Below are 55,919 nucleotides of genomic sequence, written 5' to 3' on the forward strand. Positions count from 1 at the left end.
CCCTCGCCGCCGCGGCCGCCGCCCTGATGCTGGCCGCCTGCGCCACCGCGCCCTCCGAGTCCGGCGACGCCGCCGGCCAGCAGGCCCAGGCCCCCGCCGCCAGCCCCGCACCGCAGGCCCCGGCGCCCGCACCGCGCGGCGCGACTTCCTACTCCGACAAGCAGGCGGTACCGCCGCCGGACAACGACAACTCCCCGACCAGGACCGTCACGCTGCCGCCCACCGGCCGCGTCAGCCTGGCCGAATACCGTGCGCAGATGCGCCAGCAGCTGATGCAGAGCGAGAACGCCAGCGCCGATGTGGCCGACTGCGCCGCGCACGCGAGCTGGGTGGTGCCGCGCTCGGCGACCTACGACGCGCTGCGCATTCCGACCGGCGCGCTCGCGTCGGGCCAGGCGGCGGTCGAGAGCTGGGAAGGCCGCTTCTCGCGCGGCAAGCAGGCGGTGCCGGTGACCTCGGTGGTGACCTTCTCGGCCGCCGCGCACCGCCGCAACGGGCAGTCGCGCTGGGACCCGGTCAAGGTCCGCTGCGGCTATGACGACGGCATGATGCTGGCCTACGAACTGCTGGACGACGACGGCGACATCATCGTCGAGCCGGCCGCCAGGCCGGCCGTCAGCGTCGCCCCGGCGCGCAATGCCACGGCCAAGGGCCGCAAGGCCAAGGCCACCAGGTCGAGCCGCCCGGGCAAGGCCACGTCGGCCAAGTCGTCGGCCAGCACGAAGAAGGCCGCGGCGAAGTCGACCTCTTCCAGCAAGTCGACGAAAAAGACCAGCAAGCCGTCGCGCTGACGCTGCCCCGCCGCATCGCCGCGGCATCACGGCCGCCTTCGGCGGCGGCGTTCAGTCCAGCTGCGCCAGGATCGCCTGCAGCATCGCCGCCCCGAGCAGCGCGCTGCGGGCGCCGTTCCAGCCGACCTCGGGCTGCGGCAGATCGGCGTTGTCCTTGAACGGCATCTCCAGCGTCAGCGACAGGCAGCCGAACGCGTGGCCGATGTACTTCGAGGCCAGCTTCAGCGCATCGGCGTTGTACTTGCTCGCCGCATAGCCATGCACGTCCTGGAAGTCCGGCGTGGCGCGCTTGAACGCCTCGACGAAACGCGCCTGCGCGGCGCGCTGGGACTCGGTGAAGCTCGGCAGCATCTCGCTGCCGGCGATGAAGTTGTACGGCAGCCCTTCGTCGCCGTGGATGTCGAAGAACAGGTCGCAGCCGGTCGATTCGATCGCGCGGCGCACGTGATGGACCTCGGGGCTGGACTCGAGGCTCGGCGCCATCCATTCGCGGTTCAGGTTCGCGCCGGCCGCGTTGGTGCGCAGATTGCCCAGCGCCGAGCCATCCGGATTCATGTTCGGCACGATATGGAACACGGCCTTCTGCAGCAGCCGTTCGGCGACGCCGTCGCCGGCCCAGATGCCGGTGCCGGTCAGCCGCTGCAGCACCCCTTCGACGAACCATTCGGCCATGGTCTCGCCCGGATGCTGGCGCGCGATCATCCAGATGGTCTTGCGGCCATCATTGCCACCGCCACTGGCGCCCTCGGGCGGCGCGCCGATCGTCACGACGGTCATGTCGCGGCCCTGCACCGTGCTGCCCAGATGCCTCAGCCGCGCACGCGGCGAACGCTGGCAGGTGCCGAGCAGCGCCAGATGGCGCTCCTCGGGATACGGCTCGAAATAGGCCAGCCAGACGCTGTCGTGGACCGGCGTGAATTCCACCGTCATCACCTGCCCGTCGAAGCGCGTCGGCACACGGAACCAGTGCACGCGGTCGTACGAGGCCACGGCGCGGTAGTCGCGCCAGCCGTCCGGATAGGTGCAATCGCCGGCGTTCAGGAACTGCAGCCGGCAGGGCTGGCCGGCCGCGCCATGCAGCCCGAAATGGAACCACTGGCGGAAGTCGGCATGCGAATCGGCGCGGATGCGCAGCCGGATATCGTCGGCGCGGTCCAGCGCCTCGACTTCAATCGCGCCGGAATCGAACCGGCTGGAGATATGCAGCGCTGCGGTCTTCATGTCTGAGCCTCGCAAGACGAATTCGTGGTTGGCCGGCCGCGCGTGTGGCCAGCGGGCCAAGGCAACGGGCGCGGCCTCAGTCTTCCAGCCGGCGGCGGAACACCCAGCGCGTCGCGTCGGACGCCTTCGCGTCGTAGGCGTAGCCGTCCTCGGCAAATTTCTTCAGGCCAGCCGCATCGGTGATGCGCCGGGTCACCGCGAAGCGCGCCATCGTGCCGCGGGCCCGCTTGGCGTGGAACGAGATGATCTTGTAGCGGCCGCCCTTCCAGTCCTCGAACACCGGCGTGATCACGCGCGCGTCCAGCACCTTCGGCCGGACGGCCTTGAAGTACTCCTCGGAAGCCAGATTGACGAGCGTGGGCGCACCCTCGCCCTTCAGCGCGGCAAGATCCTTGTTCAGCAGCTGCGTCACGTCGTCGCCCCAGAACGCGTACAGGTCCTTGCCGGCGTCGTTGGCCAGCCGCGTGCCCATCTCGAGCCGGTACGGCTGCATCCAGTCCAGCGGCCGCAGCACGCCGTACAGGCCCGACAGGATGCGCAGATGGCGCTGCGCGAAGGCCAGGTCGTCGTCGGACAGGTTCGGCGCGTCCAGCCCCTCATAGACATCGCCGTTGAAGGCCAGCACCGCGGGCTTGCTGTTGCGCACCGTGAACTTGGGCGTCCAGTCGGCGTAGCGCGTCGCGTTCAGCACCGCCAGCTTGTCGGAGATGTCCATCAGCGTGCCGATTTCCTGCGGCGCCAGCGCGCGCAGGCGTTCGATCAGCTGCGCGGAACGCGGGATCAGCCGCGGCAGGTGGCTGGCATTGAGCGGGGGCCGGACGCGGGGCGGCGTCTCGTAGTCCAGCGACTTGGCGGGCGACAGAACGATCAACATGGCAGAATGCGGCAGAAACAAAGTCCAGATTGTAACGAATGCACAACCCCTCTACCGGGCCGGACATCGCATCCGACACCGACTCCGTTGCCAACGGCGCTTCGCCGCCGCCCGCCGTGTCCGCCCCCCGCGTGGTACTGGACTCCAACGTCTGGATCGACCTGCTGGTCTTCCGCGATCCGCACGCCGAGCCGATTCGCACCGCGCTGCGGGATGGCGCCATCGCACCGCTGATCCGAGCCGATTGCCGCGAGGAATTGCGACGGGTGCTGGCCTACCCGCAGTTCGCCCGCTTCGAGGTCGATATCGACGAGGCGCTGGCCACTGTCGACAGGCTGACGACCGCGGTCGCGCCGCCCTGCCCGACGCAGGCCGAGGCGATCCGGCTGCCGCGCTGCCGCGACGGCGACGACCAGAAGTTCATCGAGCTGGCGCACTTCGCCGGCGCCGATTGCCTGGTGTCGAAGGACAAGGCGGTACTCAAGCTCGCGGGGCGGCTGCGCCGCAGCAGCGGCGTCGCGGTGCTGACGCCGCAGGCCTTCGCGCCGTGGCTGGCCGCGCGGCCGGCGCGCTAGAATCGCCTGCGCTTGTCGCGCCGCCTGTGGCCGCCTCGATTTCCCTGCCATCCGATTGACGATTTGACGATTTGACGATTGACGCCATGTCCGCCGACGCCCCGCTCCGCCCTCCCCCCTCCCGCCTGCCCAATGTAGGCACCACCATCTTCACCGTGATGTCGGCGCTTGCCGCCGAGAAAAATGCGGTCAACCTGGGCCAAGGCTTTCCGGACTTCGACTGCGATCCGAAGATCGTCGACGCGGTCACGCGCGCGATGCAGGGCGGCCTGAACCAGTACCCGCCGATGGCGGGCGTGCCGAAGCTGCGCCAGGCCATCGCCGACAAGATCGGCAAGCTCTATGGCCGCGCCTACGACGCCGACAGCGAAATCACGGTGACAGCCGGCGCGACACAGGCGCTGCTGACCGCGATCCTGTGCGCGGTCCATCCGGGCGACGAAGTGATCGTGCTGGAGCCGTGCTACGACAGCTATCTGCCTGCGATCGAACTGGCCGGCGGCAAGCCGGTGCCGGTCACGCTCGACGCGCCGCACTTCCGCATTCCGTTCGACCGCCTCGCGGCCGCGATCACGCCGCGCACGCGCATGATCCTGATCAACACGCCGCACAACCCGACCGGCACGATCTGGCGCGAGGAAGACATGCGCCAGCTGGCGGAGCTGCTGGCGGGCACCGATATCCTGCTGCTGTCGGACGAGGTCTACGAGCACATGGTCTACGACGGCCAGTCGCACCAGTCGGTGGCGCGCCATCCGGAACTGGCGCGGCGCAGCTTCGTCGTGTCGAGCTTCGGCAAGACCTATCACGTGACCGGCTGGAAGGTCGGCTATGTCGCCGCGCCGGCCGCGCTGATGGCCGAATTCCGCAAGGTCCACCAGTTCAATGTGTTCACCGTCAATACGCCGGTGCAGCACGGCCTGGCCGACTACATGGTGGACCCCGCGCCCTATCTCGAATTGCCGGCCTTCTACCAGGCCAAGCGCGATTACTTCCGCGCGGGGCTGGCCGATACGCGCTTCAGGCTGCTGCCGTCGGACGGCACGTATTTCCAGTGCGTCGACTATTCGGCGATCTCGGACATGAGCGAGGCGGACTTCGCGATGTGGCTGACACGCGAGATCGGCGTCGCGGCGATTCCGGTGTCGGCGTTCTATTCGCAGCCACGCGAATCCGGTGTGGTGCGCTTCTGCTTCGCCAAGCGGGAGGAGACGCTGGCGCTCGCGCTGGAGCGGCTGCGCAAGCTGTGAGTTTGAACGGGCGGTCGGCGCGATGCGACCGCCCGTTGCCCCCTCCCGCTGAGGGGAGGGGCGTGGTTCCAAACCGCGCTCGCGCTCTTACGGCTTGTTCCGGCTCAGCATCAACTCGGTGTTCGTCTTGCGGTCCGCGTTGACCTTCTGCACCGTCGGCCGCTCGCTCATCCGCTTCAGATAGTCCTTGACCGGCAGGTCGGCCAGCATGTCGGTGCCGTAAATGATCCTGGTGCACGCCGACACCAGCGGCAGATGCACCACCGCGGCGCAGTCCGCCAGCGTGAAGCTGTCGCCGGCCACATACGGCGAGAACTTCGCCAGTTTGGCGAACGCGGGAATGTAGCGGGTCAGCAGCTTCTGCTGGCGCTCCTTGACCCCGTCGCTGACCTTGCCGCCGAAAAACGCCTCGGGATAGAGCTCCCGCACGGTCAGCTCCAGATACAGTTCCATGTAGGTGACCAGCTCGCGCACCTTGCCGGCGGCCAGCGGATCGGCCGGCAGCAGCGGGGTCTGCGGATAGGCCGCCTCCAGGTACTCGGCGATCACCTCCGATTCGCACAGCGTGCCGCCATCGGCGACGATGTACGGCACTTTGCCCAGCGGCGAGGCGTTCAGGTCGGTCTCGCCGATCCAGGCCAGCACCTCCTCGAACGGCACATTCTTTTCCAGCAGCGCCAGCTTGACCTTGTTGTAGTAGTTGCTGGCGGCAAAGCCGCAGAGCTTCAGCATCGGTATGTCTCCTTTGTTGTGCTGCGTTCTCCCTGACGGGATCGGTGGCCGCGCCTCGGCTTGTCTGGCCGATCAGCGCACGCGCCGGCGCGGCAGTGTTCACGCAACGAGTGCAAAAACCGCACGAGCGTGCTAATTTAACCACAACTTTTTGGAAGCACGATGAGCACTTTGACTATCGACACCCTCGGCATCGTGGGCACCGGCGCAATGGGCCGGGGTATTGCCCAGATCGCGGCGCAGGCCGGCCTGACCGTCCGCCTGTTCGACACCAATCCCCAGGCCGTGGCGGCCGCCCGGCAGTATCTGCAGGACACGCTGGCCAAGCTCGCCGACAAGGGCAAGATCAGCAGCGACGATGCCGCCGCCACGCTCGCGCGCGTGCAGCCGTGCGGCGCGCTCGAGGAGATGGCCGATTGCGACATGGTGCTCGAGGCCATCGTCGAGCGGCTCGACGTCAAGCGCGATCTCGTTGCCAAGCTCGAAGCGATCGTCCGTGAGAACGCGGTAATCGCGTCGAACACGTCGTCGCTGTCGATCACCGCGATCGCGGTCGGCGCCAGGCACCCGGGGCGCGTCGTCGGCTATCACTTCTTCAACCCGGTGCCGCTGATGAAGGTCGTCGAGGTGATCGACGGCCTGTCCGGCGATCCGGCGGTCGGCGATGCGCTGATGGCGCTGTCGCGCCGCATGGGCCATACGCCGGTGCGCTGCAAGGACATGCCCGGCTTCATCGTCAACCATGCCGGCCGCGGCATGAACATCGAGGGGCTGAAGGCTGCGCAGGAAGGCGTGGCCGAGTTCGCCGACATCGACGCGATCATGCGCGAGCAGGCGGGCTTCCGCATGGGCCCGTTCGAGCTGATGGACCTGACCGGGCTCGACGTGTCGCACCCGGTGATGGAGTCGATCTACAACCAGTTCTACCAGGAGCCGCGCTACCGGCCGTCGCCGATCACGGCGATCCGTCAGGTCGGCGGGCTGCTGGGCCGCAAGACCGGCGCGGGCTTCTACCGCTACGCCGATGGCCAGAAGCAGGTCCCTGCCACCGCACCGGTGCCGAGCGCCCGGCCGGCCAGCATCTGGGTCAGCCGCGACAGCGAGCGCGGCCATGCGATGGTGGTCAAGCTGCTGACCGCGATGGGCGTCACGCCCGAAGGCGGCAACGCCCCGTCGGCCGAGGCGCTGATCGTGGTCACGCCGCTGGGGCTGGATGCCACCAGCTGCGCGCTGCAGCAGGGCCTGGACGCGAGCCGCGTGGTCGCCATCGACACGCTGCTGCCGTTCGAGGCCACCAAGCGGCGCACGCTGATGACGACGCCCGCCACCAGCGCCGCAATGCGCGACGCGGCGCACGGCCTGTTCGCCAGCGACGGCGTGCCGGTCACCGTGATCCGCGACTCGGCCGGCTTCGTCGCCCAGCGCATCGTCTCGTGCATCGTCAATATCGCCTCCGATATCGCGCAGCAGCGCATCGCGACGCCGTCGGACATCGACCTTGCCGTCAATCTGGGCCTCGGCTACCCGAAGGGTCCGCTGGCGCTGGGCGATGCGATCGGCCCGCAGCTGATTCTCGAGGTGCTGCGCAATATGGAGCGGCTGACCGGCGACATGCGCTACCGTCCGAGCCCGTGGCTGTGGCGCCGCGCGAGCCTGGGCCTGTCGCTGCTGACCGAGGAAGCCTGACGCTTCCTTTCCGCCCTTCCCCGGGCCTTCCTTCTCTCCCACCACGCCACCGAGCCGAGCCGCCATGCCTGCCCAACTGCTGTCCGAACGCGTCGATGCGACGCTGGTGCTGACCATCTCGAATCCGGAAATGCGCAATGCGCTCGGCCCGGAGATCTACCTCGCGACGAAGGAAGCCCTGCAGGCTGCCGAGCAGGATAACGGCATCCGCTCGGTGGTGCTGACCGGCGCCGACGGCATGTTCTGCGCCGGCGGCAACCTGAACCGGCTGCTGGGCAACCGCGCGCAGCCGCCGCAGGTGCAGGCCGACAGCATCACGATGCTGCATGCCTGGATCGAGAGCCTGCATGCGTTTCCGAAGCCGATCATCGCGGCCGTCGAGGGCGCTGCCGCCGGCGCGGGCTTCTCGCTGGTGCTGGCCTGCGATTTCGTGGTGGCGGCCAGCAATGCCAAGTTCGTGATGGCCTACGTCAAGGTGGGCCTGACGCCGGACGGCGGCGGCTCGTACGAGCTGGCGCGCGCCCTGCCGCGCCAGCTGGCCTCCGAGCTGCTGATCGAGGGCAAGACCGTAGACGCGCAGCGGCTCGCGCAATTCGGCCTGGTCAATCGCGTGACCGAGCCGGGCGATGCGCTCGGCGAAGCGCTGCGCCTGGGCCAGTCGCTCGCGGCGCAGTCCTCGCACGCGATGGGCCGCATCAAGGGTCTGATCAATCAGGCCGGCACGCTGTCGCTGAACGCGCATCTGGCGCAGGAGCGCGAGAACTTCGTCGCCGCGCTGCATCACCCCGACGGCGGCGAAGGCATCAGCGCCTTCCTGGAGAAGCGCAAGCCGAACTATCGTTGAAGCCGCACCGATCCCGATAAAAAAGACACCGGAGACAGCATGAGCAGCAATCTTTCCCACTTCGAGGGCACGCGCCCGGTCGCCGACCAGCAGCGCTTCGATACCGCCGCGCTCGAGGCCTGGCTGCGCGACCATGTCGAGGACTTCGCCGGCCCGCTGACCGTCGAGCAGTTCAAGGGCGGCCAGTCCAACCCCACCTTCAAGCTGATCACCCCGGGCCGCACCTATGTGATGCGCGCCAAGCCGGGGCCGAAGTCGAAGCTGCTGCCGTCGGCGCACGCGATCGAGCGCGAGTACCGCGTGATGGCGGCGCTGGCGAACACCGACGTGCCGGTCGCGCGCATGTACGCGCTGTGCGAGGACGAGGCCGTGATCGGCCGCGCCTTCTACATCATGGAATACGTCAACGGCCGCGTGCTGTGGGACCAGTCGCTGCCGGGCATGAGCACCAGCGAGCGCGCCGCGATCTACGACGAGATGAACCGCGTGATCGCCGCGATGCATACCGTCGACTACCAGGCCATCGGGCTGGGCGACTACGGCAAGCCGGGCAATTACTTCGCGCGCCAGATCGAGCGCTGGACCAAGCAGTACAAGCTGTCCGAGACCGAGAAGATCGACGCGATGGACGCGTTGATGGACTGGCTGCCGCACCATATCCCCGAGGAAGACCAGGACCTGACCAGCATCGTCCATGGCGACTACCGGCTCGACAACCTGATGTTCCACCCCACCGAGCCGCGTGTGCTCGCGGTGCTGGACTGGGAACTGTCGACGCTGGGCCATCCGATGGCCGACTTCGGCTATCACTGCATGAGCTGGCATATCGCGCCGGGCCAGTTCCGCGGCATCGCCGGGCTCGACTACGCCGCGCTCGGCATTCCGGACGAGGCCACCTACCGCCGCATGTACGAGCAGCGCACCGGGCGCCAGATCACCGGCGACTGGAACTTCTACCTGGCCTTCAGCATGTTCCGCATCGCCGGCATCCTGCAGGGCATCGCCAAGCGCGTGGTCGACGGCACCGCTTCGTCGGCGCAGGCGGTCGATGCCGGCAAGCGGGCCCGGCCGATGGCCGAGATGGGCTGGCAGTACGCGCAGAAGGCGAAGCAGCGGATCGCCTGAGCCGGACACCGGCGATCCACGGCGGTCTGACGAGGGCCGGTGCGGCGATGAGCCGCGCCGGCCCTTTTGTCGTTGTGTGGCGCTCGTGCAGCATGCACGTCGCATTGTCTGACGACATATAACATCAACGCCTTGGAGCCCCCCGGGATTTCCCTGAATCCGGCGAAATTTCCGTGCTTCCCTGCTGGACGGCGCGCATATGGCCTCTTATGATGGCGACCATTGTTGTATGACGACTGACAAATAACCCGTTCCGGAGACATCATGCACGCACGCCGCCGCTTCCTCAGAATCGCCTCCACCGCCGCCCTCGCCGCTGCCGCCGCGCCATTGGCGGCGCCGGCGTTCGCCGCCGACAGCTGGCCTAACCGCCCGATCCGGCTGGTGGTGCCCTATCCCGCCGGCGGGTCGTCGGACATCATCGCCCGCCTGATCAGCAAGCAGCTGGGCGAGGCGCTGGGCCAGCCGGTCGTGGTCGACAACCGTCCGGGCGCCAACGGCAACGTCGGCGCCGCGTTCGTGGCGCAGTCCGGGGGCGACAACCACACGCTGCTGCTGTGCGACGTCGGCGCGCTGGCCATCAGCCCGTCCGTCTATACCAAGCTGACCTTCGATCCGGCCAAGGACCTGAAGGGCGTCGGCATGCTCGCCTACTCGCCGCACATGCTGGTGGTCAACCCGTCGGTGCAGGCCAATACGCTGAAGGACCTGGTCGAGATGTCCAAGCGCGGCGAGCTGAATTTCGCCGTCACCGCGATCGGCAGCGCCCCGCATCTGGCCGGCGTGGCCGTGCAGCAGGCCACCGGCGCCAAATGGCAATACGTGCCGTACAAGGGCGGCGCGCAGGCGATTGCCGATACGGTCGGCGGCACCGCGCAGGTGCTGATGAACGGCATGCTGGCCACGCTGCCGCACGTGCAGAGCGGCAAGCTGAAGGCGATCGCGGTCTCCAAGCGCACGCGCATGCCGCTGGTCGGCAATCTGCCGACGATCGCCGAACAGGGCGTCGCCAACTTCGAATCGGGCACCTGGCAGGGCGTGATGGCGCCGGCCAGGATGCCGGACGCCGCGGTGACGCGCCTGAACGCCGAGCTCGTGCGCATCATCCGCTCGCCCGAAGTGCGCGCGCAGCTGGCCGGCCAGGGCGCCGAGGTGGTGACGATGACGCCGGCGGAAACCAACCGCTTCTTCGCCACCGAAAAGACCCGCTGGGCCGCGGTGGTCAAGCAGGCCGGCATCAAGCTCGACTGAGGGCGGCCACAGGCCCTTCGGGCCTGTGCAGCCACGGGCAAGGCCGGAACGGCAAGCGTATACTGGCCGTTGCTATAGGTTTTCGCCCGTTCGCTGTGTCCGCCCCTTCTCTTCTCGACGATCCCCGCCCGCTGCCGCCCAACCGGCCCGACGACGACGCCTGCTGCGGCAGCGGCTGCAGCCCCTGCATCTTCGACTTCTACTACGAGGAAATGGAGCGCTACCGGCAGGAGCTGAAGGACTGGCTGGTGCGGCATCCCGAGCAGGCATCCTCGTCGTGACCGCCCACCAGATGCCGGGCGCTGCCGCCCCGATTGCCGCACCGATTGCCTCCTCGATTGCGGCCTCGAACGCAACCGACGGCCCGCCCCATGGCGATGCCGACGCACTGATCGACTTCGTGCGCCGCCACCCGCGGCTGCTGGTGCTGACCGGCGCCGGCATCAGCACCGACTCGGGCATCCCCGGCTATCGCGATGCCGATGGCAACTGGCGTGCGAGCACGCCGATCCAGCACCGCGAATTTCTCGAATCGCACGCGCGCCGGCAGCGTTATTGGGCGCGCAGCATGGTGGGCTGGCCGATCATGTCGCGCGCGTTGCCCAACGACGCGCACCGCGCGCTGGCCCGGCTGCAGCAGGCCGGGCATGTCGAGGCGCTGGTCACGCAGAATGTCGATGGCCTGCATCAGGCCGCGGGCAGCACCGGCGTGATCGAGCTGCACGGCAGCCTCGCTTCGGTGGTCTGCCTGGCTTGCGGCGAACGGCATCCGCGCGGCGAGATCCAGCGCGAACTTGAAGCGGCCAACCCGGCCATCGCCGGCCTGTCCGCCGTGCCGTCGGCCGACGGCGACGCGCATCTCGAGCCCGACGACCTGCACGGCTTCACGGTGCCGCACTGCCGCCGCTGCGCGGGCGTCATCAAACCCGATGTGGTGTTCTTCGGCGATTCGGTGCCGCGCGATCGCGTGGCCAGGGTCCATGAGGCGTTGACCCGTGCCGATGCGCTGCTGGTCGTGGGCTCCTCGCTGATGGTCTATTCCGGATACCGCTTCTGCGTCGCCGCTGCGCAGGCCGGCAAGCCGGTGGTCGCCATCAATCTCGGCCGCACTCGCGCCGATCCCCTTCTGACGATGAAGATCGCCGCGCCCTGCGGCGCCACGCTGACGCGCCTCGATGCCGCGTTGCGCAACATCGCCGCCTGACTTCGCAGCAAATTCAATACGAATAAGTCGCAAATCGGAAACGGCCGTCAACCACCGACAGTTGAGACATCAATTCGGTAGCAGCATGTGACCCGTCGTTGGTTGTGGCGCCGGGTCGACAGCATGTTCGTCGCGACAGCACCCTTCCACGACGCAGAACCGTCCGCGCGCCTTTGATGCCATGCCGGCCATGGACGTCGAATCCATCCTGCCCGAAGGAATTACCATGCCCGTTTCCTACCTGACTTCGATGCCGACCCAGCAGTCCTATGCCGCCAAACCCCTGTTCGAATCGCAACTGCATTTTCCGGAACTGACCGCCGAGCAGCTTCCCGTCTTTATCGAGAACGCCGAACGGCTGCTGCTTCAGGAACAGCGAATCAAGCTGTCGGTCAATGGGACCCCCCTGCCGCTGGCGGAAATGATCGGCCATAGCAACGACCGGGAGGGCGCCGCCATTCTGAAGGGCATCGCGGAAGCCCTGCCTCGCGCCTTCGAGAATCAATCAGACGTCGAGGTTCGCGATCTGGCGTTTTATGAAGCAGCGGGCCTGATTGCCAGCCCAGCGTTCTGGGAGGCAACCGAAGACGCGATGAAGGCGACGCTGAACCGGGGCACCACCAGCGGCGACATCCGCCTGCACGACGCGGCGCAGCTGGGAATGAATGTCACGCTGGCCAGGGACGGGAAAAGCCTTGAGTGCCATATCAGCGCCACCTGGAAGGAGTTCACCGCCGCGGCGAAGTGGCACGCGATGACCGGTCTTGAACCCGTGATGAAGGCGGACGTGCGGATGATGATCCCGCTGGAGCGCAAAGGCGGTCAGCAGGAACTGCGGCCGACCTTCGTTTATCTGCACGCAAACAGCCCTGTCCCTGAAATCGCCAGCAAGCTCAAGGAACGGAAGACCACACTGGCTCAGGCCCTTCTCAACGCGCTGGCCAGCCTTCCGCTGCTCGGTCGCCTGTTCCGCGGCGTGCAGATCAAGGTGTGTGTCGGGGAAAATTTCCGTGGTCATGGGCTCGCCTACATGCCGGCCCAACTCGGTGACAGAGACTGGATCGGCCGGGGACATGACAGGCGCCTGGGACACCATCTCGCCGCGTGCACCCACATCACCGCAAAACGACTGACGCGCCGGCCCAACGCGACCCGGCAGCTGACTGGCGCCATGGCAGCGCCCCCGGCAAACGCCAATGAAGTTGCTCCGCTGAAAGTCTTGCTGGCTCACCGGGCTCCCGAATTGAGAGTCAAGGCCAACATTGCGGAACGCATGGACCATTGGGCGTTCCAGCGTGGGCTCAATGATCAAGCAGCAAACGAGATTGCCGGCCAGCCGCCGCAGGAAGTGCCGGCGCGCCCGCTCGATGTTCCGCCGCGGCCCGATGAAATGCCGCCGATCGGCCCGACCGTCGAGGCGCTTCAATCCCAGCTGCAAGAGTTGCAACAAACCCTGGAGGCGGAACGGAGCGCACGGCAGCAGGCGGATACCGAACGCGATGGATTACGCGCGGAAACCGAGAAGCTGCGGCTGCAACTTGCGGCCCTGCATCAGGAGCGATTGCAGCTGACTGGGGAACTCGAAGAGTTGAACGCGAAATTCATGAAGACGCATACCGCGCTGATGGCGACGCGAAGCCCGCTCGTCTCCATGCCGCAAAGCCTGGACGGCGGCCCCATCCCCAACGGAATCGTCAGGAAGCGGGCACAGTCAATCTCGAACCAAAGAAGCACGAGACCCGCGGCGCCTGGCGCCAATACGTCAACCACGACGCCCACAGCCGCGATACAGGCTACACCCGTGGCTCCGGCTACGACCGAGGCTCGGGCTACGACCCAGGCTCCGGCTACGACCGAGGTGCGGGCTACGACCGAGGCACCGGCTACAACCGAGGCACCGGCTACGACCGGAACATCCGCTACATCGGCGACAACCGCCACGACAGGCACGACGACGTCCACGGATGACGCATAGCAGGCCGGGTGAACCGCTTCTTGCCGCCTTGCGCCAGATGGCGGCCGCCCGGCGGCAACGGCGGACGCTCGTCAGCTCGAAACGTCCGCCATACCCGTGCCCAACTCTCCGATCACCGCCCCCAGCTGCTCCCGCAACCACCGGTTGGCGCCGTCATTCTCCCCGCCCGCATGCCAGTACAAGTGCAGTTCCAATGACGGCACCTTGAACGGCAGCGTCAGCAGGCGGTTGCCGTACGCCTCGTTGGCGATGCGCGCATAGCGCAGCGGCAGCGTCGCCAGCAGGTCGGTGCAGCTGACGATGCGGCACGCCGCCGCGTAGTGCTGGCAGCGCAGCCGCACGCGCCGCGTCATGCCCATCCGGTGCAGCGCCTGGTCTTCCAGCCCCGCCCCGCGCCGCCGCGACGACACGTGCACGTGCTCGGCGGCCAGATAGCGCTCCAGCGTCAATTCCTTCTTCACCAAGGGATGGTCGCGCCGGGCCAGCACCACCATCGGGTCGGCCATGAACTGCGCGTGGTGGATTGCCGGCGAGACCGGCAGCAGGATGTCGATCGCGGCATCGAGCGTGCCGGCCAGCAGTTCCGATTCCATCTCGCGGCGGTCGAAGCGGACCGCGGCGATGTCGACGTGCGGCGCCACCGCGGCGACGCGCGACATCAGCGGCGGCAGCAGCGTCGATTCCAGCGCGTCGCGCATGCCGATGGTGAAGCGCCGCACCGTCGCCGCCGGATCGAAATGCGGCGTGTCCTGCAGCGTCCGCGCGAACGACTGCAACGCGGTGCGTACCTCCCCGGCCAGCGAGCGCGCCAGCGGGGTCGGCGCCATGCCCTGCCCGCGCCGCTCGAACAGCGGGTCGTCGAACAGCGTGCGCAATCGGCCGAGCGCATGGCTGACCGCCGGCTGCGTCAGGTTCAGCTGCCGGGCGGCCGCCGTGATGCTGCCTTCGGTATAGATGGCGTCAAACACGACGAACAGGTTCAGGTCGATGCGGGAGAGCTGCATGGCCGCGATTGTGTCATGGAATGCAGCAGATTGATACCATCGGATCTAGAAAATTCATTTTTCATATTCCATCGAATCGGATAGAGTGGCCTCAGTCGGCGTATATCGCGCCCGCCCGCCGCCTGCCGCTCCGCCCTTCATGCGGGACGGCAGCCCCGGCGGGGCCAAATCGCAGGGGTTGTGAGGAGACACCATGGATTTCGAATACTCGCCCAAGGTCAAGGAAATGCGCGCCAGGCTGCTGGCTTTCTTCGACCAGCACATCTATCCGAACGAGAAGCGCTTCCACGCCGAGATCCAGGCCAATCGCAAGGCCGGCAACGCCTGGGTGCCGAGCCAGCTGATCGAGGAACTGAAGCCGCTGGCGCGCGAGGCCGGCCTGTGGAACCTGTTCCTGCCGCGTTCGAAGCGCGCGCCCGAAGGGCTGTCCAACCTGGAATACGCGACGCTGTGCGAAATCATGGGCCGTGTGCCCTGGTCGCCCGAGGTGTTCAACTGCGCGGCGCCCGACACCGGCAACATGGAAACGCTGGAGCGCTACGCCTCCGAGGAACTGAAGGACAAGTGGCTGGAGCCGCTGCTGCGCGGCGAGATCCGCTCCGCCTTCCTGATGACCGAGCCGGACGTGGCCTCGTCCGACGCGACCAATATCCGCTGCCGCATCGAGCGCGATGGCGACCATTACGTGATCAACGGCACCAAGTGGTGGTCGTCGGGCGCCGGTGACCCGCGCTGCAAGGTCTATATCGTGATGGGCAAGACCAATCCCGATGCGGGCCGTCACGAGCAGCAGTCGATGATCGTGGTGCCGGCCGACACGCCGGGCATCACCGTCAAGCGCCATCTGCCGGTGTTCGGCTATGACGACGCGCCGCACGGCCACATGGAAATCGAGCTGAAGAACGTGCGCGTGCCGGCGGACAACATCCTGCTGGGCGAGGGCCGCGGCTTCGAGATCGCCCAGGGCCGCCTCGGCCCGGGCCGCATCCACCACTGCATGCGCAGCATCGGCGTGGCAGAGCGTGCGCTGGAACTGATGTGCAAGCGCAGCCTGGAACGGGTCGCGTTCGGCAAGCAGATCGCCCGCCATGGCGTCACGCAGGAGCGCATCGCCGAGGCCCGCTGCGAGATCGAGATGGCGCGCCTGCTGACGCTGAAGGCCGCGTACATGATGGACACGGTCGGCAACAAGGTCGCCAAGGCCGAGATCGCGATGATCAAGGTGGTGGCGCCCAATGTCGCGCTGAAGGTCATCGACTGGGCGATCCAGGTGCATGGCGCCGCCGGCGTGTCGGAAGATTTCCCGCTGGCCTCGTGGTGGGCGCACCAGCGCACGCTGCGTCTGGCCGACGGTCCGGACGAGGTGCACCGCAACGCGATCGCCAAGCTGGAACTGGCCAAGCACATGAGCCTGAATCCGGACGAAATCCAGATGCCGGTCACCCGCGGCGGCTGATGCGGTCTTCACGATAAACAGCATCCGGCGGCCCTCCGGCCGCACGACTCCAGGGCAGCTGCGCCGGCAGCGAGCCATCCACGCGCAGCCTGTCTGCGCGTTTTTTTCTTCTGTGATTAAATGCGTCGGTCCATTCAACCGGCGCTGCGCTGCCGAGTCTGCGGCGCCTTTCTCCCGTCCAGGAGCTTCCTCGATGATCGATGTCTACAGCTGGGCCACGCCCAATGGCCACAAGGTTCATATCATGCTGGAAGAGTGCGGCCTGCCCTACCAGGTGCACCCCATCAATATCGGAGCCGGCGACCAGTTCGGCGAGGAGTTTCTGAAGATCAGCCCGAATAACAAGATCCCGGCGATCGTCGACAGCGAAGGGCCGGACGGCAAACCGATCTCGCTGTTCGAATCGGGTGCGATCCTCGTGTATCTGGCCGGCAAGACCGGCAAGTTTCTGCCCGAAGACGTGCGCGGCAAATACGAAACGCTGCAATGGCTGATGTTCCAGATGGGCGGCGTCGGCCCGATGCTGGGCCAGGCGCATCATTTCCGCATCTATGCGCCGGAGAAAATCGAATATGCGATCAACCGCTATACCAATGAGGCGCGCCGCCTCTATGGCGTGATCGACAAGCAGTTGTCGAATCGCCCCTGGCTGGCCGGCGACGAATATACGATCGCCGATATCGCGACCTTCCCGTGGCTGCGCAGCTGGCAGAACCAGGGCATCGAACTGGACGACTATCCGCATCTGAAGCGCTGGTTCAATACGATCGCCGAACGTCCGGCGGTCAAGCGCGGCGTCGAGGTACTGGCACGGGAGCGCAAGCCGCTGCACACCGACAAGGAACGCGAGATCCTGTTCGGCGCGACGCAATACGCCCGCCGCTGAACGGGAAAGCAGCTCCGGTACCGAAGGCCCCCAGCGAAAGCTGGGGGCCTTTTTCATTGGACGCGCTCGAGTGCGCGGTGCGCGGCTCGCATCGGCGGCACCGTCGGCGGATTGCCGTCGCCCGTCCTTAAGGAAAACGCGCTGCTCTTTAGTTTATTGAGAGATCGATTCAGGTGAATACCTGTATGACATTCACCTCCGAACATGAGAAAAAAGCGTTACGTGCTTTTGATTTCCCGATGCCGGCGCAGATTTTCAACACTTTACGCAATCTATAGTGTTTATATCGAAGGTTATGTTGTCTGACACCGATTGTGCGACGGACTCTAGGATGTCGAGTCGATCAGGCAAATCCCTTAACTTCCTTCAAATTCCTCTCTCCCCCTTACCATGATCGGCGATCCTCTCAAGCTATTTGGCCAAAGACTAACGGCCCTGCGCAAACAAAGGGGCTGGTCGCAGGAAAAACTCGCGCTCGAAAGCGGAATGGCGCGCTCCTACCTCAGCGGCATCGAGCGCGGGCTGCGCAACGTGGCCCTGATCAACATCTGCACGCTGGCCGACACCCTCGGCGTTCCTCCCGGCGAAATGTTGAAGTTCGATGGCGACAACTCGGTATTGACGGTCGAGGAATTGCGCACGCCGTTCGGTGCGGAAGAAACTACCGCGCAACGCAATGCGCGGCGTTATATGGCAAGGCTCGATAATGACGACCAGGATCTGGTCGCCTCGGTCGCACGTGCCCTCGCCCGCAAGCGCGCCGCCGGACAAAATGCCGCGTGACGGCATCGGCCGCCGGGCTACATTGCCAGCATGCCCTGCCGCTCGATAAAGCGGATCACCGCGTCAAGACCCTGCCCCGACTTGACGCTCCCCATCACGAAAGGCCGTTCCCCGCGCATCTTGCGCGCGTCGCTTTCCATTACCTCAAGGTTGGCGCCTACATACGGCGCGAGGTCGGTCTTGTTGATCACCAGCAGATCCGACTTGGTGATGCCCGGCCCGCCCTTGCGCGGAATCTTCTCGCCGCCGGCCACATCGATCACGTAGATCGTCAGATCGGACAGCTCGGGGCTGAACGTCGCCGCCAGATTGTCGCCACCGGATTCGATGAACACCACGTCGGCATCGGGAAAGCGCGCCAGCATGCGGTCGACCGCCTCCAGGTTGATCGATGCGTCCTCGCGGATCGCGGTATGCGGGCAGCCGCCGGTTTCCACGCCCATGATGCGCTCCGCCGGCAACGCGCCCGAGATCGTCAGCAGGCGCTGATCCTCCTTGGTGTAGATGTCGTTGGTGATCGCCACCAGGTCGTAGCGCTCGCGCATGGCCTTGCACAGCATCTCGAGCAACGTGGTCTTGCCGGAGCCGACCGGGCCGCCGACGCCGACGCGCAGCGGAGGAAGTGTCTTGGTACGGGTCATGATGTCTCTTCCGATTCGATATGCGGCTGCGCTCAGGAGCGGAACAGCCGGGAGTACTGCGTTTCGTGGCGCGCCGACAGCAGGCCGAGCATCGGCGACAGCGTGGACAACGCGGGCGGCTCGGCATCGGCGCGGCGCGCTGCCTCGGCCACGGCGTCCAGCACGCAGCCATGCATGGCGCGCAGGATCTGCTGGCCGGCGACCTGCCCCAGCGGCACTGCCTTGATCGCCGCGGCGATCTGGTTCTCGGCCCAATTGAAGCAGTAGGCCGCCAGCCCGTCGCGCTCGTCGACCTGCAGCGCGACGCAGGCGGCCGCGAACGCCGTCGGCAGGCATACCGGCGACATCGCCGCCAGGCCAGCGCGCAACGCCGGCTCGCCCCATTCCATCTGCGCGACGAGCCGCGCCAGCGACCATCCCATTTGCTCGGTCTCGAGCCGCAACTCGGCGGTCTCCCGGCTTTGATGAAACCAATCGTTCCAGTGCCGCACGCCATCGCGGTCGCCCACGCGCCACGCACGATGCAGCAGCAGCCACAGCGGTCCTTCGGCATGCGCCTGGACGTGCAGCAGATTGTCGCGAATCCACTGCCGCGCACTGTCGGCATCCCGCACGATGCCGCATTCGATCGCCGCCTCCAGCCCTTGCGAATAGCTGAACCCGCCGATCGGCAACGCCGGCGAGGCCAGATGCAGCAGCGACAGCAGTTGCGGGAGTTGGGTCATGGCAGCGCGAGCGACTCAGTGAGAGTGATTGCAGCCGGCATGGTGTCCTTGATCCCCATGCGAATGATCATGGTCATGCGAGTGCGAGTGCGAGTGCGAGTGCGGGTGCGGGTGCGAGTGCGAGTGCGAGTGCGGATGCCCATGATGCTCGTGAAACACCGCCTGCGCCGCCGCGTAGTCCTCGGCGAAGGTCGCGTCGTGGCCGTGCTTGTGGCCGCCGCCGTAGGCGCCGGCTTCCGGCTCGAACGGCAGCTCGGCACGTTCGGCCTGCACGCCCAGGCGCATCAGCATGTCCGCCAGCACCGGGTCGTATTCGAGGCGCAGATAATCGCGGCCGATCTCGACCGGGGTGTGCCGGTTGCCGAGATGGTAGGCCGCGCGCATCAGTGCGTGCGGATCGCCGGCCCGTACTTGCAGCACCGATTCCGCTGCCGCCTGTACCTCGACGAACGTGCCGTCGGCGCTCACCAGCAGATCGCCGCCGCGCAGCACCGTGCCGCGCGACAGGAAGATTGCCGCTTCCTCGCCGTTGTCGAGCACGGCGCGCAGGCGGCTCTTGCTGCGGTCGCCGAACGGCAGCACCAGCTTCGGCGCGCGACGCACCAGAACCGACGCAATGCCGTGCGGCGCGGGAAGATGCTTGTCGATCTTGTGCATGGTCAGAACAGGAAATAGCGCTGCGCCATCGGCAGCGAGGTCGCCGGCTCGCAGGTCAGCAGCTGGCCGTCGGCGACGACCTGATAGGTCTCGGGATCGACGGTGACCGTCGGCTGCCAGTCGTTGTGGATCATGTCGCGCTTGCTGACCGTGCGTGTGCCGCGCACCGCCGACAGCGTCTTCTGCAGCCCATAACGCCCGCCCACATCCGCGGCCAGCGCGGCCTGCGACACGAAGGTCAGCGAAGACCGGTGCAGCGCACCGCCGGCGCTGGCGAACATCGGCCGATAGTGCACCGGCTGCGGCGTCGGGATCGACGCATTGGGATCGCCCATCGCCGCGGCGGCGATCATGCCGCCCTTCAGGATCAGGCTCGGCTTGACGCCGAAGAACGCCGGCTTCCACAGCACCAGGTCCGCCCACTTGCCGACCTCGATCGAGCCAACCTCGTGTGCCACCCCATGCGTCAGCGCCGGATTGATCGTGTACTTCGCGACATAGCGCTTGACGCGGAAGTTGTCGTGCCCGCCGCGCGCATCGTGCGGATCGCCGGGCAGCTTGCCGCGCTGCATCGCCATCTTGTGCGCGGTCTGCCAGGTGCGCAGGATCACCTCGCCGACGCGCCCCATCGCCTGCGAATCGCTGGAGATCATCGAGAACGCGCCGAGGTCGTGCAGGATATCCTCGGCCGCGATGGTCTCGCGGCGAATCCGGCTCTCGGCAAAGGCGATGTCCTCGGCGATCGACGGATCGAGGTGATGGCAGACCATCAGCATGTCCAGATGCTCGTCGATCGTATTGATCGTGTAGGGCCGCGTCGGATTGGTCGACGACGGCAGCACGTTGGCCTCGCCGCAGACCTTGATGATGTCCGGCGCGTGCCCGCCGCCGGCGCCTTCGGTGTGATAGGTATGGATGGTGCGGCCCTTGAACGCGGCGATGGTCGCCTCGACGAAGCCGCCCTCGTTCAGCGTATCGGTATGGATCGCGACCTGCACGTCGGTGGCGTCGGCCACCGACAGGCAGGTATCGATCGCCGCCGGCGTGGTGCCCCAGTCCTCGTGCAGCTTCAGCCCGATCGCGCCGGCCTCGACCTGCTCGACGATCGGCTGCGGCAGGCTGGCGTTGCCCTTGCCGAGCAGGCCGATATTCATCGGATAGGCGTCCACCGCCTGCAGCATCCGCTCCATGTGCCAGGGGCCCGGCGTCACCGTGGTCGCATAGGTGCCGGTAGCCGGACCGGTGCCGCCGCCGATCATCGTGGTGACGCCGCTCATCAGCGCCTCCTCGATCTGCTGCGGGCAGATGAAGTGGATATGGCTGTCGATGCCGCCGGCGGTCACGATCATCCCCTCGCCCGCGATCACTTCGGTACCGGGACCGATGACGATGGACACGCCGGGCTGGATATCGGGGTTGCCGGCCTTGCCGATACCGGCGATGCGGCCGTCCTTGATGCCGATATCGGCCTTGACGATGCCCCAATGGTCGACGATCAGCGCATTGGTGATCACGGTGTCGACGCAGTCGCGCGCCAGCCGCTGGCTCTGCCCCATGCCGTCGCGGATCACCTTGCCGCCGCCGAACTTGACCTCCTCGCCGTAGATCGTGAAGTCCTTCTCGACCTCGATGACCAGCGCGGTATCGGCCAGGCGCACGCGGTCGCCGGTGGTCGGCCCGAACATCTCGGCATAAGCCTGCCTTCCGATCGTCAACGCCATCACAGCGCTCCCATGATCTTGCCGTTGAAGCCGTAGACGATGCGGTCGCCATCGAGGGCGACCAGTTCGACGGTGCGCGACTGCCCCGGCTCGAAGCGCACCGCGGTGCCGGCGGCGATATTGAGCCGGAAGCCGCGCGCGGCATCGCGATCGAAGTCCAGCGCGGCGTTGGTCTCGTGGAAATGGAAATGCGAGCCGACCTGGATCGGCCGGTCGCCGGTATTGGCGACTGCCAGCCGTATCGTCGCGCGGCCAGCGTTCAGCTCGATCTCGCCGTCGGCGGGAATCAGTTCACCGGGAATCATGGCGTCTCCTGTCTTCGGCCCTTGCGGATTCAAGCCACCATCAGCCCGACGCCATACAGCGCGACGCCGGCGCCAAGGGCGCGTGCGAGCCACGGCGCATGCCGGCGCAGCACGGTGCCGGCGGCGATGCCCGCCAGATGCAGCGTCATCGTCGCCAGCGCGAAGCCGCCGACATAGGCCAGCACCGCGGGCAGCGCGCCGGCGGTTGCGGGCAGCTCGGCACCGTGCGCATGGCCATGGAACAGCGCGAAGCCGCCGACCAGCGCCATCGCGACGCCGGCCGGCAGCCGCGCGCGCAGCGCAACCAGCAGGCCAATCACCAGCAGCGAGGCGGCGATCATCGGCTCGACCGCAGGCAGGGCAATGCCGGCGAGGCCCAGCGCGGCGCCAACCAGCATCAGCGCAACGAACGCCAGCGGCACGCGAAACAGGCCAACACCCGTGCCGCCGCCCGCGCCTGCGCCACCCACCGCCAGCGCGCTCCAGACGCCGACCGCCACCATCGCCAGCAGATGGTCGGCTCCGGTCAGCGGATGCAGCAGGCCGGACGCCAGACTGGCGCCGACGCTGGCGACATCGTGGCCCGGATGCGCCAGTGCCGGCCCGCTGGCAAGCACGGCTGCCGCGGCCGGCAGACATGTGGCAACGCGCGCGAGCCCGCGCGGCATCGCCTGTTGGAAGGGAAGGAAGCGAATCAAACCGGCCATGTTGGTCCTCGGTAGAAAACGAAATCTCGGTGAAACCCAGCGATGCAGGTCTTCAGACGATCGGCTGGTGCACGGTGACCAGCTTGGTCCCGTCTGGAAAGGTCGCCTCGACCTGGATTTCCGGGATCATCTCGGCGACCCCATCCATCACGTCCTCGCGCGACAGCACCGTGGTGCCCGCATGCATCAGCTCGGCGACGGTGCACCCATCGCGCGCGCCCTCCATGATCGCGGCGGTGATCAAGGCGACCGCCTCCGGATAGTTCAGCTTCAGCCCGCGCGCGCGGCGGCGCTCGGCCAGCAGCGCGGCGGTGAAGATCAGCAGCTTGTCCTTCTCTCTTGGCGTCAGTTCCATCGCCTGTCCTCGGTATTCCGCTGTTACATCGACTGATTGCATCGACCGATTACGTCGACGCGTTGCATCGACTCGTTACGTCGCCCACAGCCGCAGCGGCCTGGCCGCTACCCCATGGATCGGCATCCGCAATGCGGCCCACGCCGCCACCATCAGCTCGCGCACCGGCTCGATGCGCGCGCCCAGCACGCGCAGCAGCAGCATCGGCTGCTCGGCGTCGGCCAGGCACGTCACGCCGGCACGCAGATCGGGCCGATACGGCAGGCTTTCGGCAAGCTGCTCGGCCAGCGCCTGCGTCGCACCCGCGCCGACGGCCCACAGCGTGCCCAGCACCGGCAGGCCGTCCAGGCCCACGCGTGCATGGCGCAGCGGCGAATCGGCTTCGAGGCGGGCATGCTCGCGCCACAGCGTGCGCGTGCCTTGCCCGATGCGCGTGTCCATCCACGCGGTGCCGCGCCGCCACTGCTCGCCGGAGGCCTGCCGGCCGAGCACCAGCGCATCCCAGCCGATCGCGCTGGCGCCCGGGGCGACCTCCACGGTGGTCGCGAGCCGCGCGCGCGCATCGTCGAACACGATGTTCTCCTGCGGCAGCCAGTCCAGCCGCGCGCCGGCCGCGACCGCAATGCGCACGCGCTGGCTGGCGTCGCGGCCGAGCGACTTGTACCACTTGGTCGCGCCCGGCGTGGCCAGTACCGCGTGCGCGCCCGGCTCGATGCCGATATCGATGTCGAGCACGTCGCCGCCCGCGATGCCGGCCGGCGGATGCAGCACCACCGCATGGCAGATGCCCCCTTCCGGATACAGCGGCTTCTGCACCATCAAGGGCCCGGCATGCCGCCGCTCGACCAGCGCGCTGCGTTCGCCGCGCACCGCGAAGCGCAGCCGCAGGCTGGCGTGCCACGCGGCCGGCATGGCCATCGTCGCGGCAGGATCGTCGGCGGGAAAATCGGGATGGCGCATGGACTCGGCGGAGGCGGAAGCGAACGCGAAGACGGAACGCGGCCTAGACCGCGATCATCTCCCGCACGCCGTGCTCTTCCATGCGGCCGCCCTCGCCGCTGGCCACCACCTCGCCGCGGCTCATCACCACGTAATGGTCGGCCAGATGGCGCGCGAACTCGTAGTACTGCTCGACCAGCAGCACTGTCATGCCGAACTCGTCGACCAGCAACCGCAGCGCGCGTCCGATGTCCTGGATGATCGACGGCTGGATGCCTTCGGTGGGCTCGTCGAGGATCAGCAGCTTCGGCTCGCTCATCAGCGCACGGCCGATCGCCAGCTGCTGTTGCTGCCCGCCGGACAGATCGCCGCCGCGGCGCAGCCGCATCGTGCGCAGCACCGGAAACAGCTGGTAGATCCGGTCGGGCACGCCGGCCGGCTTGCCGCGGCTGGCTGCACCGATCAGCAGGTTCTCTTCGACGGTCAGCCGCGGAAAGATCTCGCGGCCCTGCGGCACATAGCCCAGCCCCGCGGCGACGCGCTCGTAGGGCGGCGCCTTGTCCAGCGTGCGGCCCTGCCAGCGGATCGTGCCGCTGCGGGTCGGCACCACGCCCATCAGGCATTTCAGCAGCGTGCTCTTGCCCACGCCGTTGCGGCCGAGCAGCGTGGTCAGGCGGCCCTCCGGCACGTCGAAGCTGACGTCGCGCAGGATATGGCTGCCGCCGTAGTACTGGTTCAATCCGCTGACTTGCAGCATCGCTTTTCCTTTCTGCGCTTCCATTCCGCGCCGCAGTTCGGCGCCGCAGTTCAGCGCCCCAAATACGATTCGATCACGCGTTCGTCGCGCTTGACCGCGTCCAGCGTGCCCTCGGCCAGCACGCTGCCTTCCGCGAGTACCGTGACCTTGCCGGACTCGCCGGCCAGCGCGGCGACGAATTCCATGTCGTGCTCGACCACCATCATCGAGCAGCTGCCGCGCAGGCCATTGAGCAGCCTGGCCAGCTGCATCGTTTCCTCGTCGGTCATGCCGGCCACCGGCTCGTCGAGCAGCAGCAACTGCGGCTGCTGCATCAGCAGCATGCCGATCTCGAGACGCTGCTTCTGGCCGTGCGACAACAGCCCCGCCGGCCGGTAGGCCTCGTCTTCCAGGCCCGTCAACGCCAGCGTCTGCTCGATGCGGCGGCGGCCATCGGCGCCGAGCCGCGCGCGCAGCGACGACCACCAGCGCTTGTCGGCCTTCATCGCCAGCTCCAGGTTCTCCCACACCGCGTGCTGCTCGAACACGGTTGGCTTCTGGAACTTGCGGCCGATGCCGGTCTGCGCGATGGCCGGCTCGTTCAGCCGCATCAGGTCGATGCTCTGGCCGAGAAACACGCGGCCGCTGACCGAGGCATTGCGTGGCCCGGTCTTGCCGGTGATCACGTCCATCATCGTGGTCTTGCCCGCGCCATTGGGGCCGATCACGCAGCGCAGCTCGCCGTGGTCGATCGACAGCGTCAGCCGGTTCAGCGCGCGAAAGCCGTCGAACTGCACGGTGACGTCTTCCAGATACAGGATCGGGCCGTGCGAGACATCGATGGTGCCGCGCTCGAGCACGCGGCCCAGGCCGGTGGCGTCGCCGCTTTCCGCCTGCGTCGCGTCGTGGCGCGGATCTGGGTTCGGTTGCGTTGCGGCGATCATGCTTCTCCTCCGCTGCGGGCAGCCGGCACCGGGATTGGTGCGGCGATCGGTGCGGCGGGCGTCGGCGGCGGCACGGACGAAGCGGACGAAGCGGAGGCGGCGGACGGCGCCGGCACGCGCGCACCGTCGGCGCGGCGCAGGCGTGCCAGCAGGCCGACCACGCCGTTGGGCAGATACAGCGTGACCAGCACGAACATCGCGCCGAGCAGGAACAGCCAGTACTCGGCGAAATGCGCGGTGAACAGCGTCTTCGCGCCATTGACCAGGAAGGCGCCGATCACCGGGCCGATCAGCGTGCCGCGTCCGCCGACGGCGACCCAGACCGCCATCTCGATCGAGTTCGCCGGCGACATCTCGCCCGGATTGATGATGCCGACCTGCGGCACATACAGCGCGCCCGCGATGCCGCACAGCACCGCCGAGAAGGTCCAGACGAACAGCTTGTAGCCGAGCGGGTTGTAGCCGGAGAACATCACGCGCGTCTCGGCGTCGCGCACCGCGGTGACCACGCGGCCGAGCTTCGACGTCACGATATAGCGGCAGGCGATCAGCCCGCCCAGCAGCGCGAACGCCGTCAGCACGAACAGCACGGTGCGCGTCTCTGGTGCGGCGATGGCAAAGCCGGCGATGCGCTTGAAGTCGGTGAAGCCGTTGTTGCCGCCGAAGCCCGTTTCGTTGCGGAAGAACAGCAGCATCGCGGCATAGGTCATCGCCTGCGTGATGATCGACAGGTAGACGCCCTTGATGCGCGAGCGGAACGCGAAGAAGCCGAACAGCCAGGCCAGCACGCCGGGCACCAGCACCACCAGCAGCAGCGCGTAGCCAAGATGCTCGGTGCCGTGCCAGAACCACGGCAGCTCCTTCCAGTCGAGGAACACCATGAAGTCGGGCAGCTCGCTGCGATAGACACCGTCGCGGCCGATCGCGCGCATCAGGTACATGCCCATCGCATAGCCGCCGAGCGCGAAGAACAGCCCGTGGCCCAGGCTCAGGATGCCGCAGTAGCCCCACACCAGATCGAGCGCGATCGCCGCCAGCGCGAAGCACATGATCTTGCCGATCAGCGTCAGCGCATAGGCCGACAGATGCAGCGGATGCGTGTCGGGCAGCACCAGCGCGCACACCGGCACCACCACGGCGGCGAGCAGCGCGACCAGCGCCAGCGCCAGCCAGCCGCGCGTGGAGAACAGCGGCTGGCGCGCGGGCACCGCCAGCGTGAAAGCGCGCGCTCCGGGATCGATCGAACCTTGCATCATGCCTCCGCGCTGCGCCCCTTGAGCGCGAACAGTCCCTGCGGCCGCTTCTGGATGAACAGCACGATCAGCACCAGGACGATGATCTTGGCCAGCACCGCGCCGTAGAACGGCTCGATGAACTTGTTGATGATTCCCAGGCCGAAGGCGCCGACGATGGTGCCGGCCAGCTGCCCGACGCCGCCCAGCACGACCACCATGAAGGAATCGATGATGTAGGCCTGCCCCAGGTCGGGGCCGACATTGCCGATCTGCGACAACGCGCAGCCGCCGAGCCCGGCGATGCCCGCGCCGAAGGCAAACGCATAGCTGTCGACCTTCCAGGTCCGTACGCCGACGCACGCCGCCATCGTGCGGTTCTGCGTGGTGGCGCGCACGAACAGTCCGAGCCGGGTGCGATTGAGCACGGCCCAGGCGATCGCCACCACGGCCAGCGCGAACACGACGATGACGATGCGGTTGTACGGGATCACCAGCCCAGGCATCCACTGCACGGCGCCGCTCATCCAGCTGGGGTTCGCCACCTCGACGTTCTGCGCACCGAACAGCATCCGCACCGCCTGCATCAGCAGCAGGCTGATGCCGAACGTCGCCAGCAGCGTTTCCAGCGGACGGCCGTACAGATGGCGCAGCACCAGCCGCTCCAGCACGAAGCCGACCGCGGCGGCGGCGAGGAAGGCCGCGGGCAAGGCCGCCGGCAGATACCAGTCGAAGGCGTCGGGCAGATAGGCGCGGAACAGCGACTGCACCAGCCAGGTCGCATAGGCGCCGATCATCAGGAATTCGCCGTGGGCCATGTTGATCACGCCGATCAGGCCATAGGTGATGGCCAGGCCCAGCGCGGCCAGCAGCAGCACGCTGCCCAGGCTCAGGCCGGCGAACAGGTTGCCGATCAGTTCGGCCTGGCGTTCGCTGGCGCGCAGATTGTCGAGGGCCTGCTGCGCGGCGGCGCGCAACTGTGCGTCGGGCTCGCGGTACTGGCCGCTGTCATCGCGCTCGACCAGAGGCTGCAGCCGCTGGCGCGTGGCCGGATCGCTGTCGCGGCCCAGAATGCCGATCGCTTCCAGCCGCTCTTCGCGGCTGCCGTCGGCGAGCACGGTATTGGCCCAGATCACGTCGAGTCTGGCGCGCAACGCGGTGTCGGCCTCCGACTGGCGCGCGGCGGCGACGGCCTCGCGCGGCGCGTCCTCGGGACGCTCGAGCAGCGCCGCGATCGCCCGCGCGCGCACCGTGGCGTCCGGGGAGCTCAGCAGCAGGCTGCCGGCCGCGCCGTCGACCTGCGCGCGCAGGCTGTTGTTCAGCGTCAGCGATTGCAGCGCGCCGGCATCGACCTCGACCGGCTTGCCGGTGATCGCGTCGATCGCGCGCTCGCCGTCGACGCGCACCATGCCGATGCCCGGCGCGAACTGCAGCGTGTCGTCCTGCAGCGCCTGCAGGATCGGACCGGCCTGCTTCGGATCGGCCTTGGCCAGCGCGGCGATGGCGGCGCGCTTGGCATCGAAATCGTCGTCGGCCAGGGGCTGCAGATCGGCCTGGGTCAGCGCGGCGGCCGCCCACAGCGCGGGCGCCGCCAGCAACAGCAGCACGGCGAGCGTGGCGCGCCACCAGGGCGCTCGGGGCAGCAGGGGTCGAGGCATGAAATCGGTATCGGAATTCGGTGAAAGAGACAGGCACGGCTGCGGTGCCGTGCCGCCGGCCGTCCCGCGTGCGGGAGACGGCCGGAAAAGCCGGGTGGCCTCCCCCACCCGGGCCTGGCCTTACATCACCTTGTCCGGCTTGCCCTCGTTGCCCGCGATGAACGGGCTCCACGGTTGCGCACGCAGCGGCTTCGGCGTCTTCCAGACCACCGAGAACTGGCCGTCGCCCTTGACCTCGCCGATCATCACCGGCTTGTACAGATGGTGGTTCTCGCCCATCGTCAGCGTGAAGCCGCTCGGCGCCTTGAAGGTCTGGCCGATCATCGCGGCGCGGACCTTGTTCGGGTCGGTGGTGCCGGCCTTCTTGACCGCCTGCGCCCACATGTGGATGCCGACGTAGGTGGCCTCCATCGGATCGTTGGTCACGCGCTTGTCGCCGCCCGGCAGGTTGTTCGCCTTGACCCAGGCCGCCCATTGCTTCTTGAACGCGTCGTTCTCCGGGTTCTTGACCGACATGAAGTAGTTCCATGCGGCCAGATGGCCGACCAGCGGCTTGGTGTCGATGCCGCGCAGCTCTTCCTCGCCGACCGAGAACGCCACCACCGGCACGTCCTTGGCCTTCAGGCCCGCGTTGCCCAGTTCCTTGTAGAACGGCACGTTGGAATCGCCGTTGATCGTCGAGATCACCGCGGTGCGGCCGCCCTGCGAGAACTTCTTGATGTTGGCGACGATGGTCTGGTAATCGCTGTGGCCGAACGGCGTGTAGACCTCCTCGATATCCTTGTCGGCCACGCCCTTGCTCTTCAGGAAGGCGCGCAGGATCTTGTTGGTGGTGCGCGGATACACGTAGTCCGTGCCCAGCAGGAAGAAGCGCTTCGCGCCCCCGCCCTCCTTGCTCATCAGGTACTCGACCGCGGGAATGGCCTGCTGGTTCGGCGCGGCGCCGGTGTAGAAGACGTTCTTCGACATCTCCTCGCCCTCGTACTGCACCGGATAGAACAGCAGCGCGTTCAGTTCCTCGTAGACCGGCAGCACCGACTTGCGCGACACCGAGGTCCAGCAGCCGAAGGTCACCGCGACCTTGTCGTTGCTGATCAGCTGGCGCGCCTTCTCGGCGAACAGCGGCCAGTTCGACGCGGGATCGACGACCACCGGGACCAGCTTGCGGCCCAGCACGCCGCCGCTCTTGTTGATCTCGTCGATGGCCATCAGCGCGACGTCCTTCAGCGACGTCTCCGAGATCGCCATCGTGCCCGACAGCGAATGCAGCACGCCCACCTTGATCGGCTCTTTTGATTGCGCGATCGCCAGCGGACTGGTACCGATCATCGCCGCGGCGGCCACCGCCGACAGCTTCAATATCTCACGTCGTTTCATTGCAGCTCCCTAGCTCGTATTGGTGTTCGAGGAAGAACGCACCCCGGCAGGGACTTCTGCAACTAGCGTGCCACCAAAAAAGAACGCGGCCTGTGGCCGCGTGGGTGACTGCATCGAGATCACGGCACCGTGGCGGTGCGCGCGTGCCTTGCATCACGATGGTGCGATGACGCAAAGCGGTGCGACGCACCGCGCCGGGGCGTCAGGAATAGCGCCGGCTGATCGATTCGGCGACGCAGACCGGACGATCGCTGCCCTCGCGTTCGATCGTGACCTCCCAGGTCGACTGCGCGCCGACCAGATCCGGTGCATTGGGCGGCGGCGCGATGCGCTCGACCTTCAGCAGCTTGATACGCGCGCGCAGCCGGCTGCCGACCGGCACCGGCGCGGTGAAGCGCACGCGGTTCAGGCCGTAGTTGACGCCGATCTTGACGCCCGGCATCTGCATCGCGCTCTGCATCAGCGCGGGCAGCAGCGACAGCGTCAGGAAGCCGTGCGCGACCGGTGCGCCGAACGGCGATTCGCGCCGCGCGCGTTCGGGATCGACGTGGATCCACTGATGGTCGCCGGTCGCCTCGGCGAACAGGTTGACCTGGTGCTGCGTGATCTCGGTCCAGTCGCTGACGGCGACCTCCTGCCCCTGCAGGCCCTCGAGCTCTTCCAGCGAAGCGATGGTGCGCATCTTCTCTCCTTGTCCAATGTCAGGACGGCCGGCGGCCGTACATGCCCATGCCCTTGACGGTGCAGACCAGCTCGCCGCGCTGGTTGACCGCCTCCCACTGCGTGTGCACGACGCCGCGATCCGGCTTGGACTGCGACGGCCGCTTGTCCAGCACCGACACAAACACGGTCAGCGTGTCGCCGGCATAGACCGGCTTGAGCCAGCGGATCTCGTCGACGCCGGGCGAGCCCATGCTGGCCGACTTCGACGTCATGTTGTCGACCAGCATGCGCATCATCACCGCGCAGGTCATCCAGCCGCTCGAGATCAGGCCGCCGTAGATGCTTTTCTTCGCCGCCTCCCTGTCGACGTGGAAGGGCTGCGGATCGTACTGCGTGGCGAAGCTGACGATCTCGTCCTCGGTGATCAGCCGGGAACCGAGCTCGCGCCGACTGCCGACGACGAAGTCTTCGAAGTACATGGTGTCGGACATGGGGTCTCCTGGGTCCTCGTATCGAATGCGTTTCTCCCTCGCCTCTCGGCGGGAGAGGGTTGGAAGAGGGGCTGGTGTCGACCGCCATCGGTACTGCGACCGCCGCTGCCCTCTCCCCCGCCCTTCTCCCGCCCGCGGGAGAGGGGAGAAACCCTGAATACAAAAAGCCGCGCCGGACGTTTGTCCGAGCGCGGCCTTGCTTGCCTCAGCGGCTGGCCATCATGCCGCCTGCTGGAATTCCGGCAGGCTGGCGAAGCGGCCAAGATGGTGGTCGACGTCGCCGAAGGTGGTGTTGATCAGCGTCAGCCGCTTGAACATGTGCGCGGCCGGCAGTTCGTCGGTGACGCCCATGCCGCCGTGGATCTGCACCGCTTCCTGGCCGACCGTGCGCGCGGCCTGTCCGACCCGCGCCTTGGCGGCGGACACGTAGCGGCGGCGCTCCTCGGGGCTCGCCTCGTCGAAGCGGGCCGCGGCCAGCAGCGTGATCGAGCGCGACTGCTCCGCATGGATGAACATCTCGACCATGCGGTGCTGCAGCGCCTGGAAGCGCGCGATCGGCACGCCGAACTGCTGGCGCGTCTTGGCGTACTCGATGGTGGCGGCGGTCAGCGTGTCCATCACGCCGACGGCCTCGGCGCACAGCAGCACCGCGGCGTAGTCGGCGACCTGCTCGAGCAGCGCCCAGCCCTGACCTTCGGTGCCCAGCAGCTCGCCGGCGGCGTCCTGGAACGTGATATCGGCCGCGTGCAGGTTGTCGATCGTGCGGTAGTCGCGGATGGTGACGCCCGGCGCCTTCGCATCGACCAGGAACAGCGAGATGCCATCCTGATCGGCATTGCCGCCGCCGGTACGTGCCGACACCACCAGCTTGTCGGCCTGGCCGCCGTGGATCGCCACGACCTTGGTGCCGTTCAGCTTGCCGCCCTTGGCGGTCACCCGCACGTCGTTCAGCGCATAGCGCGCCTCGCGCTCGTTAAACGCGGTGGCCAGCTTGACTTCGCCGCCGGCGACCTGTTCGAGTACGGCGTCCTGGCCGCCGGCCTGCTTCAACGCATAGGCGGCTGTCACCGTCGCCAGATACGGCTCGACCACCAGGCCGCGGCCCAGCTCCTGCATCACCACCATCATGTCGATGGCCGACCCGTTGAAGCCGCCCTGCGCCTCGGGCACCGGCAGCGCGGTCAGGCCGAGCTCGACCAGCGCGCTCCATGCCGCTTCGCTGTAGCCGGTCTCGCTCTTGTAGGCCTTCTTGCGGGACTCGAAGTCGTAGCTCTTGTCGATGAAGCGGCGTACCGCGTCAGCCAGTTGCTTCTGCTCGTCGCTGAGATTGAAGTTCATGGTTCCTGTCTCCTCACAGCCCCAGGATCATCTGGCTGATGATGTTCTTCTGGATTTCGTTGGATCCGCCGTAGATCGAGGTCTTGCGGAAGTTGAAGTAGTACGCGGCCAGCGGCGCGGCATCGTCGTAGCCGGTCACCGCGTGCTCGGTCTCGCACTCCAGGTAGTCGCGGTCGAACGGCTGCGCGTACGGGCCGACCGCTTCGACCATCAGCTCGGTCAGCATCTGCTGGATCTCGGTGCCCTTGATCTTCAGCAGCGAGGCCTCGGGGCCGGGGCCCTTGCCGGCGCTCTCGCTCGACACCACGCGCAGCACGGTGATTTCGAGCGCCATCAGCTCGATTTCCAGCGCGGCGACCTTGGCGCCGAACACCGGGTCTTCCAGCAGCGGCTTGCCGTTCTTCTGCTGCTGGCGCGCGACGCGCTTCAGGAAGCCGAGCTCGCGCTTGGAATTGCCGACGCGGGCGATGCCGGTGCGCTCGTGGCCAAGCAGGTACTTGGCGTAGGTCCAGCCCTTGTTCTCCTCGCCGACGCGGTTCTCCACCGGCACCTTGACGTTGTCGAAGAAGACCTCGTTCACCTCGTGGTCCTCGTCGAGCATGATGATCGGACGCACGGTGATGCCCGGCGTCTTCATGTCGATCAGCAGGAACGAAATGCCCTCCTGCTTCTTGGCTTCGGGGTCGGTGCGGACCAGGCAGAAGATCATGTCGGCGTGCTGGCCGAGCGTGGTCCAGGTCTTCTGGCCGTTGACGATGTAGTGCTTGCCGTCCGGAGTCAGTTCGGCGCGGGTCTTCAGCGAGGCCAGGTCCGAGCCCGAGCCCGGCTCCGAATAGCCCTGGCACCACCAGTCGGTGCAGTCCAGGATGCGCGGCAGGTAGTAGGACTTCTGCTGCTCGTTGCCGTACTTCATGATCACCGGCGCGACCATCGCGACGCCGAAGGGCAGCACGCCGGGCGCGCCGACGCGGGCATTTTCCTCATCCCAGATATGGCGCTGGGTCGCGTTCCAGCCGGTACCGCCGTACTCGACCGGCCAGTGCGGCGCCGACCAGCCCTTGCCCGCCAGGATCTTGTGCCAGCGCACCAGATCGTCCCGGTTGGGCCGGCGGTGATTCAGAATCTTGGCGCGAATGTCCGCCGGCAGGTTGGCTTCCAGCCAGCTGCGCACTTCCTCGCGGAAGGCGTTGTCGGCCGCCGTGTAGTTGAGATCCATGCCCGTCTCCAGTGATGCCGGCTGCGGCCGGCAAATTGTTCTGGCCAACGCGCCCTCGCACCGGCGCGAAGGCGGGCACGGGACGCGATTCAGTGAGCCGTCTGCTTCAGCGCATCCGGCACCACGAGCGGAAACGTTTCGATGCCCTCTTCGGCGAGCGCCTGCACTTCCTCCGGCGACGCCGTCCCGCGGATGCCGCGTTCCGGTGCCTCGTCGTAATGCATGCGCCTGGCCTCTTCGGCAAAGCGCGGCCCCACGTCCTCGGTCTGCGCCAGCACCTGCCTGACCGCCTTCAGATACAGCGATTGCAGGACCTGCGCCGCCGGCGGGACCGCCTGAGCCTGCTGCACCGGCGCCTGGGGCGCCGGCTGGCGCTCGGCCGCGCCAGACAGATTCAGGCGCGGGGCGCTCGGCAGCCGCGTCACCGCGTGGTCGCCGCAAACAGGACACTGAACGAGATCGCGCGAAATCTGCGACTGCGCATCGTCCTCCGAAGCAAACCAGCCTTCGAACCGATGGTCATGCGCACAGCGCAGGTCGAGCACCTTCATGATGTTTCCAGCCCGTCAAAGCAATATTAGCCGTGAATCGCAAATTTGTGAACGGTCGTTCTAATTTTTTCCTGACCGCGGCCAGCCCCGGGGGCCGGCGTCAGGCGAAGATGGTAGCGTCCTGGTGAATTTAAAGATGGGCTGCGCTCAGTCCGGCACCTTCTGCTCGCCCGGCTGCCAGGCGCCGGACAGCACCTTTTCCAGCCAGAACGCGCCGATGATGGTCTTGACGTCGGTGATTCGGCCCTGGCGGACCCAGTCGATCACCTGCCCCGCCGGCACAATCAGCGTTTCCAGGAATTCGCCGTCGTCGAGCGCCGCCTCGCCGGCGGTCAGCTCGCGCGCCAGGAACAGGTCGATGAACTCGGTCGAGTACGAGATCACCGGGTGGATTCGGGTCAGATAGTCCCAGCGCGCGGCGCTGTAGCCGGTCTCCTCGCGCAGCTCGCGCTCGCCGCAGCGCTGCGCCCCCTCCTGCGGATCGAGCTTGCCGGCCGGAAATTCCAGCATCACCTCGCGCACCGCATAGCGGAACTGGCGCTCCACCAGCACGGTGCCGTCGTCGAACAGCGGGATCATCATCACCGCGCCGGGGTGCTCGACATACTCGCGGCCGGCCTGCTTGCCGTCGGGCAGCCGTACGATGTCCTGCTTCAGCGTCAGAAACTTGCCCCGGTGCAGCGTCGCGGACGCCAGGGGGACTTCCTTCAGATGGTCGTCGCCGCCCGCGTCGAGCGCTTCGGGAGAGACCAGGGAGGCGGCGTTGGCGCCTTGGGATCGGGATGACGACATGAACCCTCCGGGATGGCGAGGCCGCCGAAGGTCATGCCGGGTTCGGCGTCAGCTCGCGCGATGTTTGACCAGGTATTGCCAGGTGTAGCCGGGGAAGGCGAACACCAGCATCAGGCAGGCGGTGATCGCATAGAACTGCCAGCCCTGGGCAAAGCGATTGCCCAGGCCGGCCTCGACCGCGAAGCCCACCGCGCCGACCAGCAGATAGTAGACGATCAGCTCGGCGAGCCGCACCCAGAACGGCTTGCGCGGCTTGCCGAGCGGAATGACCGCGAACAGGCGCTGGTTGACAAACGGCAGATTGGCACAGGCCAATGCCAGCAGGATGACAAACCAGCCGCCCGCGGATGCGCTCATTGTGGTGTGCGTGGTGCGCGTGTCGGCCGGGCGCTCAGGCGCCCAGCGTGGTGCGCACGACCTGGTAGCACAGGTTCATCAGCGCGGCCGGGAAGATGCCCAGCACGACGATGACCAGGCCGTTCAGGCTCAGCAGCGAACGCAGGCCGCCCGAGGCCTCCAGCGTTTCCTCGCCGGCCGGCACGTCGAAGTACATCAGCTTGACGATGCGCAGGTAGTAGAACGCACCGATCAGCGAGAACAGCACCGCCACCACGGCCAGCCACGACATGCCGGCCGCAACCACCGCCTCGAGCACCGCCAGCTTGGCGTAGAAGCCCACGGTCGGCGGGATGCCGGCCAGCGAGAACATCATCACCAGCATCAGCAGCGCGAACCACGGGTTCTTGCGCGACATGCCCTTCAGGTCTTCCAGCGTCTCGGCCTCGAAGCCCTTGTTCGTGCGCAGCAGGATGATGCCGAAGGTGCCCAGCGTGGTCAGCACGTAGGTGACCGCGTAGAACATCGCCGAGCCGTAGGCGCTGGCGGCGCCGTCGGTCTGGCCGCCGGCCACGCCGGACAGCATGCCCAGCAGCAGGAAGCCCATGTGCGAGATCGTCGAATACGCCAGCATCCGCTTCAGGTTGCTCTGCACGATCGCCGTCAGGTTACCGATCGCCAGCGATACCACCGCCAGCACCGACAGCATCAGCTGCCAGTCCACCGCCAGCGGCAGCAGGCCTTCGACCAGGATACGCAGCGTCATCGCGAACGCGGCCAGCTTCGGCGCACCGGCGATCAGCAGCGTCACCGCGGTCGGCGAGCCCTGGTAGATGTCCGGAATCCACATGTGGAACGGCGCGGCACCTAGCTTGAAGGCCAGGCCGGCCACCAGGAACACCACGCCGAAGGCCAGCATCGTCGTGTTGACGCGGCCGGACTCGACCACGCGGAACACCTCGCCCAGGTTCAGCGAACCGGTGGCGCCGTACATCATCGACATGCCGTACAGCAGGAAGCCCGACGCCAGCGCGCCCAGCACGAAGTACTTCATCGCCGATTCGGACGTCACGCGCGAATCGCGGCGCAGCGCGACCAGCGCGTACGACGACAGCGACAGCAGTTCCACGCCGAGATACAGCGTCAGGAAGTTGTTGCCGGTGATCATCACGATCTGGCCGCCCAGCGTGAACAGCGCCAGCATGTAGAACTCGCCGGCGTACAGGTCGCGGTCGCCGAGGTAGCGGCGCGTGTAGACCAGCGTCACGAACAGCGCCAGCGCCGAGAACGAGGCCAGCACGTTGGCCATCGGGTCGATCACGGCCAGGTTCGAGAACGCGTAGTGGGTCTCGCCGTTGGCGGCGTTCAGGCCGAACCAGACGGTCAGCACCAGCGTGATCAGCAGCGACAGCGGATAGGCGACGCTCGGCCGATTTTTGCCGCGTGCAAGGTCGATCCAGTTGACCGCCGCGATGGCGATCGCCAGGAAGATGATCGGGGCCACAGGCGCCCAAGTCGTGGTCGATTCCATGATTCGTTCTCTCCCTGCTTACAGCTTGGACTGCGCCACGTGCGACAGCAGGTTGACCACCGATGCGTGCATCACATCGGTAAAGGGTTTCGGATGCAGGCCCATGTACAGCGTCATCGCGGCCAGCAGGCCCAGCATGACGAACTCGCGCTTGTTCAGGTCGACCAGCTCGGCGACGTGCTGGTGCTTGATATCGCCGAACACCACGCGCTTGACCATCCACAGCGAATAGGCCGCGCCGAGGATCAGCGAGGTGGCCGCCGCCAGGCCGATCCAGAAGTTGTACTGGACGCCGCCCAGGATCACCATCCACTCGCCGACGAAGCCCGAGGTCGCCGGCAGGCCGCTGTTGGCCATCGCGAAGAACACCGCGAAGGCCGCGAACTTCGGCATCGTGTTGACCACGCCGCCGTAGTCGGCGATCTGGCGCGAGTGCACGCGGTCATAGAGCACGCCGATGCAAAGGAACATCGCGCCCGAGATGAAGCCGTGCGAAATCATCTGCACGATGCCGCCCTCGATGCCGATCTCGCTGAAGATGAAGAAGCCCAGCGTGACGAAGCCCATGTGCGCGATCGACGAGTACGCGACCAGCTTCTTCATGTCGGCCTGCACCATCGCCACCAGGCCGATGTAGATCACCGCCACCAGCGAGATCGCGATGATGAACGCGGCCAGGCTGTGGCTGGCGTCCGGCGCGATCGGCAGCGAGAAGCGCAGGAAGCCGTAGGCGCCGAGCTTCAGCATGATCGCGGCCAGCACCACCGAGCCGCCGGTCGGCGCCTCGACGTGGGCATCGGGCAGCCAGGTATGGACCGGCCACATCGGCACCTTGACCGCGAAGGCCAGGAAGAACGCCAGGAACAGCAGCACCTGCTCGTTCATCGACAGCCTGGCCTGATGCCATTGCAGGATCTCGAAGCTGCCGGTCTTGTTGTACAGGTACAGCAGCGCGATCAGCGTCAGCAGCGAGCCGAGCAGCGTGTACAGGAAGAACTTGAAGGCCGCGTAGACCCGGTTCGGGCCGCCCCAGACGCCGATGATGATGTACATCGGGATCAGCGTGGCCTCGAAGAACACGTAGAACAGCATGCCGTCGAGCGAGGCGAACACGCCGACCATGATGCCCGACAGGATCAGGAACGACGCCATGTAGGCCGCCACGCGCTCGGTGATGACCTCCCAGCCGGCGATCACGACGATCACCGTGATGAAGGCGGTCAGCACGACGAACCACATCGAGATGCCGTCGACGCCGAGGTGGTAGTTGATGTTGAAGCGCTCGATCCACGAGACCTTCTCGACGAACTGCATCTGCGCGGTGCCGCGGTCGAAGTTCACGATCAGCGGCAGCGTGACCAGGAAGCTGACGATCGAGCCGAACAGCGCGGTCCAGCGGACGAAGCCCGGGCTGCGATCCGAGCCGAAGGCCAGCACCAGCAAGCCGAAAAAGATAGGCAGCCAGATAGCGAAAGAGAGAACCATTTTCGTTGTATTCCTTACTTGGCGCCCACCGCGCTAGCCGAGCCGAAGATCGTGATCGACAGCAGCACCAGCATGCCCAGGATCATCGCGAATGCGTAGTGATAGATATAGCCGGACTGCACGTAGCGGCTGACCGAGGCGACCCAGCCGACCACACGCGCGGCGCCGTTGACCAGCAGGCCGTCGATCAGGCCCTGGTCGCCGCCCTTCCACAGGCCCGTGCCGATCAGGCGCGCGCCGCGGGCGAACACCGCTTCGTTGATGGCGTCCATGTAGTACTTGTTGTCGAGCAACTTGTACACGCCGCTGAAGCGCTGCTGGATCGCCGCCGGGATGTCGGGCCGCTTCATGTAGAAGAACCACGACAGCACCACGCCGGCCAGCGCGAGCCACAGCACCGGGGTCTGCAGCGAGTGGATGCCCATCGCGACCCAGCCGTGGAACATCTCGGCCAGCTCGCGCATCGCGTGGTGGTTCTCGCCGACGAAGATCACGTTCTGGAAGGCCACGCCGTTCTTGAAGAAGTCGCCGAACAGCATCGGCTCGATCGCGATCGCACCGATCACCACCGACGGGATCGCCAGCAGCACCAGCGGCAGCGTCACGACCCACGGCGACTCGTGCGGCTTCTCGCCCGGCGCCAGGCCATGGTGATGGTCGTCGCCATGCGCCTCTTCCTCTTCCGCGGCGTGGTCGTGGTGCAGGTGCGGCTTGCCGAAGCGCTCCTCGCCGTGGAACACCAGGAAGTACATGCGGAACGAGTAGAACGCGGTGACGAACACGCCCGCCATCACGGCGAAATAGGCGAAGCCCGAACCGGCGATGTGCGACTCGGCCACCGCCTCGATGATCGAGTCCTTCGAGTAGAAGCCCGAGAAGAACGGCGTACCGATCAGCGCCAGCGAACCGACCAGCGAGGTGATCCAGGTGATCGGCATGTACTTGCGCAGGCCGCCCATGTTGCGGATGTCCTGGTCATGGTGCATGCCGATGATCACCGAGCCCGCGGCCAGGAACAGCAGTGCCTTGAAGAAGGCGTGCGTCATCAGGTGGAACACCGCGACCTGGTAGGCCGAGGCGCCCAGCGCGACCGTCATGTAGCCCAGCTGCGACAGCGTCGAGTATGCGACCACGCGCTTGATGTCGTTCTGGATGATGCCCAGGAAGCCCATGAACAGCGCGGTGATCGCGCCGATCACCAGCACGAAGGACAGCGCGGCGTCGGACAGCTCGAACAGCGGCGACATGCGGCTGACCATGAAGATGCCGGCGGTCACCATGGTGGCCGCGTGGATCAGCGCGGAGATCGGCGTCGGGCCTTCCATCGAGTCCGGCAGCCACACGTGCAGCGGGAACTGCGCCGACTTGCCCATCGCGCCGATGAACAGGCAGATGCACGCCACCGTCAGCATCATCCAGTCGGTGCCCGGGAAGGTCACGGTCGCCAGCTGGTCGCGCGCGGCGAACACCTCGGTGTAGTTCAGGCTGCCGCTGTAGGCCAGCAGCAGGCCGATGCCCAGGATGAAGCCGAAGTCGCCGACGCGGTTGACCAGGAAGGCCTTCAGGTTCGCGAAGATCGCGGTCGGACGGGTGTACCAGAAGCCGATCAGCAGATACGAGACGAGGCCCACCGCTTCCCAGCCGAAGAACAGCTGCAGGAAGTTGTTGCTCATCACCAGCATCAGCATCGAGAAGGTGAACAGCGAGATGTAGGCGAAGAAGCGGTTGTAGCCCGGGTCGCCCTGCATGTAGCCGACGGTGTAGATGTGGACCATCAGCGAGACAAAGGTCACCACCACCATCATCATCGCGGTCAGCGAGTCGACCAGGAAGCCGACCTCCATCTTCAGCGGGTGGCCGGCGAACGGCAGCACCATCCACTCATAGACCGTGGCGTTGAAGCTGGCCCCATCCACCATCACGTCGCGCAGCACGAGCAGCGACAGCAGGCAGGCGATCGCCACACCGAGAATGGTCACGGTGTGGGCGATGGCGCGGCCGGCGCGCGTCTCCGACGAGAACGATCCGAAGAACTTGGTGCCGAACAATCCCGCGATGGCCGCGCCGGCGAGCGGCGCCAGCGGAATCGCGAGCAGCAGGTTGGGGTTGAGCGTGGTTGCCATAGGACGCTTGTTGGTGTGCGGTCGGGTGCGGTCGGTTGGGTGACGTGTTTCGACAGGATCGGCTCGCGGGCATCAGCCCTTGAGCGCGTCCAGGTCGTCGACGTTGATCGTGTCCAGGTTACGGAACAGCACGACCAGGATTGCCAGACCGATCGCCGACTCGGCGGCGGCCACCGTCAGGATGAAGAAAACGAAGACTTGTCCGGCCAGATCGCCCAGATAGTGCGAAAAGGCGACGAAGTTCATATTGACCGCCAGCAGCATCAGCTCGATCGCCATCAGCAGCACGATCACGTTCTTGCGGTTCAGGAAGATGCCGACGATGCTGATCGCAAACAGGATCGCACCGAGCACCAGGAAATGGGCGAGAGAGAGCACGTCGTTCCCCGATCTTCAGTTCTTGTTGGCGGCGTCGGCTTGCTCGCCGGCGGCTTGCGCGGTCTGTGCCGGCATCGAAACCAGCCGCACGCGGTCGGCGCGGCGGGTGCGCAGCTGTTCGGACACGTCCTGCGCCTTGGTGTCCTTGCGGCGGCGCAGCGTCAGCGCGACCGCGGCGATGATGGCCACCAGCAGGATGATGCCGGCCACCTCGAAGGCGTAGATGTAGTCGGTGTAGATGACCTGTCCGAGCGCGCCGGTGTTCGAGTAGTCGGGGCCCTGCGGCATCGTCTTCAGCGGCTGCGTGGTGCCGATGAAATTGCGCACCAGCACGATCGCCATCTCGGCGATGATCAGCGCGCCGACCACCGAAGCCAGCGGCACATAGGTCCAGAAATCGCGGCGCAGGTGCTCGATGTCGATGTCGACCATCATCACGACGAACAGGAACAGCACCATCACGGCGCCGACATAGACCAGCACCAGCAGGATGGCGAGGAATTCGGCCTGCAGCAGCATCCACAGCGCGGCTGCCGTGAAGAACGACAGCACGAGGTACAGCGCCGAGTGCACCGGGTTCCTGGCGGTGATGACTTTCAGTGCGGAGAGCACCAGCACCACTGCGAAGACGTAGAAGATGGTGGTCGTGAATTCCATGGTTCTCGTCGTGCCGCACGGCACAGCCCACCCCCGGTGGCCTGCCCTTGCGGCATCCTTCTAGTTGCCCCTCGCGGGGCACGATTCAATATGTAGCCTTGCGGCCCGGTTCGCCCGGATTCGCGCCGTTTCGCGCGAACGGCGGGCGATCAGCGGTACTTCGCGTCCGCCGCCTTGGCCGCCGCGATCTGCGGCTCGTAGCGGTCGCCCACCGCGAGCAGCATGTCCTTGGTGAAATACAGGTCGCCGCGCTTCTCGCCGTGGTACTCGAGAATCTGGGTTTCGACGATCGCGTCGACCGGGCAGGCTTCCTCGCAGAAGCCGCAGAAAATGCATTTGGTCAGATCGATGTCGTAGCGCGTGGTACGGCGGGTGCCGTCGGCGCGCACGTCCGACTCGATCGTGATGGCCAGCGCCGGGCAGACCGCTTCGCACAGCTTGCAGGCGATGCAGCGCTCCTCGCCGTTCGGATAGCGGCGCAGCGCGTGCAGGCCGCGAAAGCGCGGCGACACCGGCGTCTTCTCCTCGGGGAACTGCACCGTGATCTTGCGGGCGAAGAGATAGCGGCCGGTCAAGGCCATGCCCTTGAAGAGTTCCTTCAGGAGCAGGCTGTTGAAGAAGTCCTTGATGGCGAGCAGCATGACGATTGCTTCCTAGTAATTCCACCGGGCGCGGCGCGTGCGCCGCAGCCCGGTTTGGCCCGTCCCGGCCGGCCTCGTGGCCGGGATCGGCGGCGATTTCAGTGCCAGATGTTCCAGGGCGACTTGATCCAGATCGCCACGATGATCAGCCATGCGACGGTCAGCGGAATGAAGACCTTCCAGCCCAGGCGCATGATCTGGTCGTAGCGGTAGCGCGGGAACGAAGCGCGGATCCAGATGAACACCGACAGCAGCAGGAACACCTTGATCAGCAGCCAGAAGAAGCCCGGGATCGCGTTGGTCACGACGCTGTCGACCGGGGGCGCCCAGCCGCCGAGGAACATCAGCGCGGTCATCGTCGAGATGATGATCATGTTGATGTATTCGGCCAGGAAGAACAGCGCGAAGCCCATGCCCGAGTACTCGATCATGTGGCCGGCCACGATTTCCGATTCGCCTTCCACCACGTCGAACGGGTGGCGGTTGGTTTCTGCCACGCCCGAGATGAAGTAGACGCCGAACATCGGCAGCAGCGGCAGCCAGTTCCACGACAGGATGTTCAGGCCCATGTTGGCGAAGTAGCCGGTGTTCTGGCCGTTGACGATCGCCGACAGGTTCAGGCTGCCCGAGACCATCAGCACGGTGACCAGCGCGAAGCCCATCGCGATTTCGTACGACACCATCTGCGCGGCGGCGCGCATCGCGCCGATGAACGCGTACTTCGAGTTCGAGGCCCAGCCGGCCAGGATCACGCCGTAGACGCCGACCGAGCTGATCGCCATCACGTACAGCAGGCCCGCGTTGACGTCGGCCATCACCACCTCGGCCTGGAACGGGATCACCGCCCAGATCGCCACGGCCGGCATCAGCACCATCAGCGGCGCGATCAGGTACAGGCCCTTGCTGACCTGCGAGGGCGTCATCACTTCCTTGAGCAGCAGCTTCAGCACGTCGGCGATCGGCTGCAGCAGGCCCAGCGGGCCGACCCGGTTCGGGCCGATCCGCACGTGCATCCAGCCGATCAGCTTGCGCTCCCACAGGATCAGGTAGGCCACGCACAGCAGCAGCGGCACCACGATGACCACGGCGCGAATCAGGATCCACAGCGGCGTCCATGCGCCACCGAAGACGGCCTGTCCCTGCGAGGTAATCCAATCGATCATCTTTCTCTCTCGCCTGTCGTATTCGCTTCTTTAAGCCGCGGCCACCGGGGCCAGTTCCACCGCCTTTTCCACCAGCACGGTGCCGAACATCGGCCCGAGGCCGACGGCCGCCGGCGTCGCCGCCGACACGCGCACCGTATTGGCGGGCAGACCTTCTTCCAGCACGGCCGGCAGCACCACGCTGCCCTGCCCTTGCGTGACCCGCACCGGATCGCCGGCGGCCACGCCCAGCGCGGCGAACAGATCGGCCGACAGGCCCACCTGCATCGCACGGCGCGCCGCCGCGGTCAGCTGCAGCGAATCGGCACGGCGCACGATCGCGTCCGAGTGGTAGATCGGCACGTCGGCGACGCGCTCGATCGCCGGCACGGCCCCATCGGCCGACGGCGCGGCGACCTGGATCGCGGCGGACGTGCGGTTGTTCAGGCGCGGACCGATCGCTTCGGCCAGCGCTTCGTCGCGGACCGATTCGGCGGTCTCGTAGTCGAAGCCCGGCACGTCCAGCAGATTGCCCAGCACGCGCAGCACCTTCCAGCCCGGGCGGGTCTCGCCCAGCGGACGCACCACGCCGTTGAAGCTCTGCGGCACGCCTTCGCAGTTGACGAAGGTGCCCGAGGTCTCGCTGAACGGCGCGATCGGCAGGATCACGTCGGCGTATTGCAGCGCGGCCTCCGAGCGGAACGGCGACAGCACGATCACCGTGCCGGCCTGGCCCAGCGCGGCCAGCGCGCGTTGCGGATCGGCGCTGTCGAATTCGGGCTCGGCGTTCAGCACCACATAGGCCTTGCGCGGCGTCTCCAGCATGGCGCGGGCGTCGGCCCCGCCCTGGCGCGGCAGCGCGCCGACCAGATGCGCGCCGACGGTGTTGGCCGCTTCGGTCAGGAAGCCCAGCGTGGCGCCGGTGTTGTCGGCGATCCACTGCGCCAGCGCATGCAGCGCGGCGAATTGCGGATGACGAACGGCCTCGTTGCCGAGGAAGACGGCACGGCGCTCGCCCGACAGCAGGGCCTGCGCGGCCGCCTCGGCCAGCGCGCCACCGTCGAAACCTTCCGTGCCGGCCGGAGCGGCGACGCCCTTCGCGGCCGCGACGGCACGCGCCACGCCAGCCAGCGCGGCGGCCCAGGCCGACGGCGCCACGGCGATGCGCGCCGCCAGCGGCATCAGCAGGTCTTCGGGGCTGGCGCCCAGCACGGCGACGCGGGCACCCTTCTTGGCGGCCTGGCGCAGGCGCGAGGCCAGCAGCGGCTGATCCTTGCGCAGCGAGGCGCCGATCACCAGCGCACCCTGCAGCGTCGACACCTCGGCGATCGGCATGCCGAGCCACGGCGCACCCTCTACCTGCGCCGAGAAATCGGACTGGCGCAGGCGGAAGTCGATGTTGTCGCTACCCAGGCCCCGCACCAGCTTGCCGAGCAGATAGAGCTCCTCGACGGTCGCGTGCGGGCTGGCCAGCGCGGCGATCTGGTCGGCGCCATGCTCGCGCTTGATGCCGGCCAGGCCGTTGGCGACGTATTCGAGCGCGGTCTGCCAGTCGGTCTCGAGCCACTGGTTGTCCTGCTTGATCATCGGCCGGGTCAGCCGGTCGGCGCTGTTCAGGCCCTCGTACGAGAAGCGGTCGCGGTCCGACAGCCAGCATTCGTTGATGGCTTCGTTGTCCAGCGGCAGCACGCGCATCACGCGGTGGTTCTTGGACTGGACGATCAGGTTCGCGCCCAGGCCGTCGTGCGGCGACACCGACTTGCGGCGCGACAGTTCCCAGGTCCGCGCGGTGTAGCGGAACGGCTTGCTGGTCAGCGCACCGACCGGGCACAGGTCGATCATGTTGCCCGACAGTTCGGAATCCACCGTCTTGCCGACGAAGGTCGTGATCTCGGAATGCTCGCCGCGGTTCAGCATGCCCAGCTCCATCACGCCGGCCACTTCCTGGCCGAAGCGCACGCAGCGGGTGCAGTGGATGCAGCGCGTCATCTCTTCCATCGAGATCAGCGGGCCCACGTTCTTGTGGAACACCACGCGCTTCTCTTCCTTGTAGCGCGATTCGGAGGCGCCGTAGCCGACCGCCAGATCCTGCAGCTGGCACTCGCCGCCCTGATCGCAGATCGGGCAATCGAGCGGGTGATTGATCAGCAGGAATTCCATCACCGACTTCTGGGCCTTGACCGCCTTCTCCGAATTGGTGAAGACCTTCATGCCCGCGGTGACCGGCGTGGCGCAGGCCGGCAGCGCCTTCGGCGCCTTTTCGACCTCGACCAGACACATGCGGCAGTTGGCCGCGATGGACAGCTTGCGGTGATAGCAGAAGTGCGGGATGTAGGTGCCCAGCTTGCGGGCCGCTTCCATCACCAGGCTGCCTTCCGCAACCTCAACCTTCTTGCCGTCGATTTCGAGTTCAACCATGTTCTGCCACGCTTAGATGTAGGCCGGAACCATGCACTGCTTGTGTTCGACGTGATATTCGAACTCTTTCCAGTAGTGCTTGAGCATGCCGCGGACCGGCATCGCCGCCGCATCGCCGAGCGCGCAGATCGTGCGGCCCATGATGTTTTCGGCAACGTTGTTGAGCAGGTCCAGGTCTTCCTGGCGGCCTTCACCATGCTCGATGCGGTTCACCATGCGGTAGAGCCAGCCGGTGCCTTCGCGGCACGGCGTGCACTGGCCGCACGATTCTTCGAAGTAGAAATAGGACAGGCGCAGCAGCGAGCGAACCATGCAGCGCGTCTCGTCCATCACGATCACGGCGCCCGAGCCCAGCATCGAGCCGGCCTTGGCGATCGAGTCGTAATCCATGTCGGACGCCATCATCAGGTCGGCCGGCACCACCGGCGCCGACGAGCCGCCCGGGATCACCGCCTTGAGCTTCTTGCCGCCGCGCATGCCGCCGGCCAGTTCCAGCAGCGTCGCGAACGGCGTGCCGAGCGGGATCTCGTAGTTGCCGGGACGCTCGACGTCGCCCGAGACCGAGAAGATCTTGGTGCCGCCGTTGTTTGGCTTGCCCATCTTCAGGTAATTCTCGGGACCGACGGCCAGCAGGAACGGCACCGCGGCGAAGGTCTCGGTGTTGTTGATCGTGGTCGGCTTGCCGTACAGGCCGAAGCTGGCCGGGAACGGCGGCTTGAAGCGCGGCTGGCCCTTCTTGCCTTCCAGCGATTCGAGCAGCGCGGTTTCCTCGCCGCAGATGTACGCGCCATAGCCGTGATGGGCATGCAGCTGGAAGCTGAAGCCCGAGCCAAGGATGTTGTCGCCGAGGAAGCCGGCCGCGCGCGCCTCTTCGAGGGCTTCCTCGAAGATCTTGTATTCGTTCCAGATCTCGCCGTGGATGTAGTTGTAGCCCACGGTGATGCCCATCGCGTACGCGCCGATGGCCATGCCTTCGATCAGCGCGTGCGGGTTGTAGCGGATGATGTCGCGATCCTTGAACGTGCCCGGCTCGCCCTCGTCGGTATTGCAGACCAGGTACTTCTGGCCCGGGAACTGACGCGGCATGAAGCTCCACTTCAGGCCGGTGGGGAAGCCCGCACCGCCGCGGCCGCGCAGGCCCGAGGCCTTGACGTCGGCGATCACCTGCTCGGGCGGCACCTTCTCGGTCAGGATGCGCTTGAGCTGCTGATAGCCGCCGCGCTTGACGTAGTCTTCCAGATGCCAGTTCTTGCCATCCAGCCCGGCCAGGATCAGCGGCTGGATATGGCGGTCGTGCAGACAGGTCATATTACTTGTCCCCCTTGGCAGCGGCTTCGGCCTTGAGCTCGTCGACCAGTGCGTCGAGCTTGGCGTCGCTCATGAAGCTGCACATGCGGGTGTTGTTGACGATCATCACCGGGGCGTCGCCGCAGGCGCCCATGCACTCGCCTTCCTTCAGCGTGAAGGTGCCGCACGGGGTCGTCTCGTTGTAGTCGATGCCCAGCTTGCGCTTGAGGTAGTCGCCGGCGCGTTCGCCGCCGGACAGTGCGCAAGGCAGGTTGGTACAGACGGTCAGCTTGTAGCGGCCGACCGGCTTGGTGTCGTACATGTTGTAGAAGGTGGCCACTTCCTCCACCCACACCGGCGGCATGTCGAGGTACTTGGCCACGAATTCCATGACTTCCGGGGACACCCAGCCCACTTCGCCCTGCGCCACGGCCAATGCCGCCATCACGGCCGATTGCTTCTGGTCGGCCGGATACTTGGCGATCGCGCGATCGATTTCCTTGAGAGCTTCTGCTGATAGCATGGTCGTTGCCGTGGTGTTGCCTAATGCGCCGATTTACAAGCGAAACGCGCCAGCCGGTGGCGCGGTCCGCATCAGTTGCAGCCGTCGCTGCGTTGTCCTCGCAGGCATGAGCCCCATGCCGGCTTGCCGCGGTCGGTCCGGATCGTCGTCCGGAGGCGGCACGTCGTTAGCGGTCGATCTCGCCGAACACGATGTCCTGCGTACCGATGATCGTCACCGCGTCCGCGATCATGTGGCCCTTGGCCATTTCGTCGAGCGCGGCCAGGTGGGCGAAGCCCGGTGCGCGGATCTTCAGACGGTACGGCTTGTTCGCGCCGTCGGAGATCGCGTAGATGCCAAACTCGCCCTTCGGGTGTTCCACCGCCGCGTAGGTCTCGCCCTCGGGCACGCGAATGCCTTCGGTGAAGAGCTTGAAATGGTGGATCAGCTCTTCCATGTTCGACTTCATGTCGACGCGCGACGGCGGCGTGACCTTGTGGTTGTCGCTCATCACCGGGCCCGGATTGCGGCGCAGCCAGTCGACACACTGCTTGATGATGCGGTTGGACTGGCGCATTTCTTCCACCCGCACCAGATAGCGCGAATAGCAGTCGCCGCCCACGCCGACCGGCACGTCGAAATCGACCTTGTCGTAGACCTCGTAGGGCTGCTTCTTGCGCAGGTCCCACTCGATCCCCGAGCCGCGCAGCATCGGGCCGGTGAAGCCCATTTGCAGCGCGCGCTCCGGGCTGACCACGCCAATGCCGACCAGGCGCTGCTTCCAGATCCGGTTGTCGGTCAGCAGCGTCTCGTACTCGTCGACGTACTTCGGAAAACGGTTGGTGAAATCCTCGATGAAGTCGAGCAGCGAGCCGGAGCGCGCCTCGTTCATCGCCTTGATTGCCCGCTCGTTGTGGACCTTGGACGCCTTGTATTGCGGCATCGTGTCAGGCAGGTCGCGGTAGACGCCGCCCGGACGATAGTAGGCCGCGTGCATCCGCGCCCCCGACACCGCCTCGTACATGTCGAACATGTCCTCGCGCTCGCGGAACGCGTACAGGAACACCGCCATGGCGCCCACGTCGAGCGCGTGCGAGCCGATCCACATCAGATGGTTCAGCAGACGCGTGATCTCGTCGAACATCACGCGGATGTACTGCGCGCGGATCGGCACGTCGATACCGACCAGCTTTTCGATCGCCATCACGTAGGCGTGTTCGTTGGCCATCATCGACACGTAGTCGAGACGGTCCATGTACGGCACGCTCTGGATCCAGGTCTTCTGCTCGGCCAGCTTCTCGGTGGCACGGTGCAGCAGGCCGATGTGCGGATCGGCGCGCTGGATCACCTCGCCGTCCAGCTCCAGCACCAGACGCAGCACGCCGTGCGCCGCCGGGTGCTGCGGACCGAAGTTCAGGGTGTAATTCTTGATATCTGCCATCGCGGGTTCTCAGTGCCGGTCAGTGCTTCAGGCCGCCGTAGTTTTCCTCGCGGATCACCCGTGGCGTCAGCTCGCGCGGTTCGATCGTGACCGGCTGATAGATGACGCGCTTCTGCTCGGGGTCGTAGCGCATCTCGACATAGCCGGACACCGGGAAGTCCTTGCGGAACGGATGGCCGACGAAACCGTAGTCGGTCAGGATGCGGCGCAGGTCCGGATGGCCTTCGAAGATGATCCCGTAGAAATCGAACGCCTCGCGCTCGAACCAGTTGACCGAGTTCCACACGTCGATCAGCGACGGGACCACCGGCATGTCGTCGTCCGGCGCGAACACACGGACGCGCAGGCGCCAGTTATGCGTCAGCGACAGCAGGTGCGAGACCGCGGCGAAACGCGGACCGTCCCAGGCACCGTCGCCATAGGTGGAATAGTCGACGCCGCACAGGTCGATCAGCTGCTCGAAACGCAGCGACGGATCGTCGCGCAGCACGCGGGCGACTTCGAGGTAGTCGTCGGCCTTGACGATCAGCGTCAGCTGGTCGAACGACTCCACCAGCTTGCCGATGCGATTGCCGAGCGCCTTCTCCAGCGCGGACTTCAGGGTATCGAGCTTGGCCATGTCAACCCTTGCGCGCGATGGTGTTGGTGCGGCGGATCTTGTTCTGCAGCTGGATGATGCCGTAGATCAGCGCTTCGGCCGTCGGTGGGCAGCCCGGCACGTAGATGTCGACCGGCACGATCCGGTCGCAACCGCGCACCACCGAATACGAGTAGTGATAGTAGCCGCCGCCGTTGGCGCACGAGCCCATCGAGATGACCCAGCGCGGCTCGGCCATCTGGTCGTACACCTTGCGCAGCGCGGGGGCCATCTTGTTGCACAGCGTGCCGGCCACGATCATCACGTCCGACTGGCGCGGCGACGGGCGGAAAATCACGCCGAAGCGGTCCATGTCATAGCGCGACGCGCCGGCATGCATCATTTCCACGGCACAGCAGGCCAGGCCGAAGGTCATCGGCCACAGCGACCCGGTGCGGGTCCAGTTGATCAGCTTGTCAGCGGTAGTCGTGACGAAGCCTTCGTTCAGAACGCCTTCGATTGCCATTTCACATCACTCCCAATCGAGCGCGCCCTTTTTCCAGATGTAGACGAAGCCCACGATGAATTCCAGCAGAAACACGCCCATGGCGATGAAACCCGGCCAGCCGATGTCCTGCAGGGCGACGCCCCACGGGAAAAGGAAAGCGGTTTCGAGATCGAACAGAATGAAAAGGATGGCGATCAGGTAATAGCGCACGTCGAACTTCATGCGCGCGTCCTCGAACGCCTCGAAGCCGCACTCGTAAGGCGAGAGCTTGGCGGCGTCGGGCTTGTTCGGACCCAGGATCCGGCCGATCGACATCAGCGCGAGGCCGAGCACCACGCCGAAGATGATGAAGACGAGAACGGGGAAATAGGCTTCGAGATTCAAGGTACGGCCAGCCTTATCTGGAATGTTGTCAACAGCACCAGCTGAAGCGGCGTCCTGTTGCCCACCCCAAGCGCCCAACGCCATTGCGCAGACATCACGGCGCCGCCTTGCGGACTGCCGGAGTCCCTCACCGGGGCATTGCCCGGGAGCAGACTCCGATCAAGTTGTTTGGTGCCGACGGCGAGACTCGAACTCGCACAGCTTTCGCCACTACCCCCTCAAGATAGCGTGTCTACCAATTTCACCACGTCGGCTGGGGGAGAAACAATATTGCCTGGCGCCGGGTTTCAAGCCCTTCGGATCGCTGGTTTTGCGGCCATTTTTGCTATTTGGCTGCGTCGCCAGGAACCGTCGCTGGGGAATCGTTTCAAGCCCTGCATTCTAACCCATGATCGCCACTTTGTTCAATGCACAAGTGCAAAATGTTCGGCAATCCCGGGCGCGAATGCCGGATTATTTCGGCACGGCAGGAGCGGCCGGCGCCGATGCGGCGGCGGCCGGCACCGAGGCAGCGGGCGCCGAGGCGGCCGGGGCCGGAGCGGTCTGCGGAGCGGCGCCCATCACGCCCAGCGAGGCGGAAGGACGGTAGTTGCCCAGCAACGTCAGCGCCAGCGTGCAGACGAAGAACAGCGTGGCCAGGATCGCCGTCGTGCGCGACAGGAAGTTGGCCGAGCCGGTGGCGCCGAACAGGCTGCCCGAGGCGCCCGAGCCAAACGCCGCGCCGACGTCGGCGCCCTTGCCGTGCTGCAGCAGCACCAGCCCGATCACGCCCAGCGCCGACAGCACCTGCGCGACCATCAATAGAGTTTTCAGAATTGCCATGGATTCGATTCGCTTGCCTGATTCAGACGGTCGGTGCGGCCGGCATCAGGCGTTGCCGATCGCGAGAAAATCTTCGGATTTGAGGGAGGCGCCGCCGATCAGACCGCCGTCGATATCGGCCATCGAGAACAGCTCGGCCGCATTGTCCGGCTTGACGCTGCCGCCGTACAGGATCGCCATGCGCTGCGCCACGCCGGCGTCGCGCGCGGCGACCTGGGCGCGCAGGAAGGCGTGCACTGCCTGGGCCTGCTCCTTGCTGGCGGTCTTGCCGGTACCGATCGCCCAGACCGGCTCGTAGGCCAGCACCACGCGGCCCAATTGTTCCACCGACAGCGCTTCCAGCACGGCCTGCAGCTGCCTGCCGACCACGGCCTCGGTCTCGCCCGCTTCGCGCTGCGCCAGCGTCTCGCCGACGCAGATCACCGGCACGATGCCGAATTCGAGGGCCCGCAGCGCCTTGGCGGCGACGGCGGCATCGCTCTCGCCATGATAGGTGCGGCGCTCGGAATGACCGACCAGCACGTAGCTGACGCCGAACTCGGCCAGCATCGACGCCGCCACCTCGCCGGTGAAGGCGCCGCGCGCCTCGGCCGACACGTCCTGGGCGCCCCAGGCGACCGGGCTGCCCGCCAGCAACGCCTGGCACTGCGCCAGGTAGGGGAACGGCGCGCACACCGCGAGGCTCGCGCCCGACGTGACGCCGGCCTTGATACCGTTCAGCAGGGCCTCGTTGGCAGCCAGGCTGCCATGCATCTTCCAGTTGCCGATGACGAGCTTTTGTCTCACGAAAGCGCCTCTCAAAATCAAACCCGCAATTGTACCGCGCCGAGTACCCGGGCGCTACGACCGCGCGACACCCTGCGCCGTCGCGTCACACCGCCAGGCGCGATCGCGCTGAAGCCCGGCGGCGTGGCGCGGCACGTCCCGCCAGCCTGACGCCGGGCAACGGCCGGCGCTCAGGGGGCCAGGCGTGCCGGCGCCTGGGCCGCCGCCCGCGCCTCCATCCGCTCCATCACCCTCTTCGACACGCGGTAGGAATGACAGGCCTCGACGCAGCAAATACAGGGAAAGAGGCAGCGCAGGCAACAGCATAGCCAGCCCCGCCACGTTCCCGCCCGCTCCAGCTCGGGCTGGACGAGCGCGGTCAACTCGTCGATATCCTGCTGCGTCAGCGCGCCGGGGTCCTCCGACGGCGACAGTTGCGGGCGAATGGTCTGGGGTGCGATTCGATTGGTCTGCATGGCAAGCTCCTTGGTAGTGACCGATGCCGGTATGGCCAAGGAAGTATTCGCCGCCAACTCGCCGGGACTGTCTCGTTGCCACCCCGATTTCAACTTCTGCCCCGCCGGACGCGCATGCGACAGAAAGCGGCCGGCCATCGCCCGGCCGCTTTGGCCGTCAGCCTTGCCAGGTCAGCACGATCTTGCCGACGTGCTCGCTCGACTCCATCAGGCGATGGGCGTCGGCGGCCTGCGCGGCCGGGAAGACCTGGTGGATCACCGGCTTGATGCTGCCGTTGGCCAGCAGCGGCCACACATGTTCGTGCAGAGCCCGCGCGATCTCGCCCTTGAACGAGGCCGGGCGTGGCCGCAGCGTCGAGCCGGTGACGGTGATGCGTCGGCGCAGGATGTCGCCAAGCGGAATCTCCGCCTTGGCGCCGCCCAGCAGCGCGATGATCACGATGCGGCCATCGTCCGCGATGCACGACAGTTCGCGCGCCAGATACGGGCCCGCCACCATGTCGAGGATCACGTCGACGCCGCGGCCGCCGGTCAGCGTCTTGACCTCGGCGGCGAAGTCCTGGGTCTTGTAGTTGATCGCGCGGTCGGCGCCGAGCTCCTCGCAGGCGCGGCACTTCTCGTCGCTGCCGGCGGTGACGAAGACCTTGTGGCCGAGCGCCTTGGCGATCTGGATCGCGGTGGTGCCGATACCGCTCGACCCGCCCTGGATCAGCAGCGTTTCTTCCTTGCCGCGCGGGCCGCGTCCGAGATAGCCGCGATCGAACACATTGCTCCACACGGTGAAGAAGGTCTCGGGCAAGGCCGCCGCCTCGATATCGCTCAAGCCCTGCGGCACCGGCAGGCACTGCGCCAGCGGCGCGGTGCACAGCTGCGCGTAGCCGCCGCCCTGCACCAGCGCGCAGACGCGGTCGCCCACTTTCAGGCCGAAGCGATTGTCCGGATGCGACAGGTCGCCGCCGACGACCTCGCCGGCCACCTCGAGCCCGGGCAGGTCGGACGCGCCCGGCGGCACCGGATAGTTGCCGGTGCGCTGGAACACGTCGGGCCGATTGATGCCGGCCGCGGCGACGCGGATCAGGACCTCACCGGGACCGGGCGCAGGATCGGGACGCTCGGTCAATTGCAACACGTCGGGGCCGCCGTATTCGCGGATCTCGATGGCTTGCATGCTGGCTCCTTGAAACTCGAAACCGCGCCTGGCGCGCGGCAGGGATGCGGAAAGGGAAAAAAGAAAGCGCGAACTGGCGCGCTTGCCCTGAGGGACTGGCGGCAGTGTAAACAAAAAAACGGCCGGGCATCGCCCAGCCGTTTTTCCATACGCTTTGCGCCTGACCGGGAAACCGTCGCCCCGCTTGCGCGGAACGGCGGCCCGGTTCGGCTTACTGCTGCTCGCCGCCGGCCGGTTCGGCCGCCGCCGCCGGTGCTTCGGCATTGGCCAGCGGAGCGATCGAACCGCCCTCCTCGGCCATCGCCGCCTTCAGCGACAGACGCAGGCGACCCTTCTCGTCGGCCTGGATCAGCTTGACGCGGACCTGCTGGCCTTCCTTCAGCCAGTCCTTGATGTCCTTGACGCGCTCGTTGACGATCTCCGAGATATGCAGCAGACCGTCCTTGCCCGGCAGGATGTTGACGATGGCGCCGAAGTCCAGCAGCTTCAGCACGGTGCCGTTGTAGATCTTGCCCACTTCGGCTTCCGCGGTGATGCCCTCGATGCGGCGCTTGGCCTCGGCCATGCCCTCGGTCGAGGTCGACGCGATCGTGATCGTGCCGTCTTCCTGGATGTCGATGGTCGTGCCGGTTTCCTTGGTCAGCGCCTGGATCGTCGAGCCGCCCTTGCCGATCACCTCGCGGATCTTGTCCGGGTGGATCTTCATCGTGATCATGCGCGGCGCGTGTTCCGACAGCTCGGTGCGCGCATGGCCCATCGCCTCCTGCATCTTCGACAGGATATGCAGGCGGCCTTCCTTGGCCTGCGCCAGCGCGACCTGCATGATTTCCTTGGTGATGCCCTGGACCTTGATGTCCATCTGCAGCGCGGTGATGCCGTTGTCGGTACCCGCCACCTTGAAGTCCATGTCGCCGAGGTGGTCCTCGTCGCCCAGGATGTCGGTCAGCACGGCGAACTTGTTGCCTTCCAGGATCAGGCCCATGGCCACGCCGGCCACGTGCGCCTTGACCGGAACGCCGGCGTCCATCAGCGCCAGGCAGCCGCCGCAGACCGAAGCCATCGACGACGAACCGTTCGACTCGGTGATTTCCGACACCAGGCGGATCGTGTAGGCGAACTCGTCCTCGGCCGGCAGCACCGGAATCAGCGCGCGCTTGGCCAGACGTCCGTGCCCGATCTCGCGGCGCTTGGGCGAACCGACGCGGCCGGTCTCGCCGGTTGCGAACGGGGGCATGTTGTAGTGGAGCATGAAGCGATCGCGGTATTCGCCGGCCAGCGCGTCGATGATCTGCTCGTCGCTCTTGGTGCCCAGCGTGGCCACCACCAGCGCCTGCGTCTCGCCGCGGGTGAACAGCGCCGAGCCGTGCGCGCGCGGCAGCACCGACGAACGGATCTCGATCGGACGCACGGTGCGGGTGTCGCGGCCGTCGATGCGCGGCTCGCCGGCCAGCACCTGGCCACGGACGATCTTCGCTTCCAGATCGAACAGGATGTTGCCGACCTCGACCTTGTCGAACTCGACGCCGGCCTCGGCCAGACGGGCCTCCACCGCGGCGTAGGCTTCCTTGACCTTCTGCGAGCGGGCCGACTTCTGACGGATCTGATAGGCCTCCTGCAGCAGCGGCGAGCCGACCTCGGCCACCTTGGCGATCAGCGCCTCGTTCTTCGGCGCCGGAGCCCAGTTCCACTCGGGCTTGCCGCCTTCGCGCACCAGCTCGTGGATCGCGTTGATCGCGACCTGCATCTGTTCGTGGCCGTAGACCACGGCGCCCAGCATCACCTCTTCGGACAGCTGGTTGGCTTCCGATTCGACCATCAGCACGGCACGCTCGGTGCCGGCGACCACCAGGTCCAGCTCGGAGCTTGCCAGCTGGCTGCGGGTCGGGTTCAGCAGGTACTGGCCGTTCTGGTAGCCGACGCGCGCGGCGCCGACGGGACCGTTGAACGGAATGCCCGAGACCGCAAGCGCGGCCGAGGCACCGATCAGCGCCGGGATATCGGCCGGTACTTCGGGGTTCAGCGAGACGACGTGGACGACCACCTGCACGTCGTTATAGAAGCCCTCCGGAAACAGCGGACGCAGCGGACGATCGATCAGGCGCGAGGTCAGCGTCTCGTTCTCCGACGGACGGCCTTCGCGCTTGAAGAAGCCGCCCGGGATCTTGCCGGCGGCATAGGTCTTCTCGATGTAGTCGACCGTCAGCGGGAAGAAATCCTGGCCCGGCTTGGGCTGCTTGGCGGCCACCACGGTGGCCAGCACCACGGTGTCCTCGACATCGACGAGCACCGCGCCGCCGGCCTGGCGGGCGATTTCGCCGGTTTCCATGCGGACCGTATGCTGGCCCCACTGGAATTGCTTGACGACCTTGTTGAACATGGACATGAGCGTTCCCCTTTGTGCTTGCACGGCGACGGGCCAAATGCCCGCCGGCGTGCCGGCGCCCGCGTGATGCAGCCGCGGGCATTGCTGCCGGATCGCTGTCAGGCGCGGTCGCAGGGAAGTGCTATGCCATTCCAGCGCGTCACCGTGGCGGCCGCAGCGATCAAGGTCAAACGATCGCTGCCGATATCCG

The 55,919-nt window shown here is 66.6% G+C and carries 56 protein-coding genes and 1 tRNA gene; 13 read left to right on the forward strand and 44 right to left on the reverse strand.

The features are described from left to right. A partial coding sequence (locus F7Q96_RS21055; protein WP_151023245.1) for a BspC domain-containing protein occupies positions 1–791 on the forward strand: 791 nt, incomplete at its 5' end. Between the two features lie 51 nt (positions 792–842). On the opposite strand, the gene F7Q96_RS21060 is transcribed toward F7Q96_RS21055, so the two are convergent. After that, positions 843–2,012, reverse strand: a complete 1,170-nt coding sequence (locus F7Q96_RS21060; protein WP_053821472.1) for a M14 family metallopeptidase — start codon at positions 2,010–2,012, stop codon at positions 843–845. 76 nt (positions 2,013–2,088) lie between these two features. Continuing rightward, positions 2,089–2,886: a peroxide stress protein YaaA gene (gene yaaA / locus F7Q96_RS21065; RefSeq protein WP_053821471.1), complete on the reverse strand. Its 798-nt coding sequence runs from the start codon at positions 2,884–2,886 to the stop codon at positions 2,089–2,091. Between the two features lie 38 nt (positions 2,887–2,924). Between yaaA and F7Q96_RS21070 the strand changes: the two genes are divergently transcribed. Further along, the gene (locus tag F7Q96_RS21070) at positions 2,925–3,461 is read left to right on the forward strand and encodes a putative toxin-antitoxin system toxin component, PIN family (protein WP_053821470.1); all 537 of its coding nucleotides are present in this window, start codon (positions 2,925–2,927) and stop codon (positions 3,459–3,461) included. Between the two features lie 86 nt (positions 3,462–3,547). After that, positions 3,548–4,711: a pyridoxal phosphate-dependent aminotransferase gene (locus F7Q96_RS21075; protein WP_053821469.1), complete on the forward strand. Its 1,164-nt coding sequence runs from the start codon at positions 3,548–3,550 to the stop codon at positions 4,709–4,711. 87 nt (positions 4,712–4,798) lie between these two features. Here the strand turns inward: F7Q96_RS21075 and F7Q96_RS21080 are convergent, their stop codons facing one another. Then, positions 4,799–5,443, reverse strand: a complete 645-nt coding sequence (locus F7Q96_RS21080; RefSeq protein ID WP_053821468.1) for a glutathione S-transferase — start codon at positions 5,441–5,443, stop codon at positions 4,799–4,801. Between the two features lie 162 nt (positions 5,444–5,605). On the opposite strand from F7Q96_RS21080, the gene F7Q96_RS21085 reads away from it, so the two are divergent. From F7Q96_RS21085 to F7Q96_RS27060, 7 genes are all read left to right on the forward strand, one after another. Beyond that, positions 5,606–7,129: a 3-hydroxyacyl-CoA dehydrogenase gene (locus F7Q96_RS21085; RefSeq protein WP_053821467.1), complete on the forward strand. Its 1,524-nt coding sequence runs from the start codon at positions 5,606–5,608 to the stop codon at positions 7,127–7,129. A gap of 64 nt (positions 7,130–7,193) precedes the next feature. Next, positions 7,194–7,973: an oxepin-CoA hydrolase, alternative type gene (locus tag F7Q96_RS21090; RefSeq protein ID WP_053821466.1), complete on the forward strand. Its 780-nt coding sequence runs from the start codon at positions 7,194–7,196 to the stop codon at positions 7,971–7,973. A gap of 39 nt (positions 7,974–8,012) precedes the next feature. Then, the gene (locus tag F7Q96_RS21095; protein WP_053821465.1) at positions 8,013–9,098 is read left to right on the forward strand and encodes a phosphotransferase; all 1,086 of its coding nucleotides are present in this window, start codon (positions 8,013–8,015) and stop codon (positions 9,096–9,098) included. Positions 9,099–9,362: 264 nt separating this feature from the next. Then, entirely contained in the window at positions 9,363–10,349 is a 987-nt protein-coding gene (locus F7Q96_RS21100) for a Bug family tripartite tricarboxylate transporter substrate binding protein (RefSeq protein WP_053821464.1), read from the forward strand. Between the two features lie 95 nt (positions 10,350–10,444). Then, positions 10,445–10,630 carry an oxidoreductase-like domain-containing protein gene (locus F7Q96_RS21105; protein WP_053821463.1) on the forward strand — a complete coding sequence of 62 codons (186 nt, stop codon included), beginning with the start codon at positions 10,445–10,447 and terminating at the stop codon, positions 10,628–10,630. A gap of 11 nt (positions 10,631–10,641) precedes the next feature. Beyond that, positions 10,642–11,553, forward strand: coding sequence for an NAD-dependent protein deacetylase (locus F7Q96_RS21110; protein ID WP_170265916.1), 912 nt, complete (start codon positions 10,642–10,644; stop codon positions 11,551–11,553). Positions 11,554–11,743: 190 nt separating this feature from the next. Then, positions 11,744–13,528, forward strand: a complete 1,785-nt coding sequence (locus F7Q96_RS27060; RefSeq protein WP_193392490.1) for a hypothetical protein — start codon at positions 11,744–11,746, stop codon at positions 13,526–13,528. Between the two features lie 71 nt (positions 13,529–13,599). On the opposite strand, the gene F7Q96_RS21120 is transcribed toward F7Q96_RS27060, so the two are convergent. Then, positions 13,600–14,532 (reverse strand): LysR family transcriptional regulator, encoded by a 933-nt coding sequence (locus F7Q96_RS21120; RefSeq protein WP_151023246.1) that lies wholly within the window; start codon positions 14,530–14,532, stop codon positions 13,600–13,602. Positions 14,533–14,725: 193 nt separating this feature from the next. Between F7Q96_RS21120 and F7Q96_RS21125 the strand changes: the two genes are divergently transcribed. The 3 genes from F7Q96_RS21125 (at position 14,726) to F7Q96_RS21135 (ending at position 17,657) form a co-directional block, all read left to right on the forward strand. Beyond that, positions 14,726–15,988: an acyl-CoA dehydrogenase family protein gene (locus F7Q96_RS21125; protein ID WP_053821460.1), complete on the forward strand. Its 1,263-nt coding sequence runs from the start codon at positions 14,726–14,728 to the stop codon at positions 15,986–15,988. A 193-nt stretch (positions 15,989–16,181) separates the two neighbouring features. Beyond that, on the forward strand, positions 16,182–16,874 hold the full coding sequence (locus F7Q96_RS21130; protein WP_006578009.1) for a glutathione binding-like protein: 693 nt from the start codon (positions 16,182–16,184) through the stop codon (positions 16,872–16,874). Between the two features lie 390 nt (positions 16,875–17,264). Continuing rightward, positions 17,265–17,657, forward strand: coding sequence for a helix-turn-helix domain-containing protein (locus F7Q96_RS21135; protein WP_023263593.1), 393 nt, complete (start codon positions 17,265–17,267; stop codon positions 17,655–17,657). A 17-nt stretch (positions 17,658–17,674) separates the two neighbouring features. On the opposite strand, the gene ureG is transcribed toward F7Q96_RS21135, so the two are convergent. The 40 genes from ureG to pnp all read right to left on the reverse strand — a co-directional run bounded on the left by ureG (position 17,675) and on the right by pnp (position 55,729). Further along, a complete protein-coding gene (ureG, locus tag F7Q96_RS21140) occupies positions 17,675–18,298 on the reverse strand; it encodes an urease accessory protein UreG (protein WP_151023248.1) in 624 nt (207 codons plus the stop codon). A gap of 32 nt (positions 18,299–18,330) precedes the next feature. Next, a complete protein-coding gene (locus tag F7Q96_RS21145; RefSeq protein WP_053821459.1) occupies positions 18,331–19,023 on the reverse strand; it encodes an urease accessory protein UreF in 693 nt (230 codons plus the stop codon). Between the two features lie 15 nt (positions 19,024–19,038). Beyond that, complete coding sequence (ureE, locus tag F7Q96_RS21150; RefSeq protein ID WP_053821458.1) at positions 19,039–19,680, reverse strand: urease accessory protein UreE; 642 nt, start codon at positions 19,678–19,680, stop codon at positions 19,039–19,041. Positions 19,681–19,682: 2 nt separating this feature from the next. Next, entirely contained in the window at positions 19,683–21,401 is a 1,719-nt protein-coding gene (gene ureC / locus F7Q96_RS21155) for an urease subunit alpha (RefSeq protein ID WP_053821457.1), read from the reverse strand. Further along, the gene (locus tag F7Q96_RS21160) at positions 21,401–21,706 is read right to left on the reverse strand and encodes an urease subunit beta (RefSeq protein ID WP_053821456.1); all 306 of its coding nucleotides are present in this window, start codon (positions 21,704–21,706) and stop codon (positions 21,401–21,403) included. The genes ureC and F7Q96_RS21160 overlap by 1 nt, the downstream gene beginning before the upstream one ends. A 29-nt stretch (positions 21,707–21,735) precedes the next feature. After that, complete coding sequence (locus F7Q96_RS21165; RefSeq protein WP_053823037.1) at positions 21,736–22,374, reverse strand: HupE/UreJ family protein; 639 nt, start codon at positions 22,372–22,374, stop codon at positions 21,736–21,738. Between the two features lie 91 nt (positions 22,375–22,465). Next, positions 22,466–22,768: an urease subunit gamma gene (locus F7Q96_RS21170; RefSeq protein ID WP_053821455.1), complete on the reverse strand. Its 303-nt coding sequence runs from the start codon at positions 22,766–22,768 to the stop codon at positions 22,466–22,468. A 75-nt stretch (positions 22,769–22,843) separates the two neighbouring features. After that, positions 22,844–23,728, reverse strand: a complete 885-nt coding sequence (locus tag F7Q96_RS21175) for an urease accessory protein UreD (RefSeq protein WP_053821454.1) — start codon at positions 23,726–23,728, stop codon at positions 22,844–22,846. Between the two features lie 43 nt (positions 23,729–23,771). Continuing rightward, the gene (gene urtE / locus F7Q96_RS21180; protein WP_053821453.1) at positions 23,772–24,464 is read right to left on the reverse strand and encodes an urea ABC transporter ATP-binding subunit UrtE; all 693 of its coding nucleotides are present in this window, start codon (positions 24,462–24,464) and stop codon (positions 23,772–23,774) included. Between the two features lie 50 nt (positions 24,465–24,514). Continuing rightward, complete coding sequence (urtD, locus tag F7Q96_RS21185; RefSeq protein WP_053821452.1) at positions 24,515–25,387, reverse strand: urea ABC transporter ATP-binding protein UrtD; 873 nt, start codon at positions 25,385–25,387, stop codon at positions 24,515–24,517. Beyond that, on the reverse strand, positions 25,384–26,643 hold the full coding sequence (gene urtC / locus F7Q96_RS21190; RefSeq protein WP_053821451.1) for an urea ABC transporter permease subunit UrtC: 1,260 nt from the start codon (positions 26,641–26,643) through the stop codon (positions 25,384–25,386). The genes urtD and urtC overlap by 4 nt, the downstream gene beginning before the upstream one ends. After that, a complete protein-coding gene (gene urtB / locus F7Q96_RS21195; protein ID WP_151023250.1) occupies positions 26,640–28,277 on the reverse strand; it encodes an urea ABC transporter permease subunit UrtB in 1,638 nt (545 codons plus the stop codon). Before urtB ends, urtC begins: the two co-directional genes overlap by 4 nt. A 120-nt stretch (positions 28,278–28,397) precedes the next feature. Then, the gene (gene urtA / locus F7Q96_RS21200; RefSeq protein WP_053821449.1) at positions 28,398–29,654 is read right to left on the reverse strand and encodes an urea ABC transporter substrate-binding protein; all 1,257 of its coding nucleotides are present in this window, start codon (positions 29,652–29,654) and stop codon (positions 28,398–28,400) included. A 202-nt stretch (positions 29,655–29,856) separates the two neighbouring features. Next, the gene (locus F7Q96_RS21205; RefSeq protein ID WP_006576677.1) at positions 29,857–30,336 is read right to left on the reverse strand and encodes a MaoC family dehydratase; all 480 of its coding nucleotides are present in this window, start codon (positions 30,334–30,336) and stop codon (positions 29,857–29,859) included. Positions 30,337–30,355: 19 nt separating this feature from the next. After that, entirely contained in the window at positions 30,356–30,808 is a 453-nt protein-coding gene (locus tag F7Q96_RS21210) for a MaoC family dehydratase (protein WP_053821448.1), read from the reverse strand. Between the two features lie 219 nt (positions 30,809–31,027). Next, positions 31,028–32,146 carry an acyl-CoA dehydrogenase family protein gene (locus F7Q96_RS21215; RefSeq protein ID WP_053821447.1) on the reverse strand — a complete coding sequence of 373 codons (1,119 nt, stop codon included), beginning with the start codon at positions 32,144–32,146 and terminating at the stop codon, positions 31,028–31,030. Positions 32,147–32,159: 13 nt separating this feature from the next. Then, positions 32,160–33,362, reverse strand: coding sequence for an acyl-CoA dehydrogenase family protein (locus F7Q96_RS21220; protein WP_006576680.1), 1,203 nt, complete (start codon positions 33,360–33,362; stop codon positions 32,160–32,162). An 89-nt stretch (positions 33,363–33,451) separates the two neighbouring features. Then, positions 33,452–33,913: a DUF1178 family protein gene (locus F7Q96_RS21225; RefSeq protein WP_053821446.1), complete on the reverse strand. Its 462-nt coding sequence runs from the start codon at positions 33,911–33,913 to the stop codon at positions 33,452–33,454. A 147-nt stretch (positions 33,914–34,060) separates the two neighbouring features. Further along, positions 34,061–34,705, reverse strand: coding sequence for an NUDIX domain-containing protein (locus tag F7Q96_RS21230; protein WP_244959431.1), 645 nt, complete (start codon positions 34,703–34,705; stop codon positions 34,061–34,063). Positions 34,706–34,753: 48 nt separating this feature from the next. Then, on the reverse strand, positions 34,754–35,062 hold the full coding sequence (locus F7Q96_RS21235) for a DUF2818 family protein (RefSeq protein ID WP_053821445.1): 309 nt from the start codon (positions 35,060–35,062) through the stop codon (positions 34,754–34,756). 34 nt (positions 35,063–35,096) lie between these two features. After that, entirely contained in the window at positions 35,097–36,572 is a 1,476-nt protein-coding gene (gene nuoN / locus F7Q96_RS21240; protein ID WP_053821444.1) for an NADH-quinone oxidoreductase subunit NuoN, read from the reverse strand. Between the two features lie 18 nt (positions 36,573–36,590). Continuing rightward, positions 36,591–38,057, reverse strand: a complete 1,467-nt coding sequence (locus F7Q96_RS21245; RefSeq protein ID WP_053821443.1) for an NADH-quinone oxidoreductase subunit M — start codon at positions 38,055–38,057, stop codon at positions 36,591–36,593. A 14-nt stretch (positions 38,058–38,071) separates the two neighbouring features. Then, complete coding sequence (gene nuoL, locus F7Q96_RS21250; protein ID WP_053821442.1) at positions 38,072–40,180, reverse strand: NADH-quinone oxidoreductase subunit L; 2,109 nt, start codon at positions 40,178–40,180, stop codon at positions 38,072–38,074. A gap of 72 nt (positions 40,181–40,252) precedes the next feature. Next, entirely contained in the window at positions 40,253–40,558 is a 306-nt protein-coding gene (gene nuoK, locus F7Q96_RS21255) for an NADH-quinone oxidoreductase subunit NuoK (protein WP_006576687.1), read from the reverse strand. 15 nt (positions 40,559–40,573) lie between these two features. Continuing rightward, a complete protein-coding gene (locus F7Q96_RS21260; protein WP_053821441.1) occupies positions 40,574–41,215 on the reverse strand; it encodes an NADH-quinone oxidoreductase subunit J in 642 nt (213 codons plus the stop codon). Between the two features lie 149 nt (positions 41,216–41,364). Then, positions 41,365–41,856 (reverse strand): NADH-quinone oxidoreductase subunit NuoI, encoded by a 492-nt coding sequence (gene nuoI, locus F7Q96_RS21265; RefSeq protein WP_006576689.1) that lies wholly within the window; start codon positions 41,854–41,856, stop codon positions 41,365–41,367. 98 nt (positions 41,857–41,954) lie between these two features. Then, on the reverse strand, positions 41,955–43,019 hold the full coding sequence (nuoH, locus tag F7Q96_RS21270) for an NADH-quinone oxidoreductase subunit NuoH (protein WP_053821440.1): 1,065 nt from the start codon (positions 43,017–43,019) through the stop codon (positions 41,955–41,957). 30 nt (positions 43,020–43,049) lie between these two features. Beyond that, positions 43,050–45,416 carry an NADH-quinone oxidoreductase subunit NuoG gene (nuoG, locus tag F7Q96_RS21275; protein ID WP_053821439.1) on the reverse strand — a complete coding sequence of 789 codons (2,367 nt, stop codon included), beginning with the start codon at positions 45,414–45,416 and terminating at the stop codon, positions 43,050–43,052. 12 nt (positions 45,417–45,428) lie between these two features. After that, positions 45,429–46,724, reverse strand: coding sequence for an NADH-quinone oxidoreductase subunit NuoF (gene nuoF, locus F7Q96_RS21280; RefSeq protein ID WP_053821438.1), 1,296 nt, complete (start codon positions 46,722–46,724; stop codon positions 45,429–45,431). A gap of 1 nt (position 46,725) precedes the next feature. Continuing rightward, positions 46,726–47,226 carry an NADH-quinone oxidoreductase subunit NuoE gene (nuoE, locus tag F7Q96_RS21285; protein WP_053821437.1) on the reverse strand — a complete coding sequence of 167 codons (501 nt, stop codon included), beginning with the start codon at positions 47,224–47,226 and terminating at the stop codon, positions 46,726–46,728. Between the two features lie 166 nt (positions 47,227–47,392). After that, on the reverse strand, positions 47,393–48,646 hold the full coding sequence (locus tag F7Q96_RS21290; RefSeq protein ID WP_053821436.1) for an NADH-quinone oxidoreductase subunit D: 1,254 nt from the start codon (positions 48,644–48,646) through the stop codon (positions 47,393–47,395). Between the two features lie 19 nt (positions 48,647–48,665). Continuing rightward, complete coding sequence (locus F7Q96_RS21295) at positions 48,666–49,265, reverse strand: NADH-quinone oxidoreductase subunit C (protein ID WP_053821435.1); 600 nt, start codon at positions 49,263–49,265, stop codon at positions 48,666–48,668. A gap of 1 nt (position 49,266) precedes the next feature. Further along, entirely contained in the window at positions 49,267–49,749 is a 483-nt protein-coding gene (locus tag F7Q96_RS21300; RefSeq protein ID WP_151023252.1) for a NuoB/complex I 20 kDa subunit family protein, read from the reverse strand. Between the two features lie 6 nt (positions 49,750–49,755). Then, entirely contained in the window at positions 49,756–50,115 is a 360-nt protein-coding gene (locus tag F7Q96_RS21305; protein ID WP_006576543.1) for an NADH-quinone oxidoreductase subunit A, read from the reverse strand. A 169-nt stretch (positions 50,116–50,284) separates the two neighbouring features. Continuing rightward, positions 50,285–50,369, reverse strand: a tRNA-Leu gene (locus F7Q96_RS21310). A gap of 199 nt (positions 50,370–50,568) precedes the next feature. Continuing rightward, positions 50,569–50,937 (reverse strand): preprotein translocase subunit SecG, encoded by a 369-nt coding sequence (gene secG, locus F7Q96_RS21315; RefSeq protein WP_053821434.1) that lies wholly within the window; start codon positions 50,935–50,937, stop codon positions 50,569–50,571. A 45-nt stretch (positions 50,938–50,982) separates the two neighbouring features. Beyond that, positions 50,983–51,723 (reverse strand): triose-phosphate isomerase, encoded by a 741-nt coding sequence (gene tpiA, locus F7Q96_RS21320; RefSeq protein WP_053821433.1) that lies wholly within the window; start codon positions 51,721–51,723, stop codon positions 50,983–50,985. A 170-nt stretch (positions 51,724–51,893) separates the two neighbouring features. Continuing rightward, positions 51,894–52,178: a hypothetical protein gene (locus F7Q96_RS21325; protein WP_006577038.1), complete on the reverse strand. Its 285-nt coding sequence runs from the start codon at positions 52,176–52,178 to the stop codon at positions 51,894–51,896. A 157-nt stretch (positions 52,179–52,335) separates the two neighbouring features. After that, entirely contained in the window at positions 52,336–53,346 is a 1,011-nt protein-coding gene (locus tag F7Q96_RS21330) for an NAD(P)H-quinone oxidoreductase (RefSeq protein WP_053821432.1), read from the reverse strand. Between the two features lie 211 nt (positions 53,347–53,557). Further along, entirely contained in the window at positions 53,558–55,729 is a 2,172-nt protein-coding gene (pnp, locus tag F7Q96_RS21335) for a polyribonucleotide nucleotidyltransferase (protein ID WP_053821431.1), read from the reverse strand. Positions 55,730–55,919 lie beyond the last annotated feature (190 nt).

It is taken from the genome of Cupriavidus gilardii (assembly GCF_008801915.1).
In the GTDB taxonomy this organism is placed as follows: Bacteria; Pseudomonadota; Gammaproteobacteria; order Burkholderiales; family Burkholderiaceae; genus Cupriavidus; species Cupriavidus gilardii.

What these genes read in the sequence shown, in the direction of transcription:
- F7Q96_RS21060 (WP_053821472.1), bottom strand. Translation starts at nt 2,012, where the DNA reads ATGAAGACCGCAGCGCTGCATATCTCCAGCCGGTTCGATTCCGGCGCG.
- yaaA (WP_053821471.1), bottom strand. Translation starts at nt 2,886, where the DNA reads ATGTTGATCGTTCTGTCGCCCGCCAAGTCGCTGGACTACGAGACGCCG.
- F7Q96_RS21070 (WP_053821470.1), top strand. Translation starts at nt 2,925, where the DNA reads ATGCACAACCCCTCTACCGGGCCGGACATCGCATCCGACACCGACTCC.
- F7Q96_RS21075 (WP_053821469.1), top strand. Translation starts at nt 3,548, where the DNA reads ATGTCCGCCGACGCCCCGCTCCGCCCTCCCCCCTCCCGCCTGCCCAAT.
- F7Q96_RS21080 (WP_053821468.1), bottom strand. Translation starts at nt 5,443, where the DNA reads ATGCTGAAGCTCTGCGGCTTTGCCGCCAGCAACTACTACAACAAGGTC.
- F7Q96_RS21085 (WP_053821467.1), top strand. Translation starts at nt 5,606, where the DNA reads ATGAGCACTTTGACTATCGACACCCTCGGCATCGTGGGCACCGGCGCA.
- F7Q96_RS21090 (WP_053821466.1), top strand. Translation starts at nt 7,194, where the DNA reads ATGCCTGCCCAACTGCTGTCCGAACGCGTCGATGCGACGCTGGTGCTG.
- F7Q96_RS21095 (WP_053821465.1), top strand. Translation starts at nt 8,013, where the DNA reads ATGAGCAGCAATCTTTCCCACTTCGAGGGCACGCGCCCGGTCGCCGAC.
- F7Q96_RS21100 (WP_053821464.1), top strand. Translation starts at nt 9,363, where the DNA reads ATGCACGCACGCCGCCGCTTCCTCAGAATCGCCTCCACCGCCGCCCTC.
- F7Q96_RS21110 (WP_170265916.1), top strand. Translation starts at nt 10,642, where the DNA reads ATGCCGGGCGCTGCCGCCCCGATTGCCGCACCGATTGCCTCCTCGATT.
- F7Q96_RS27060 (WP_193392490.1), top strand. Translation starts at nt 11,744, where the DNA reads ATGGACGTCGAATCCATCCTGCCCGAAGGAATTACCATGCCCGTTTCC.
- F7Q96_RS21120 (WP_151023246.1), bottom strand. Translation starts at nt 14,532, where the DNA reads ATGCAGCTCTCCCGCATCGACCTGAACCTGTTCGTCGTGTTTGACGCC.
- F7Q96_RS21125 (WP_053821460.1), top strand. Translation starts at nt 14,726, where the DNA reads ATGGATTTCGAATACTCGCCCAAGGTCAAGGAAATGCGCGCCAGGCTG.
- F7Q96_RS21130 (WP_006578009.1), top strand. Translation starts at nt 16,182, where the DNA reads ATGATCGATGTCTACAGCTGGGCCACGCCCAATGGCCACAAGGTTCAT.
- F7Q96_RS21135 (WP_023263593.1), top strand. Translation starts at nt 17,265, where the DNA reads ATGATCGGCGATCCTCTCAAGCTATTTGGCCAAAGACTAACGGCCCTG.
- ureG (WP_151023248.1), bottom strand. Translation starts at nt 18,298, where the DNA reads ATGACCCGTACCAAGACACTTCCTCCGCTGCGCGTCGGCGTCGGCGGC.
- F7Q96_RS21145 (WP_053821459.1), bottom strand. Translation starts at nt 19,023, where the DNA reads ATGACCCAACTCCCGCAACTGCTGTCGCTGCTGCATCTGGCCTCGCCG.
- ureE (WP_053821458.1), bottom strand. Translation starts at nt 19,680, where the DNA reads ATGCACAAGATCGACAAGCATCTTCCCGCGCCGCACGGCATTGCGTCG.
- ureC (WP_053821457.1), bottom strand. Translation starts at nt 21,401, where the DNA reads ATGGCGTTGACGATCGGAAGGCAGGCTTATGCCGAGATGTTCGGGCCG.
- F7Q96_RS21160 (WP_053821456.1), bottom strand. Translation starts at nt 21,706, where the DNA reads ATGATTCCCGGTGAACTGATTCCCGCCGACGGCGAGATCGAGCTGAAC.
- F7Q96_RS21165 (WP_053823037.1), bottom strand. Translation starts at nt 22,374, where the DNA reads ATGCCGCGCGGGCTCGCGCGCGTTGCCACATGTCTGCCGGCCGCGGCA.
- F7Q96_RS21170 (WP_053821455.1), bottom strand. Translation starts at nt 22,768, where the DNA reads ATGGAACTGACGCCAAGAGAGAAGGACAAGCTGCTGATCTTCACCGCC.
- F7Q96_RS21175 (WP_053821454.1), bottom strand. Translation starts at nt 23,728, where the DNA reads ATGCGCCATCCCGATTTTCCCGCCGACGATCCTGCCGCGACGATGGCC.
- urtE (WP_053821453.1), bottom strand. Translation starts at nt 24,464, where the DNA reads ATGCTGCAAGTCAGCGGATTGAACCAGTACTACGGCGGCAGCCATATC.
- urtD (WP_053821452.1), bottom strand. Translation starts at nt 25,387, where the DNA reads ATGATCGCCGCAACGCAACCGAACCCAGATCCGCGCCACGACGCGACG.
- urtC (WP_053821451.1), bottom strand. Translation starts at nt 26,643, where the DNA reads ATGATGCAAGGTTCGATCGATCCCGGAGCGCGCGCTTTCACGCTGGCG.
- urtB (WP_151023250.1), bottom strand. Translation starts at nt 28,277, where the DNA reads ATGCCTCGACCCCTGCTGCCCCGAGCGCCCTGGTGGCGCGCCACGCTC.
- urtA (WP_053821449.1), bottom strand. Translation starts at nt 29,654, where the DNA reads ATGAAACGACGTGAGATATTGAAGCTGTCGGCGGTGGCCGCCGCGGCG.
- F7Q96_RS21205 (WP_006576677.1), bottom strand. Translation starts at nt 30,336, where the DNA reads ATGCGCACCATCGCTTCGCTGGAAGAGCTCGAGGGCCTGCAGGGGCAG.
- F7Q96_RS21210 (WP_053821448.1), bottom strand. Translation starts at nt 30,808, where the DNA reads ATGTCCGACACCATGTACTTCGAAGACTTCGTCGTCGGCAGTCGGCGC.
- F7Q96_RS21215 (WP_053821447.1), bottom strand. Translation starts at nt 32,146, where the DNA reads ATGAACTTCAATCTCAGCGACGAGCAGAAGCAACTGGCTGACGCGGTA.
- F7Q96_RS21220 (WP_006576680.1), bottom strand. Translation starts at nt 33,362, where the DNA reads ATGGATCTCAACTACACGGCGGCCGACAACGCCTTCCGCGAGGAAGTG.
- F7Q96_RS21225 (WP_053821446.1), bottom strand. Translation starts at nt 33,913, where the DNA reads ATGAAGGTGCTCGACCTGCGCTGTGCGCATGACCATCGGTTCGAAGGC.
- F7Q96_RS21230 (WP_244959431.1), bottom strand. Translation starts at nt 34,705, where the DNA reads ATGTCGTCATCCCGATCCCAAGGCGCCAACGCCGCCTCCCTGGTCTCT.
- F7Q96_RS21235 (WP_053821445.1), bottom strand. Translation starts at nt 35,062, where the DNA reads ATGAGCGCATCCGCGGGCGGCTGGTTTGTCATCCTGCTGGCATTGGCC.
- nuoN (WP_053821444.1), bottom strand. Translation starts at nt 36,572, where the DNA reads ATGGAATCGACCACGACTTGGGCGCCTGTGGCCCCGATCATCTTCCTG.
- F7Q96_RS21245 (WP_053821443.1), bottom strand. Translation starts at nt 38,057, where the DNA reads ATGGTTCTCTCTTTCGCTATCTGGCTGCCTATCTTTTTCGGCTTGCTG.
- nuoL (WP_053821442.1), bottom strand. Translation starts at nt 40,180, where the DNA reads ATGGCAACCACGCTCAACCCCAACCTGCTGCTCGCGATTCCGCTGGCG.
- F7Q96_RS21260 (WP_053821441.1), bottom strand. Translation starts at nt 41,215, where the DNA reads ATGGAATTCACGACCACCATCTTCTACGTCTTCGCAGTGGTGCTGGTG.
- nuoI (WP_006576689.1), bottom strand. Translation starts at nt 41,856, where the DNA reads ATGCTGCTCGCCATCAAGGACTTCTTCAACAGCCTGCTCCTGAAGGAA.
- nuoH (WP_053821440.1), bottom strand. Translation starts at nt 43,019, where the DNA reads ATGATCGATTGGATTACCTCGCAGGGACAGGCCGTCTTCGGTGGCGCA.
- nuoG (WP_053821439.1), bottom strand. Translation starts at nt 45,416, where the DNA reads ATGGTTGAACTCGAAATCGACGGCAAGAAGGTTGAGGTTGCGGAAGGC.
- nuoF (WP_053821438.1), bottom strand. Translation starts at nt 46,724, where the DNA reads ATGACCTGTCTGCACGACCGCCATATCCAGCCGCTGATCCTGGCCGGG.
- nuoE (WP_053821437.1), bottom strand. Translation starts at nt 47,226, where the DNA reads ATGCTATCAGCAGAAGCTCTCAAGGAAATCGATCGCGCGATCGCCAAG.
- F7Q96_RS21290 (WP_053821436.1), bottom strand. Translation starts at nt 48,646, where the DNA reads ATGGCAGATATCAAGAATTACACCCTGAACTTCGGTCCGCAGCACCCG.
- F7Q96_RS21295 (WP_053821435.1), bottom strand. Translation starts at nt 49,265, where the DNA reads ATGGCCAAGCTCGATACCCTGAAGTCCGCGCTGGAGAAGGCGCTCGGC.
- F7Q96_RS21300 (WP_151023252.1), bottom strand. Translation starts at nt 49,749, where the DNA reads ATGGCAATCGAAGGCGTTCTGAACGAAGGCTTCGTCACGACTACCGCT.
- secG (WP_053821434.1), bottom strand. Translation starts at nt 50,937, where the DNA reads ATGGCAATTCTGAAAACTCTATTGATGGTCGCGCAGGTGCTGTCGGCG.
- F7Q96_RS21325 (WP_006577038.1), bottom strand. Translation starts at nt 52,178, where the DNA reads ATGCAGACCAATCGAATCGCACCCCAGACCATTCGCCCGCAACTGTCG.
- F7Q96_RS21330 (WP_053821432.1), bottom strand. Translation starts at nt 53,346, where the DNA reads ATGCAAGCCATCGAGATCCGCGAATACGGCGGCCCCGACGTGTTGCAA.
- pnp (WP_053821431.1), bottom strand. Translation starts at nt 55,729, where the DNA reads ATGTCCATGTTCAACAAGGTCGTCAAGCAATTCCAGTGGGGCCAGCAT.